Source organism: Ciceribacter sp. RN22, assembly GCF_024054295.1.
In the GTDB taxonomy this organism is placed as follows: domain Bacteria; phylum Pseudomonadota; class Alphaproteobacteria; order Rhizobiales; family Rhizobiaceae; genus Allorhizobium; species Allorhizobium lividum.
This window is the reverse complement of sequence record NZ_JAMXLD010000003.1, coordinates 1-46,507: the sequence shown is the minus strand read 5'-3', so window position 1 is coordinate 46,507 and position 46,507 is coordinate 1. Positions and strand designations below refer to the sequence as shown.

At 58.3% G+C, this 46,507-nt stretch carries 44 protein-coding genes and 2 pseudogenes; 9 read left to right on the top strand and 37 right to left on the bottom strand.

Features of this window, described 5'->3' with window-relative positions; all coding sequences use genetic code 11:
* The 17 genes from NHF53_RS21900 to NHF53_RS21820 form a co-directional block, all read right to left on the bottom strand.
* Positions 1-549: hypothetical protein (locus NHF53_RS21900; RefSeq protein WP_252836090.1), on the bottom strand; the 549-nt coding region annotated here is incomplete at its 3' end.
* A 51-nt stretch (positions 550-600) separates the two neighbouring features.
* A complete protein-coding gene (locus NHF53_RS21895) occupies positions 601-2,325 on the bottom strand; it encodes a ShlB/FhaC/HecB family hemolysin secretion/activation protein (protein WP_252836086.1) in 1,725 nt (574 codons plus the stop codon).
* Between the two features lie 16 nt (positions 2,326-2,341).
* The gene (locus NHF53_RS21890) at positions 2,342-2,896 is read right to left on the bottom strand and encodes an invasion associated locus B family protein (protein ID WP_252836085.1); all 555 of its coding nucleotides are present in this window, start codon (positions 2,894-2,896) and stop codon (positions 2,342-2,344) included.
* Positions 2,897-3,551: 655 nt separating this feature from the next.
* Positions 3,552-4,418 (bottom strand): LysR family transcriptional regulator, encoded by an 867-nt coding sequence (locus tag NHF53_RS21885; protein ID WP_252836084.1) that lies wholly within the window; start codon positions 4,416-4,418, stop codon positions 3,552-3,554.
* 1,851 nt (positions 4,419-6,269) lie between these two features.
* Entirely contained in the window at positions 6,270-7,259 is a 990-nt protein-coding gene (virB11, locus tag NHF53_RS21880; RefSeq protein ID WP_252836083.1) for a P-type DNA transfer ATPase VirB11, read from the bottom strand.
* 10 nt (positions 7,260-7,269) lie between these two features.
* Positions 7,270-8,445, bottom strand: coding sequence for a type IV secretion system protein VirB10 (gene virB10, locus NHF53_RS21875; protein WP_252836082.1), 1,176 nt, complete (start codon positions 8,443-8,445; stop codon positions 7,270-7,272).
* A 9-nt stretch (positions 8,446-8,454) separates the two neighbouring features.
* On the bottom strand, positions 8,455-9,306 hold the full coding sequence (gene virB9, locus NHF53_RS21870; RefSeq protein WP_252836081.1) for a P-type conjugative transfer protein VirB9: 852 nt from the start codon (positions 9,304-9,306) through the stop codon (positions 8,455-8,457).
* Positions 9,306-9,977: a virB8 family protein gene (locus NHF53_RS21865; protein WP_252836080.1), complete on the bottom strand. Its 672-nt coding sequence runs from the start codon at positions 9,975-9,977 to the stop codon at positions 9,306-9,308. Before NHF53_RS21865 ends, virB9 begins: the two co-directional genes overlap by 1 nt.
* 4 nt (positions 9,978-9,981) lie before the next feature.
* Complete coding sequence (locus NHF53_RS21860) at positions 9,982-10,254, bottom strand: hypothetical protein (protein WP_252836079.1); 273 nt, start codon at positions 10,252-10,254, stop codon at positions 9,982-9,984.
* A gap of 36 nt (positions 10,255-10,290) precedes the next feature.
* The gene (locus tag NHF53_RS21855; RefSeq protein ID WP_252836078.1) at positions 10,291-11,226 is read right to left on the bottom strand and encodes a type IV secretion system protein; all 936 of its coding nucleotides are present in this window, start codon (positions 11,224-11,226) and stop codon (positions 10,291-10,293) included.
* 4 nt (positions 11,227-11,230) lie between these two features.
* Positions 11,231-11,464 carry an EexN family lipoprotein gene (locus tag NHF53_RS21850; RefSeq protein WP_252836077.1) on the bottom strand — a complete coding sequence of 78 codons (234 nt, stop codon included), beginning with the start codon at positions 11,462-11,464 and terminating at the stop codon, positions 11,231-11,233.
* Positions 11,461-12,159, bottom strand: a complete 699-nt coding sequence (gene virB5 / locus NHF53_RS21845; protein WP_252836089.1) for a P-type DNA transfer protein VirB5 — start codon at positions 12,157-12,159, stop codon at positions 11,461-11,463. Before virB5 ends, NHF53_RS21850 begins: the two co-directional genes overlap by 4 nt.
* Entirely contained in the window at positions 12,159-14,558 is a 2,400-nt protein-coding gene (locus NHF53_RS21840; protein WP_252836076.1) for a VirB4 family type IV secretion/conjugal transfer ATPase, read from the bottom strand. The genes virB5 and NHF53_RS21840 overlap by 1 nt, the downstream gene beginning before the upstream one ends.
* Entirely contained in the window at positions 14,533-14,874 is a 342-nt protein-coding gene (locus NHF53_RS21835) for a type IV secretion system protein VirB3 (RefSeq protein ID WP_252836075.1), read from the bottom strand. The genes NHF53_RS21840 and NHF53_RS21835 overlap by 26 nt, the downstream gene beginning before the upstream one ends.
* A 4-nt stretch (positions 14,875-14,878) precedes the next feature.
* The gene (locus NHF53_RS21830) at positions 14,879-15,178 is read right to left on the bottom strand and encodes a TrbC/VirB2 family protein (RefSeq protein WP_252836074.1); all 300 of its coding nucleotides are present in this window, start codon (positions 15,176-15,178) and stop codon (positions 14,879-14,881) included.
* Positions 15,175-15,846, bottom strand: a complete 672-nt coding sequence (locus NHF53_RS21825) for a lytic transglycosylase domain-containing protein (protein WP_252836073.1) — start codon at positions 15,844-15,846, stop codon at positions 15,175-15,177. Before NHF53_RS21825 ends, NHF53_RS21830 begins: the two co-directional genes overlap by 4 nt.
* A gap of 3 nt (positions 15,847-15,849) precedes the next feature.
* Entirely contained in the window at positions 15,850-16,371 is a 522-nt protein-coding gene (locus NHF53_RS21820; RefSeq protein ID WP_252836072.1) for a hypothetical protein, read from the bottom strand.
* 92 nt (positions 16,372-16,463) lie between these two features.
* On the opposite strand from NHF53_RS21820, the gene NHF53_RS21815 reads away from it, so the two are divergent.
* From NHF53_RS21815 to repC, 4 genes are all read left to right on the top strand, one after another.
* A complete protein-coding gene (locus NHF53_RS21815) occupies positions 16,464-16,832 on the top strand; it encodes a MarR family transcriptional regulator (protein ID WP_252836071.1) in 369 nt (122 codons plus the stop codon).
* A 690-nt stretch (positions 16,833-17,522) separates the two neighbouring features.
* Positions 17,523-18,746 (top strand): plasmid partitioning protein RepA, encoded by a 1,224-nt coding sequence (gene repA, locus NHF53_RS21810; RefSeq protein ID WP_252836070.1) that lies wholly within the window; start codon positions 17,523-17,525, stop codon positions 18,744-18,746.
* Complete coding sequence (gene repB, locus NHF53_RS21805) at positions 18,743-19,765, top strand: plasmid partitioning protein RepB (RefSeq protein ID WP_252836069.1); 1,023 nt, start codon at positions 18,743-18,745, stop codon at positions 19,763-19,765. The genes repA and repB overlap by 4 nt, the downstream gene beginning before the upstream one ends.
* 201 nt (positions 19,766-19,966) lie before the next feature.
* Positions 19,967-21,181: a plasmid replication protein RepC gene (gene repC / locus NHF53_RS21800; protein ID WP_252836088.1), complete on the top strand. Its 1,215-nt coding sequence runs from the start codon at positions 19,967-19,969 to the stop codon at positions 21,179-21,181.
* Positions 21,182-22,060: 879 nt separating this feature from the next.
* Here repC and NHF53_RS21795 read toward each other — a convergent pair.
* Positions 22,061-23,171, bottom strand: a pseudogene (locus NHF53_RS21795) (IS630 family transposase).
* 133 nt (positions 23,172-23,304) lie between these two features.
* Between NHF53_RS21795 and NHF53_RS21790 the strand changes: the two are divergent.
* The gene (locus tag NHF53_RS21790) at positions 23,305-23,520 is read left to right on the top strand and encodes a MarR family transcriptional regulator (protein ID WP_252836068.1); all 216 of its coding nucleotides are present in this window, start codon (positions 23,305-23,307) and stop codon (positions 23,518-23,520) included.
* On the opposite strand, the gene NHF53_RS21785 is transcribed toward NHF53_RS21790, so the two are convergent.
* A complete protein-coding gene (locus tag NHF53_RS21785) occupies positions 23,495-25,003 on the bottom strand; it encodes a Fic family protein (protein WP_252836067.1) in 1,509 nt (502 codons plus the stop codon). The genes NHF53_RS21790 and NHF53_RS21785 overlap by 26 nt on opposite strands.
* 288 nt (positions 25,004-25,291) lie before the next feature.
* On the opposite strand from NHF53_RS21785, the gene NHF53_RS21780 reads away from it, so the two are divergent.
* Positions 25,292-25,471 carry a hypothetical protein gene (locus NHF53_RS21780; RefSeq protein ID WP_252836066.1) on the top strand — a complete coding sequence of 60 codons (180 nt, stop codon included), beginning with the start codon at positions 25,292-25,294 and terminating at the stop codon, positions 25,469-25,471.
* Between the two features lie 147 nt (positions 25,472-25,618).
* On the opposite strand, the gene NHF53_RS21775 is transcribed toward NHF53_RS21780, so the two are convergent.
* The 13 genes from NHF53_RS21775 to NHF53_RS21715 all read right to left on the bottom strand — a co-directional run bounded on the left by NHF53_RS21775 (position 25,619) and on the right by NHF53_RS21715 (position 36,715).
* The gene (locus NHF53_RS21775) at positions 25,619-26,764 is read right to left on the bottom strand and encodes a tyrosine-type recombinase/integrase (RefSeq protein ID WP_252836065.1); all 1,146 of its coding nucleotides are present in this window, start codon (positions 26,762-26,764) and stop codon (positions 25,619-25,621) included.
* Positions 26,765-26,875: 111 nt separating this feature from the next.
* Entirely contained in the window at positions 26,876-27,298 is a 423-nt protein-coding gene (locus NHF53_RS21770) for a type II toxin-antitoxin system VapC family toxin (RefSeq protein WP_252836064.1), read from the bottom strand.
* Positions 27,295-27,549 (bottom strand): type II toxin-antitoxin system prevent-host-death family antitoxin, encoded by a 255-nt coding sequence (locus NHF53_RS21765; RefSeq protein WP_252836063.1) that lies wholly within the window; start codon positions 27,547-27,549, stop codon positions 27,295-27,297. Before NHF53_RS21765 ends, NHF53_RS21770 begins: the two co-directional genes overlap by 4 nt.
* A 308-nt stretch (positions 27,550-27,857) precedes the next feature.
* The gene (locus NHF53_RS21760) at positions 27,858-28,376 is read right to left on the bottom strand and encodes a DNA-binding protein (protein WP_252836062.1); all 519 of its coding nucleotides are present in this window, start codon (positions 28,374-28,376) and stop codon (positions 27,858-27,860) included.
* Positions 28,377-28,614: 238 nt separating this feature from the next.
* A complete protein-coding gene (locus tag NHF53_RS21755) occupies positions 28,615-29,862 on the bottom strand; it encodes a His-Xaa-Ser system-associated MauG-like protein (protein ID WP_252836061.1) in 1,248 nt (415 codons plus the stop codon).
* Positions 29,846-30,139, bottom strand: coding sequence for a TIGR03982 family His-Xaa-Ser system protein (locus NHF53_RS21750; RefSeq protein ID WP_252836060.1), 294 nt, complete (start codon positions 30,137-30,139; stop codon positions 29,846-29,848). The genes NHF53_RS21755 and NHF53_RS21750 overlap by 17 nt, the downstream gene beginning before the upstream one ends.
* Positions 30,140-30,215: 76 nt before the next feature.
* Positions 30,216-30,779: a His-Xaa-Ser repeat protein HxsA gene (gene hxsA, locus NHF53_RS21745; RefSeq protein ID WP_252836059.1), complete on the bottom strand. Its 564-nt coding sequence runs from the start codon at positions 30,777-30,779 to the stop codon at positions 30,216-30,218.
* Positions 30,776-31,858, bottom strand: coding sequence for a His-Xaa-Ser system radical SAM maturase HxsC (gene hxsC, locus NHF53_RS21740; protein ID WP_252836058.1), 1,083 nt, complete (start codon positions 31,856-31,858; stop codon positions 30,776-30,778). The genes hxsA and hxsC overlap by 4 nt, the downstream gene beginning before the upstream one ends.
* A complete protein-coding gene (gene hxsB, locus NHF53_RS21735) occupies positions 31,855-33,264 on the bottom strand; it encodes a His-Xaa-Ser system radical SAM maturase HxsB (RefSeq protein ID WP_252836057.1) in 1,410 nt (469 codons plus the stop codon). The genes hxsC and hxsB overlap by 4 nt, the downstream gene beginning before the upstream one ends.
* Positions 33,261-33,530 carry a hypothetical protein gene (locus NHF53_RS21730; RefSeq protein WP_252836056.1) on the bottom strand — a complete coding sequence of 90 codons (270 nt, stop codon included), beginning with the start codon at positions 33,528-33,530 and terminating at the stop codon, positions 33,261-33,263. Before NHF53_RS21730 ends, hxsB begins: the two co-directional genes overlap by 4 nt.
* A 106-nt stretch (positions 33,531-33,636) precedes the next feature.
* Positions 33,637-33,960: a helix-turn-helix domain-containing protein gene (locus NHF53_RS21725; protein ID WP_252836055.1), complete on the bottom strand. Its 324-nt coding sequence runs from the start codon at positions 33,958-33,960 to the stop codon at positions 33,637-33,639.
* Between the two features lie 3 nt (positions 33,961-33,963).
* Positions 33,964-34,308: a type II toxin-antitoxin system RelE/ParE family toxin gene (locus NHF53_RS21720; protein ID WP_252836054.1), complete on the bottom strand. Its 345-nt coding sequence runs from the start codon at positions 34,306-34,308 to the stop codon at positions 33,964-33,966.
* A 49-nt stretch (positions 34,309-34,357) separates the two neighbouring features.
* Positions 34,358-36,715 carry a hypothetical protein gene (locus NHF53_RS21715; RefSeq protein ID WP_252836053.1) on the bottom strand — a complete coding sequence of 786 codons (2,358 nt, stop codon included), beginning with the start codon at positions 36,713-36,715 and terminating at the stop codon, positions 34,358-34,360.
* Positions 36,716-37,156: 441 nt separating this feature from the next.
* Between NHF53_RS21715 and NHF53_RS21710 the strand changes: the two genes are divergently transcribed.
* The gene (locus NHF53_RS21710; RefSeq protein WP_252836087.1) at positions 37,157-38,311 is read left to right on the top strand and encodes an RHE_PE00001 family protein; all 1,155 of its coding nucleotides are present in this window, start codon (positions 37,157-37,159) and stop codon (positions 38,309-38,311) included.
* A 223-nt stretch (positions 38,312-38,534) separates the two neighbouring features.
* Here NHF53_RS21710 and NHF53_RS21705 read toward each other — a convergent pair whose 3' ends face one another.
* From NHF53_RS21705 to NHF53_RS21695, 3 genes are all read right to left on the bottom strand, one after another.
* Positions 38,535-39,635, bottom strand: a complete 1,101-nt coding sequence (locus NHF53_RS21705) for an ImmA/IrrE family metallo-endopeptidase (protein WP_246648203.1) — start codon at positions 39,633-39,635, stop codon at positions 38,535-38,537.
* A 28-nt stretch (positions 39,636-39,663) separates the two neighbouring features.
* Positions 39,664-40,272, bottom strand: a complete 609-nt coding sequence (locus NHF53_RS21700) for a hypothetical protein (RefSeq protein WP_252836052.1) — start codon at positions 40,270-40,272, stop codon at positions 39,664-39,666.
* Between the two features lie 282 nt (positions 40,273-40,554).
* Entirely contained in the window at positions 40,555-41,721 is a 1,167-nt protein-coding gene (locus tag NHF53_RS21695) for a hypothetical protein (RefSeq protein WP_252836051.1), read from the bottom strand.
* A gap of 269 nt (positions 41,722-41,990) precedes the next feature.
* Here NHF53_RS21695 and NHF53_RS21690 point away from each other — a divergent pair, with 269 nt between their 5' ends.
* Positions 41,991-43,661 carry an ATP-dependent endonuclease gene (locus NHF53_RS21690; RefSeq protein ID WP_252836050.1) on the top strand — a complete coding sequence of 557 codons (1,671 nt, stop codon included), beginning with the start codon at positions 41,991-41,993 and terminating at the stop codon, positions 43,659-43,661.
* Positions 43,658-45,175: an ATP-dependent helicase gene (locus NHF53_RS24200; protein ID WP_252836049.1), complete on the top strand. Its 1,518-nt coding sequence runs from the start codon at positions 43,658-43,660 to the stop codon at positions 45,173-45,175. The genes NHF53_RS21690 and NHF53_RS24200 overlap by 4 nt, the downstream gene beginning before the upstream one ends.
* Here NHF53_RS24200 and NHF53_RS21680 read toward each other — a convergent pair.
* Together NHF53_RS21680 and NHF53_RS21675 are read right to left on the bottom strand one after the other, a co-directional pair.
* Complete coding sequence (locus NHF53_RS21680) at positions 45,172-45,972, bottom strand: hypothetical protein (protein ID WP_252836048.1); 801 nt, start codon at positions 45,970-45,972, stop codon at positions 45,172-45,174. The two genes, NHF53_RS24200 and NHF53_RS21680, sit on opposite strands and share 4 nt — an antisense overlap.
* 223 nt (positions 45,973-46,195) lie before the next feature.
* Positions 46,196-46,507, bottom strand: a pseudogene (locus NHF53_RS21675) (hypothetical protein); the annotation flags it as partial.

Genomic DNA, 46,507 nt, shown 5'->3' with positions numbered 1-46,507 from the left:
GAAGGATTGAGCCAAGCGTCGCGCGAGCGCGTCTTCGTCTTCCGACGCGACAGCCGTGTTGATCGCAACCGCAACAACAAGCCCGAGGCCCCGTCCCTTTACGCCGTTGTCCTCGGCACGGATGGTCGGAGCCTGGGCGACCAGTTTTCCGGTTGCTGCATTTTCAAGACGAACCGATCCCACGATGTGACTGTCATGGCCGGCGAGGATACGAGCGGCCTTGCCACTGACGTCGACGACATGCAGCGTCACAATCAATCGACCTTTGGTCGGTCCGCCCGGCAGGCCGGTGATTTCCTTATTCATTGCACTCTGCAGGGTGCGGACGACCGCCGGCAGCTGCGGGTCCGGCTTACCCGTTACGAACAGACCGCTCGTCCGAACGTCCGGAGCGGTCTCGACGCTGATTGTCGAGACCGAAGTTGTCTTCAGCGCGCTGGTGAGGCGCGGGTCATGTGTCATGCATCCCCCGAGCATCAACGCGAGCCCCAACAGCGTGACGCTGTTCGTCAAGCCGTGTTTTACCTGGTTCGTGGATCGTGACGCCATTGGAGTCCCCGTCATTTGAATACGTGAAGGTTGGTGACCGGTGCGCATCACTCACCAGCTCGCGTTGGCGCTGAAGAACATCAGCCCTTCACCACGTTGTTCGGAACTGGTCGCCAGGATGTCGGAGTAACCGAAGTCGAGATTGATCTTGCCGCCGGAAAGCCGCATGCCGATGGTCCAGCCCGACAGGAAGCCGCCTTCGATGTCATGGCGAGCCTCAGAGAACACGCGGCCATAGTCCAATCCGACATAAGGCTGTACTTCTCCGAACAATTCACCCATCTGCGGGCTATCGGACCAAGGCCTGATGCGCCAGACAATGTCGTTGCGAATGAAGAAGCCGTTGTTTCCATACAAGACGCCGTCGCGCGTTCCACGAACGTTCGAATAGCTGCCGAGGGACATCTGCTCGCTTCCAAACAGGCTGTCCCCAGACACCTGAGCGTTCGCAATCGAAGAAGCGATGAAGCTCTGGTTGCCAAGTTCAAACGGCGTGTCGGCGCTGATAGAACCCGTGAACTTGGTAAAGCGCGGGTCGGCGCCTCCCGCCGAAGGCTCACCTTCGTCGACCGCCCCGAACAGGTCGAGGCCCTGCTCGACATTGGCGTCGAAAGCCCAGACTCCACCAAGCATGCGTCGGGAGTGGGTGAGACCGATTGAGCCGACGGTGTATCGGCGGCTTCCGACCTCGATCCGGTTGCCGAGCAGGAAGTTTTCGGTTTCCTTATAGGTCAAGGCGAGATGAAGCTGCGTCAGCGCATTCGGGCCACGCCAGAGAACGCGGTCGACGGATACCCCGATTTCTCCAGAGGTTCCGGATGACGAAAGACTAGCGAAATTTCCGGGAACTTCGCTTTTGTATTCATACCAGGCGCCACTCCCGGAAAATGTCCAATAGCCCCATGGAATGCTGAACAGGGCAGAATAATTGTCAGCCTTACCCCGGCCGTCGCCGTTTCCGGGATAGTCAGGACCGCTGTGTTCATAGGTGAATGAGAACAGATCGTTGAGGTCGAAGAGGTTCTCTCTCCGGATCTGGACGGTACTTCTCGACAAGCCGGTCTGTTCCTGCCCGAGATTATTGTTGCCGACAGAAACCTGCCACGGAAGACCGTGCTCAATATCGACGTTGAGAATGGCGGTCCCTGGGTCGGCGCCGGGAAGCATGGTGCTCTTTGCCTGACTTGATGCCAGGCGATCGATCTGGTCCAGCCCCTGTTCGATATCGTGGATGTTGCCGGCCCGTCCGCGCAAACCGGGAAACGCAGTCTCTAGCTCGCCCGAATGCGGAGCCGGCTTGCCGTCTAGGTAGATATCCGAGATCACACCTTCGACGGCCTTCAGTCTCAGCGTGCGGGAACTCCCGATGTCCTGCTCCGGCACGTAGACCCTGGAGGTGATGTAGCCCCGATCAAGGTAGAGGTCCGTCATGTTGCGAAGAAGGAGATTGATTGCGCCGAGGCCGATGCAGCGTCCCGAGAAGCTTCCGGTAACCGTCGCGATGTCCTGCTTGGGGAGCAGGCTGGCGTCGTCGACGACGATCTTGTCAACCGGAAAGCAGCGGCCCCCATCTCCTATAGCGGGCCGGGCAGAAGAGGCATCATCGAGCCTTTCGGGCGTTCGTCCCGCAAGTACGCCCAGCCGGTCACGGCGTTCAGAGGCGCTGCGGTCACGTGCAAACTGATCGGCAGGTGACTGCGCCCCAACGCTCACCGAGGAGAGAATGATGAGGGCACACGCATTGATGATGACAATGAAGGGTCGTAACTCGGCCATGGTTTCAATCGGCCATTCACGTATTGCGCAGTTGCGCGAGTGCCGCCGTTATGCCCTTCAGCGAGAACGAAACATTGACGTTCTGCCCATTCATGAGGCGAAGCATTAGGCTCCCGTCATTGCTCTTCTTGAGGGAGGCGACCATGCTTGCGTCAAGTGGTTGCTGAGCCCAACAGCCGCTGGAGTTGCAGTTGCGATAGGCAAGCCGGGCGATCGACCTGTCTCCGGCATGGAGATCAAGTCCCGCAGGCAGAAACACATTGAGGGGAACGAGAACCGTCAGAAGAAGCTCATCGGTCGGCTGGTGCATGTTTCTGGAGATCGCCAGCGTCAGAACCGTGACCTGCTTCTGTTCAAGCTCGACGCGCGCCACCTGCGCGACCTCACATACCGAGGAGGGCCGGCCGTCGGGAGTTCTCACGTCACGACAACGGAGCGTCCAGTCGTCGAACCGCTGCGACCGGATGCCCGCCGCCACGCCTTGTTCCGCTTGGTCTGCACGTCCTGGTTCTTGTGTTTCAGCCGTTGCTGCAGCGGTTGGCGCGGTGGTTCCGAATACCGCAACACTCAATACCGCGGCCAACCTCCAAAACGAAACCGAAGCAAGACTCTCTCCTGCGCGCGTCAACGTAAAATTGGTCCTCGGCGTAATCACATGCATACTCCAGAATACGGAGCCACAGTGCACAGCCGTTAACTTATGCGCAAATTAGCAAATTCGGCCCGAAGGGTGACCTGTTGCCCAGGATGGGAGAGTCGCTTCGCGGGAGATAGCGTCATGGTTGCACATGTGAGAACTCATAGCAGGCTGCTTCAATTGCCGACCCTCGTCCAGAAACGGCTGTCTGAGCATGGCTGAGTTGAAGCGCGTTTCGGCGTCCAGATACCAGGCTGCGGAACGTAGAGAGACATTTCAGTACGGCAAATGACGACCCATGAAAGATCGTCAGCCTCTTACATGGAAATATGCCGTTGCTTGCCCGGTCGAGGGGCCGAACCTTTGAATGCGCCGTCACGGGCTCGTGGTTTGCGTCGCCATAGCGCTCCCTGTCCGGAGCACTCGTCCATCGCCGTTTCGATCGCTCGATTTACCGGATAACCCGCGGGGTGGATGTAACGCTCAACTTGCCCGTTGGACAAGTTATGCCGCGATCTGGCTCCCACGAACATCGACAGAGAACGAAGTCCGACAACGCACGCCTATCAAGTAGCACAATCCGTTCGCTTCAATCGCAGAGCATTTCCATGCTCGCATCAAGAACGCCCTCTGCCTTCTTAAAAGACGTTGCCTTTTTGTTATAGATTACACCCAACCGGATATTGTCCACCTTGGGCAAGTTGGTGACTGTCTTGATCGCCGGCGGAAGGGAGGGGGTCAGAAACTTGGGAATGGATGTGCAGCCCAGCCCTTCGGCAACAAAGCGCGATCTCACCAGATAGTTGTCGACCCGTGCCACGATGTGATGCGGCGTTCGACTCTCTTTGAGCGGCCGCTCCACGTAGTACGAATAGGGCGAAAGATGCGTCTCCAGAATAACTGGTACAGGCTTGTCCTCCTGAGCGAGGTCTCCAGACCTGCTTTCGTCGAAGGCGACCCAGACCATAGGCAGGTCCGTCATCAGATCGACCTCCGGCTCATGATGGAAGAGCGGTCGAACGACGATATCCAACTCTCCACGAGAATAGATTTCGATCAATTCGGAAGGACCCCCGATGTGAATATCAAACTCGTCGGCGAGCTTGCGATATCGCTTCATATCGAGGCAGTAACGGGTCGCGAGATATCCGCATATCCCCAAACGAAGCCGGGTCTTGCCCCCGTCGCGAGCAACGCATGAAAGCTCGTCTGCCGTCTCGATCATAGTGGAGATGAGCTGCGCAACCTTGTCGGAACGTACAGCCATCCTGCCGCCGATGCGCGTCATGATCGGAATGCCGGAGAGCTTCTCGAAACGAGCAATTTGCTGCGAAGCGGCTGACTGTGTGATGCCCAGCCGCTCAGCAGCCAGCGTGACACTCCTGTAATTCAGAACCTCGCGGATGCACCGTATTGTGCCCAAGGATAGCCGTCCAAGATCTGAATATGCCTGCATCGTTAGCCCTCTGCCGTGCGTTACCTGTGTCAAACTCCGTGCGCCCGTGCGCATCTGAAAATAAGGGGTTCCTGTCCTGAACGGGCACCTCGTTAAACTCTCCACGTTGATATGCCGTGGGCCGCTTGCCGCGACGGATCTTTCGATTCGACCTAAGAAGGCCTCAGAGAGGGACTTATAGGCAAATAAGCGGGATGGCCGGGCAGATAGGCGGTCGTTTCCGTAAGCTGCGGACAGCGTTCACGAATTTTGCGGCGGGTTCGCCCAGTCGGCTCATCGAGCACACCAGCTCACGGCGCTACGGGTTCGCATCATACGAAAGGCGAAGCGGTGGCTTGTCTTGGGTGGAGCCGACCTCTTGGTCGGCCGAGCGCCCTAGGCTTGCGTCCATGCAATCGGTATGGTTCGGTTTGTCATGCCGTCACCCACATGGTGGTGGGGATGGGTAGAACAGACGATCACGATATGCCCGGACGGATGGGAGCGTGTTATCGTTGGTAGTCCACTCGCGGTCGATATCCGGGCCGATCGGTGGGTCAGGCGCACCACGTCCTTGACACGGACGACGGGGCGGAGTGATGGAAACCGAAACCCACACGACTGCATCGAGCAGGTCGAACAGGATCTGAAGGAAAAACCGCGCGGTTGATGGAGATCGCTCGGGGAAGGCAAGCTCCTGCTGTTCTCACCGTCCGGCACCGGAATGGTGTTCTGCAAGATCCAGGTCACAGAATTGGAGCGCGTCACTGATCCCGGTGGGGCGTGCGCCGGCAATTACTGCTTCGTCCACCACGAATACCACCTCGGACGAATGAGCCGCTCTATCGATTGCCTCCCGGCTCAGATGAAACGCCGCCACGCATGCCTGGCTGTCGCAGCCCGATAGCGAGCCTCGATAGAGTACGTACCCATCCGACAGAGCGACGACCAACCGTTGCCGGTTCCTCGCTACCGCGGAGACTGCAATGATCGAAAAGACCCCGCTGTCGACCGTCGGGTTTACGGTCCAGGTGATTGACCCGCCTTCGCCACGCGTTGCAATAACTTGGCGCAACACGCAAGAGGCTGCCGGACCGACGGAGCGTTGCTCCCGTATGAGAGTCCAGCTCTCATATCTCCGTGTAGCGCGACGTGTTCCGTCTTTGGTGACTGTTGCCCAGTGTCTGGCTTCTTCGCTGCCAGGCACCTGTTGTCCGAGAACGTTTGCAGGCAACATCGTCATGAGGCATAACAGCGCTATACCAAGTAGCCGTCGTCTGCTGATCCCCGTGAACAGGCGGGCCCACGTCACACCGGAGGGGTCGATCTGATCCGCTACATATAGTGCAGGAGTGTTGGTTGATTGGCACTCCTTTCGGCTGACGAAGGTCGACGTTGGCTGCGGTTGACGACGAACACGGCGTTTCGCGAGACAGTCTATCTCCTGTTCCGGCTTGTCGAGCATCAGCGACTCTCCATGTCATCCCGCCTGGGGCCGGAAGGTGGTAGGAACTGATGCTGGCTGGTGATGTGCTTCCCCTTGCCGACAATTCCTGCCCTGGTCGACAGCCGCTCATGCATTGTCCGCATTCATCGCGGATGATGGGCTTATCGGCAAATAATGACGCGCATCTGCCGACGTGCTGAAGTGCAGCTTCGGCGCTCGGAATGCCAATTGGAATGGAACCGCGGATGTAGTCGCATGACTGTCTTCACCGAGCGTCTGAAGTCCAGCTCTCCGGTGCCGATCGGCGACTGAGACGCGGGAGTATGTTCAATTGGTGGCTGAACAGACACTCTGCCGGGTCTCGCGATCTCGGCGAAGAGATGTTTCACGCCACCGGTTCGTGTTGAACCGCCGCGGTAGCCCTTTCAACCCCGGAAGTAAATCTCGCTCGCCCGGAAATGCCCTCCTGCTCTTGTGCATTGAACAATCACGTCGATCGAGAGCCTCAGCATTGCGTCGATGTCTTCACGCTCCAGGGTGTGCCCACCTTCAGATTCCTTCACGAGTAGCATCAACTGCTGGAAGGCTAGTCTCGCAGAGCCGGCGTGCACCGTCGTGATCGATCCCGGGTGACCGGAATTGACGTTACGGATGTAGTAGAAGGCCGTGCCGTCACGAAGTTCCTGCAACAGGATGCGGTCGGGCCGCATGCGCAGGCTCGATTCCAGCAGTTCCTTTGCGCCGGCGCTCGATAGCCCCTGAGCGCCCTTTGAGTAGAACAAGCGTATGTGGTTCGCCTGGGGAATTACCAGTTCCGGCGTATCCTCAATCGAGATAATCCGCTCATCATCTGGAATGTGCCTGACCAGCGCCTTCGAAAGGGTCGTTTTGGCCGAACCGGTTGCGCCAGAAATAATTATGTTCTTTCGTGCGATAACGGCCTGCCGCAGAAACTCCTTGAAGCGGCCGGCGCGGTATAACTCGCGCAATTCCACGTCCTGTGTCGCGGCGCCATCATCGGCTGCTCGCGTCTGCGCGAAGAACTCCCTCTCGTCGAGATCGTCAAGCGTGAAGGCAACAGAGGATGGCTTTCGAATAGTGATACTGACGGTGCCCCGGGTCGTCGCCGGCGGGATGACAATCTGGATTCGTTCGTCGCCTGGCAGCGTCGCCGAGAGGATCGGTCGTGTGTCGTCGACGGCCTGATGAGAGAAGCTGGCCACGGCCCGGGCAAGGCGCATCAGCCTCTCGAAGGTCAGCCCCGGCAGATCATGAGGCCGCCAACCACCGGAGCCCTCCGTCAGCACCTGCCCGGGCCGATTCACAATCACTTCGTAGAGCGACGGGTCATTCAGGAACGGGGCGAGCGGAGAGAGCAACTCACGAACGACCGTAGCGTCAGGTCCCTCGGTCATAGTCCCCGCCCTACTTCGTCACGAGCGTCGACCGCGGACTGAAATCCCCCAGCACCGCCCGGTCGAGGATCTTGTTCCTCGGCTCCGTCACCCGCAATCGATAGACTCCGGAAAAGTCGAGATCGCGCGCCACGAAAATCGAGACCAGTTCACCCTGATGTTTGTTGAGCGTCGGCGGAATGTTGATCGATTGCTCGACGGCGATCGCCGCTGCCTGCTGGCCGGCGCTCGTCGTGTTCTGCGCGTCGACGTCGCTGTCCTGAAAACGGCTGCTGGCATAGCTTGTGGCATCGCCGACGATGGAAAGAAGAAGCGCACTTCCGAAGCGCTCCCACCAGTGAGTGTCGACGTAGCCGTCGATGCCGGACCGGCCGAGCGCATCCGTCGCCGGCGAGGCCAATGCAACGATGACGCCATAGGGGGTTTTCGCGCGGTTCCAGAGCACGAAGAGGCGCTTCTGTCCTCGCTGAAGGCCGCCCCGATACTCACCGAGAACTTGGGTTCCCTTCTCCATCAGCACGACGCGGCCATTGTCCGAGAGGACGTCCCGGCTGATCACGCAACTGGCGAAACCGGGTTGATCTGACGCCATGGCAGTTTCTAGGACGCAGGGTATCGAGGTTCCCATAGCGACGATGAAGTCACGATTGCCGAGCGTGCCGGCGCGCGAGCCTTCAAGCTTGGTCGGCCGTAGCAACCCGTCGAAACGCTGCTCATCGGCATTGGCCGAATTCTGGCCCATCGTGTTTGCATCAAGCGGCAGGAAATTGCTCTCCGCCGACGTGGCAGGATTTTCGGTGCTACGGTGCGATGTCGCGTTCTTCTGTCCGCTGCTATAGGCCATAACAGGGGCCCGTCGCGCCGAGTCGAGCAGAGGATCGTCCTCCTTCACCTCCTCGGTTACGGAAGGGGTCGGCAGCTTCACTTCCGGTACCGGCTGTACTACCGGTTCCACTTTCTCCTTGGCCGGTTCGAAGTTTGTTGTCTGTCGGATGACCACCCGCTCGGCTTGAGCATTTTCCTGCCGTTTCCCCTCGCCGCGCATCGACCAAAGGGCGAAGGCGACAAAGGCGACGATGGCAAGCGCAACGGCGCCGCGCTTCAGGACAGGGTTGTTGTCGATCCTCCTGCCGGGAACCGTTTCGGCTCGTTCGCCCGGTATCCGGCTTTCGTCTTCCTGAACCATGACGACTCCCTACTGTGCTGTGACGTCGGTCTTTACGACGCGCTCGACGGATGGCGAGGTGGTGCTGGTGTCGGAATTAATACCGATGCGGTCGTAGGCCTCGTTGAAGACGCAGAGTACGTCCCCTCCCCTGCGCAGGATGAACTTCCGGCTGATGGCGTGGACCAGCACGAGATTGCCGTCGACCGACTTCGGAACCAGGCTCTCGCTGCCATCCGAATTCTCGATGTAGATGGCCGGCATCTCCTGATTGCCAACGAAGGCAAAGGTCGTGACCTTGCCATTGTCGTAGACCGATTGCGGCTCCAGGGCCTGTGCGCCTTGCGCCGAGTAGCGCCAGTTCCGCGGCCCATAGGCTTCATGGAGAGCAAGCACATTGTCGGCCTCCTTCGCCTGCGCGGCGATCGCTCGCGCCGCCGCAGCCTGTCGCCGTCGTTCGACTTCGTCGGCGGGATAGCGGTACTTGACGTAGAAGTAGGTGTTTTGGCCGACCTCCACCGTCCCATCCCGCACCGTCAACTCCATCTGGTAGCTTCGGTTCGATCCGTCGCGCCGGGTGGTGACGACAGAGATGTTGGTGACCGGCTGATTTTCCCGCGGTTTGAGAAACAGGATGTTGCCCGCCGGCGCGATCTCCCATGCGACACTGTTGCCGAGCGCGACATGCGCGATCTCCTCGTCGGGAGCGAATTCCACCTGCACCGAGGAGCGTAGCGAGCCGATGATGCGGGTGATGTTGTAGGGCTGGTAGTCGACGAAACGGACGCGGCTGTCCTGCGACGCGCCGCGCGGAATTTCGAGGGCAAGCGCCGTGGAGGCTGAGGCCGTCAGGAGGAGGGTGGCGACCAAAATACTTCGCATCAGTTGATTGCCTCCGGATCGGCTCGGTATTCGCTGACCGCAAACCCGAGAGGATTCACCAGCCGATCCGTCGACGACATCGGCGCGTTTGCATAGGAGAAGGTGAGCGACGCAACCCAATGGGTTGTCCGGACTTCTTCTCCGCGGGTGACCGTGCGCATGTAGCGGACGGATACGACATGCGGATTGATCAGCGAGATCGAGGCGATGCTGATGCGCGCGGTGGCGCCGCGCCCGTAGATGTTCTGTGGCGACTCCGGATTGCTGCCGCGATAGATCGCCGAAAACCGAGCCTGCTCCGGCTGCGTCGAGAGAAGCGCGACGGTGCGGAAGTTCTCCTCCGCCTCGCTCCAGACATAGCCCTCCCGGGCGCGGACATATTTTGCGGCGAAGTATTTGGTCACGGCCTCGTCGTAAGTGCCGACGGTCGATGTCAACGCCGAGACGATATCGACGACGCCCGTCGAATTGTCGACCCGCACAACAAACGGTTCCACCGTCTTGAGTGGCGTCAGGCCGGCGACGGCGAAGATCGAAGCACCGGCAAGGATGCTGGCTACGATGGCAATGGACCAGGCGATGCGCGCCGAACGTTCGACCTCGATCATGCGGTCCTGATCGAAGCGCCGCGCCTTCTCGAAATATGCCTTGAGTTCGTCCCTGAAGACCATGGCGTCAGTCCTCACATGGACGATAGGAGGCGTCGATCTCGAGATGGGCAAAAGCCGGCGGCTCCTTGTCCTCTTCGGCATAGGCCGCGGCCATTGACGGGCTTACCGGCCCCGCATCGGACTGTTTCTGTTTCAGATTGCTGTTGTCTTCCCACCGCCACATGGAACGATTGAGAGGGCGGCGCGAATAGCCGTCGCATTTCGGGAGCGGATAGGTCAGCGACGCGCAGCTGCTTAAGGCGGCCGCCATGCAGAGCAACGGAATTGTTCTGATCATTTCGGAAGAGCCACTTTCTTGTTCGTGCAAAAAGCGTCATGATCCGGCGCCTTTCGAGGTGAAGGTTCGACCAACGGCGCGGACACCGCGTCCGGCCGCTCGGACGGTATGGGATGCCGCCCAGGCGAGCGTGCTTTCGTGGGCGTCGCGTGCCGCGCCGTAGCCGTAGGTCAAGGACGCCCCGCCAGAAGCCAATGCAGAGGCAATGTTGGGAAGCTGGTAGAAGACGTAGAGGGCGGCCAGGCATATGGCGCAAAGCGCGATCGGCCGCATCAGCACGTCGCTATACCCCTCGATCGCCGTGAAGGTGGTGTCGATACAGGTGATCAGCAGAGAGCCGACGGCGACGACGAGGACCTGGAGGATGACGAAGTTCGCTACCTGCCCGATCCAGGCTTCGGTGAAGCGTCGCGTCGACTGGAACATCGCGAGCGCAACGAAGATCGGCCCGATCGCGAGCACAATGGCGAGCGCGAGCCGTGCATAGAGGGAGACGATGTAGCCGATCCCGGCAACGATGAAGCTAGCGGCGATCACCATCATGCCACCGACGCCGGTGACGATATCGACCGGCCAGGAGGCACGCGACCAGATATCGGTGGCAGAGGCCTGTCCCTTATCGAGCAGGCTATCGAAGGTCGATGCGCTCGGCGCCATACCGGTGTTCAGAGCCTGGGAGATCTCGCGCGGGAGTAGGTCAAAGAAGATGTTCGAGACATAGGTTTGGTAGTCAGTGGCGTTCTTCACCAGCATCACGATGATGGCGAGCTTGATTGCGCGGAATGCGAAGTCGAGGATCGGTTCCTGCACTGAGCCGCGAAGGACGAGATAGCCGTAGAGCACGATATAGAGGGTAACCGCCGCCGTCAGAGGGCTTGAGACCCACTCGGAGATGTTCGACGTTCCAGTGGAGATGAAGTTCTCCAACGGTGTCTTGAACTGCTCGTCGACGAAAGTGAACACCTCATACAATGGCCTACCCTCCCAACGACTGCCGCATTCGCTGGAGCCGGAGCTTGCCGTCGGCGCCTTCCGCAATCCTGCAGTTCGGGGTATCGCGGAGCTCGCCGGGATTGTTGCGGCACTTCGTGACGATGCTGGAAAGCAGCGCTTCGTCCGCCACCAGTTCTCCAACCGTGTAGGTCCGCTCAGTCTGCTCCGAGCAGGCGGCCAGGCCAAACATCGCCGGAAGAAGGATAAGTCTCCTCATTGCAGGGCCGCCTTGATCGCGTCCATGCGCTGGCGCCAGTCCTCGGCCTTGCGCTGTTCATCGACCTGAACCTGCGCCTGCTGCACCATGCGGAGCCCCTCCATCCGCAACACATCAGTCTGAAGGAAGGCCTGCTCAGCTTGCAACCGCGCCTGAAGGTCGGCGATTTCCTTGGCGTCACTTGCCGTCGAAATCTTCTCGCGCAACTGGTCGATGCCGTCGACGCGCTTGGTTGCGGCATCATAAATCTGCTGGCCGAGGCTCATCTGCCCGGCGTTTTTGTTCTGGATGCGCGAAAGCTCTTGCGCATAGAAGTCGTCGGCGCTGGTGCGATAGGTCGAATTGCTCTCCAGGAACGTTGAGGACGAGTGAGCGAAGACGCCCGTACCGTTGCCATTGAACAGGCTCTCGATGGCGCTGAAGGCCGTCGGCAGTGCCTGGCGAATGGCGGGATCGTTAAGGACGCCGGCAACATCCGCCATGTCGGTGAGTTTGTTGAGCGAACCGTAGAGCTGCTGTGCTTGCTCGATCTGCTGATTGAGCGCATCGAGTTGGTTTTTCAGCTGCGTGATGCTCTCGATCTGCTTGGCGATCGCCGTCTGGTCGATCACTGGGATCCCCTGCCCTGCCGCACCGGTGGCGGGAAGAATGAGCGCAGAGGCAATCACCACACAATTAATTCGAAAGGAAGCCATCAGCTCGCACTCCTTCGTTGCTGGAAAGCGGGAAGCCAATTCCTGGCATCGTTGCCGACCTCTGCACGGACCGCATCGGCAAGTTCGACATTGGCGGTTCGTCCGGAGAGGATCGCGAGTTCGTCGTCGAAGCCCTTGAGATCAAGCTCGGCGACGACGCTGTTATGTCCCTGCTTCAACACGAACCGCCGGCTCTCGATGGAAAGCTCGCGCGCGACCAGTTCGAATTCACGCTCGGTCAATTTGAGGCCGTCGACATAGTCGGCACGATTGCCGCGGGAATTCGGCAGGAAGATTTGGGTCGGGCACTGCTCGATGATGGTGTGAGCGATCGGCGAAACGATCGCATCCCGTGGACTCTGCGTGGCGAAGAGCATGAGCCCATTCTGCTTGCGGATCGTCTTGAGCTTGTTCTGGGCGAGATCGCGAAACCCTTCATCCTGGAGCGCCTTCCAGAACTCATCGATGACGATGATGATCCTGCGGCCGTCGATCAGTTGCTCGACGCGATGAAAGAGGTATGCCATGAGGGGCGTGCGAATTTCCTCGTTGTCGAGGAAGTCGGTCATGTCGTAACCGACGAACTTGCCACCGATGCCGAATTCGCCGAAACCGATTTCCTCGATGACGTTGTCAAAGACCCAGCCGAGTGGGCCGCCCCTCTCCCATCGCCGCAGCCTTGCCGCAATCCCTTCTGGGTTCGTGTTGTCGAGAAAGGTCCTGAGCGCGCCGATCGTCCGACGCTCGACCGGCAGGTCGGCGAGGCCGTCGACGGCGGACGCGATATCGCGGAGTTCGGTGACGGTCAGTTCGCGCGACGACGATCCAACGAGCTTGCCGACCCAGCGCGTCAGGAACACCTTGTTCTCTGGTGTCAGGTCGAGGGTCTTTAAGGGGGCGCAGCCGGTCGGCACGCCGTTCTTGAGGGGCAGATAGGCGCCGCCGGCGGCGCGCACATAGAGATCGGCGCCCCTGTCCTTGTCGAAGAACACCACATGCGGATCGTGCTTTTCGAGCTGCGACAGCATGAAATTGAGGAGCACGGTCTTGCCGGCGCCGGACGGTCCGCAGACGAAGGTGTTACCGAGATCGCCGTAATGGAAATTGAAGTAGTACGGTGACCCGGATGCGGTCTTGAGCAGGGCGACGGCAGGCCCCCATTCGTTGCCGTCCTTCTGGCCGATCGGATAGGAGTGGAAGGGTGACAATGCGGCGAAGTTCCGCGACGTGATCGCGCCAGACCTGGCGCGATAGCGGAAATTGCCCGGCAGTTGCGCCCACCAGGCCGCCTCGAGACCAAGGTCCTCGCGCGCAACGACGGCGCCGCCACTGGTCAGGCTGGCGCGTGCCTTGGCGAGATTGTCCGTCAGTTCCTTCACGGATGGGGCAAAGACGGAAAGCGAGAGATGATGCTCGCCGAGCACAAAGCGGTTGGACTCCAGATCGTCCATCGCCCCATCGAGCTCCTCGATCTGCGAGGCCGCCTTGTCGCCGCTACTGACCATCTGGTTCTGCTTGCGGCCCATGATCACGCGGGCGTCCGCCTTCGAGACGAATGAGAAGGACTGCGTCAGGATCAGTTCGAAAGGACTGGTGAGCACGCCATCGAGCATGCCGGCCCTGGTACGGGCCGGATATTCCTTGAAGCCCAACATGCCGGCAAAGCGGCTTTCAGCCTCGTGGCGTATTTCGATCGTTTCGCGGCCGACGATGACACGATCCGAGTAGATCGCCGACGCGACACGCCCCTCAGTTAAGGGAACCGGCTCCCACCGGCCCCCGACGATCTGATGAAGCACTTCGCTCGGCTCCGAGAACAGCAGGCCATCGCTCTCGTAGAGTGACATCACGTGAGGACTGAAGCGCTTCAACGCCGCCGTGACGTCGACGACCTTGTCGCGGAGATGCTTGAGGGCTTCCTCATCGAGTTCGGCCCGCGCGCGGCGGGCCCGACGCAGGCGCGCCAGTAGCCTTGCCGCCTTGTCGGCCGGATCGCGCGCGGGAGTCCAGAGGATCGTCAGATAGAGGTCGTTGCGGAACAAGTCCTCGCCCACCATTCGCGCGCGATACTTATCGTTGAGCGCCGCCGAGAACGGTGTCGCGAACGTGCCATCCGGATAGCTGTTGTCGCGACGGCGGATGAGATGCGTCCACAAGGCAAGCCGCTCGTCCGCGATGTTCCGGTAGAGCGTGTTGAGGTCGCGATGCAGTGCATTCAGGTCGAGAACATCCGCGGTCTCGAACGAGACGCCTTCGAGCGCGATCATCACCATCAGCGCCCGGGAATCGAGCGCAATTGTCGACTCGTCGACATGGCGAACGTAGGGGATGAAGGTCTCCGGACCGAGTTCGCGAGATCTGAGTGTGGTACGCTCAAGCAAATCCGAGGTCCCTTTCATCGTATTTGCGGGCAAGCTTCAGGGGGCTAAGCGTTGTGCCGCCCCAATAGGCGCTGTTGCGCGACCGACCGCGTGTCTCCACCCAGGCCAGCAAGATGCGAAACATGTTGTGGTCGTGTTTGACGAGCGCGCGGAACACCAGGTGCATGACGACACCGACGAGAGCGTAGGCGATCGAGCCGGCGACGATGTTGAGGATGGTCGTCAGCATGATATTCATGCCCATGGCTTCCATCGTTACGCCGGCGATCATCGCCGGCCGGGTGCAGGCAATGAACAGTGTATCTTCCTCGAGCGCCGGCCGTGCGTTCGCCATGGCGTCAGCTTCCGACGATAGTGTTGACGAGTTCGGTGGCGCCGAAGATGCCGCCGATGCCGATGATCCAGAATCCTGCCCGTCTCAGATCCATGTAGCCGAACATCCAGGCGATGCAGATCACGATCACCGCGATGACCGCCAGCAGCTTGGCGATGTTGCCGGTCAGAATATCGACGATGTTCTGCAACACGGTTTCGATGCCGGCGGCCTGCGCGAAGGCGGGCTCGACCATGGTGGCCACGATGGCCGCTGCCATGACAGCGGATGCGGCGATCGGGCGGATACGGGGACTGAAGGTCATTCACTCTGCTCCATTTGACTGTCCTGAAACACGAGGACGGAAGATTTCCGTCGCGAACTGAAAACATCCCACGACGGCGCCGCTGCCGTCTCGTCGACAGGCCGGTCGCCCCTCGCCTCCGCACCCGCCACATCGACAGTGCTAGCTTCGGTGAGCCCCCTCCCCTGTCCCCCATCTCCGATCACGACAGTCGCAAGGGTTTTGCCGAGCCGTGTCACTTCTTCGCGGACTTGCTCGTCGTATTGGACTATGGCTCCGACGGAGGGATCGTCCCGGCCGTAGTAGGATTGCAGCATGATCCGCTCGGCTTGGCTCGGATCCGCGCCAGCCTTCACCGCGAGCCGGTAATATCCGTCGAGTAGCGTCGCGGTGGCTTGAAGGTTCACACACGGATCGAACGCATCGGCGATCGAGAGCTTCAGCTTCCGAAGCTCCTCCATGCCTACCGCGCCGAGACCGAGTTGAATATCGCGCCGCTCTGCCGCGAGTGTCGTCGCAACCTCGATCGCCTCAGCCTTTGACTTCGGCTGCTTGGCGAGCGGTGCTCCGCTATTGATGCGAATGGCGAATGGCTCGAATTGGCTTTCAAGGCTGACAACGCCCGCGAGTGTCTCGGCCGCAACTATGGGTGCGCAAGCTTGAGTCAGATCGAGGAAAGCAACAGGCATGGCTCAGTACCACACCCTTTGTTTGCCGACGCCGTCGATCGTCACGTCGACATAATGGGGTTGCGGGCGGACGTTCGGCCGCGTGGTCACGTAGCGCCGGCATGGACGCTCCCCGCCATTCCTATGCTGTCCGGTAAAGAACTCCGCACCATCTCGGTCGGCGTAACATTCATTGTGTGGGACAGTCCGCGGGGTGGTCGAGACACAGATCGCCTCCCGTCCACGGTCGCCGTAGCGAAATGTCAGCCGGTAGCCCTCGTCGCAATAGTAGGGCTCATATCCCGACTGAGATGCATGGAATCCCACGCCGCTGCAGCTCGGAAATGGCCGGCCTTCCGCAAGTTCGCGCCACAGCTTTTCGATCGGTGGACGGCATTCGGCGTATTGCGTCGGACCGCCGGGATTGGAAAGGCACAGGATTACCTGACATCCCCAATCGTCTGCACGTACTTTGCTGTCGTAAGCAACGCAAATAGACGTTAAGCTGATCAAAGCGATGGATATTCGTTCGAGAGACGTGTTCATGACCGCCAACCTTCATCGACGCGATTCCGCGGGGCCTCTAACCAGCGACTATGCGGATCCGTTTTTCTATCATATATCTGACAGTATAACAAATGACAAGCGCACTGAACGGACACTGGCAAAGCCAGCTATTTGCGGCCTACGCCTTGCAGGAAATCCTCGATAGACCGGTCGAGGGAGAGACTCCTCAATCACGACTAAAACAGCTTGGAATGATGACGGTGCTCTACATGATGCATCAGAATCACGAAAGGCTAACGCTCTCGAATCTGGCTAAAGTCACCGGCCTGACCCGCAATGCGGTACTGGACTCGATTGACCCACTCGTCGCTCGAGGAATACTCAGAGAGACGCTTGTGAAAAACTCGATGGGTCGCGGGACTGCGAGACAATTCGAGTTTCCTCCGGAGGTTTTCGAGCGATTGAGGTCGAACTCTCGGCAGAGGACAGTAAGTACATAGTGTCGGATATCTGATGGTAACGTTTTGGGAAGGATCTGCGAGATCGGGGCGCGAACGCACGAGAGGGCGTAGCGATCGCCCGTCTTTGGCAATCTCCTCCCATAGGATATTCGCGTTCGGTGCGTGTTGAACATCACCGGGTCCAAGGCAAAGTAGCCCTGATCCGTAGGTTTTGGCGGCGTTGCGGCCGATAGCCGTCGGGACGTCTGTTGGGTTGCTGCGGGGCTGCAGGCTTATGGAACGACCGCCCCTTTCGGCCACGTGGCGATCTGATCGCCTGACTTGCAGCTGCCAAGTCCGCATCTTTCGCTGCCGCAAACTCGACGAGAGCCGTGCCTGAAGCAGGCGTAGGCTGTGGCTTTCCGTCGTTCGTGATTGCGGGCGAAGTGCACAATGCGGCTATCGAAGCCGAGAAGAACAGCTGTCGTGAGTCGGGTGCTCGTATCGTTAGGAGCTCCCCGTTCTAGGATGGCAGTGCTGAATTCACAGGAGATCAGCACATGTGGAGGGAGATGGAGGAAGTTTCCTAATAAGCTGAATTGACAGGGAAAAACAGCATTATGCGATGCAGCTTGTTTCTTGGTGTTAACCGCTTGTTAAGCCTATACTTCTGGACGCTTCAGGAGAATCGTGTTCTATCTTTGGCGGACAGAGGCCGGCAAACCGGCGAAATGCCGCCAAGAGGAACAGATGGCGATAGCGCACCGAGTAGATTCAGTTGTTGGCTCGAAAGAAGATGCTGGTAGCAAGATCACGCGCCATGCAGGGCTTCTGTCGGGTCAATTGCAGCAGCTCAGAACTCGCATGTATCCGCCGAAATCGGAAAAGACGTTGCGTCCGTTCTTGACCAATGAAGTGTCGAAGCTGACGTCGATACCCGACTCGACCCTCAAGCTCATGTCGACAGAAGGACGCGGGCCGATACCGAGCCGCCTGGAGAACAATCACCGCGTCTACACTCTGGCGCAGATCAACGAACTGCGGGAGCTATTTGCAAAGCAGAAGCCGGTCGATGCCTTGCGCTTCCTGCCCCGCCGGCGGGCTGGCGAACATCTGCAGATTCTTGCAGTCGCCAACTTCAAAGGCGGCAGCGCAAAAACGACGACCTGCGTTCACCTTGCTCACTATCTCGCTCTTCAGGGTTATCGTGTTCTCACGCTGGATCTGGATCCACAGGCCTCCTTGTCGGCTCTGTTTGGGGCCCAGCCAGAGGTCGACGTTGGAGCGAATGAAACGATCTATGCCGCTCTGCGTTACGACGAGGCTGAACGCCGTTCGGTGCGTGATATTATCCGCAAGACATATTTCGATGGCATCGACCTGATTCCTGGCAACTTGGAAGTCATGGAATATGAGCACGAGACGCCACGTATTTTGGCGAGCAAGTCTAGCTCTGGAGCGATCTTCTTTGAGCGACTGAAGCTTGTCCTTGCCGAGGTCGACGCGGACTATGATGTGGTGATCCTGGATACTCCGCCGTCGCTTGGTTTTCTGACGCTGAGCGCCATATACGCGGCGACCAGTATGATCATCACGGTCCACCCGGCGATGCTCGACGTTGCGTCGATGAGTCAGTTCTTGCTCATGATGGGCGACTTGATCAGCGTTCTGAATGAGAGCGGTGCGAAGTTGGATCAAGACTTCATTCGCTATCTAGTTACGCGGCACGACCCGAATGACGCACCTCAGTCGCAGGTCGTTGCGATGCTTCGCCATTTGTTTGGGTCCGATGTGTTGTTGCCGACCGCGATCGAGAGCACGGCTGTTGAGGCGGCTGGTTTGGCGAAGCGTTCGATATACGAACTTGAAATCGGACAAATCGGGCGCGACACTCACAGGCGCGCGCGTGAGGCGGTTGACGCGGTAAACGACGCGATTGTCCGTCTTCTCAACGATAGCTGGGGGCGGACATGAGCAAATCGTCTCGCAAATCGATTGTCGCAAGTTTCGGCCTTCTTTCCGCCGAACTCGAGAGCAAGTTGGCGACCGACGATCAGACTGCGGCTCCTGTTCCGCCCTCTGGAGCCCGCGTCGGGGCTGGTGTTATTGGTGCGGCTCACCGTGCGATCGATGACATCCGATCAGAGCGAGATCAATTGAGGGCTCTTCTCGAGTCGGGTGGCGGTGTCGTTCGCGAGTTGGACACCTCCTTCATCGATCCCTCCCCCTTTCCCGACAGACTGCCAGACGATGACGCCACGGATTTCGAGGCCTTCAAGCGATCGATTGAGACGGAGGGCCAGAAGGTTCCCGTTCAGGTGCGCAAACATCCAACCTCACCTGGCCGATACCAGATCGTGTACGGGCATCGGCGGTGGCTCGCCGCAAAGCAGCTCGGCGTGCCCGTGCGGGCCTTGGAAGTGGAGATCTCCGATCTCGATCTGGTCCTGGCTCAGGGTATCGAAAACGCCAGCCGTCAAGACCTGACGTGGATCGAACGTGCATTGTTTGCGTCGCGCATGGACGATGCGGGGATTAAGCCTCGACATATTTACGCAGCGCTTTCCATTGAGGACGCCGAGTTGGCGCGAATGCGGAGTGTCTATCGGACGCTTCCGGCGGATATCATCGAAGCCATTGGGAGGGCGCCCAAAATTGGTCGGCCGAGGTGGCTTGATCTTGCGAAGGCGGTTGCGGCTGACCCGAATTCACTTGCGTCCATTCGTACAGCGTTGAACCGTGGAGACCAAGGCGCTGAAACTTCCGACCAGAGATTTCAGCGTATCCTTAACGCCATCAAGCCCTCTGCGAAGGCGGAGGTACAGCCAACATCCATTTCGGATGGCAGCGGCACAAGACTTGGCGCTTTGGTGTCCTCACCGAGAGAGGTTCGAATTTCCGCCGAGGGACCGCTTGGAACTGATTTCTTGAAGTTTATCGAGGCGGAACTCCCCGTTCTCGCTGAGCGGTTCGTCCGACAGCGAGGACACTAACAGCCCCGCCATTTGTCAGGGTTTCTAAACCGATCGTGAAAAGGAAACGTAGCAAAAGAAAAAGGCCCCCAAACGTTGCCGTCGTGGAAGCCTCTCTCTGATTAGCAACTTGAGAATCGCACTTCCATGAATCCTAGTCAAGGGTTTTGACGCCATTTTTTGGCGGCCTGATTTCTTTTGCCTTTTTGAAGGTAAATGAAGATGCAGAGTGGAAGTGTATCGACTCCCTTCGGGAGGCGGCCAATAACCCTTGCCTTGGTGCAGCGGCAGATCGCGACAACTGAAATTGCACGCGGAAAGTCGGCTGAGAAGTGGAAAGTCTTTCGGGATATTGCGGAAGCGCGTGAGCTACTTGGTTTGCAGGACCGCAGCCTGGCGGTGCTTGACGCACTGCTTACGTTCTACCCTGAGAATGAATTGCGCCAAGATTCACAACTCGTGGTATTTCCCTCCAACGTGCAGTTGTCTCTGCGGGCGCATGGCATTGCAGGAGCGACTCTTCGTAGGCACCTCGCGCTACTCGTCGATGCCGGTTTAATTTTCCGTAGGGACAGTGCCAATGGCAAGCGTTACGCGAGGAAGGATAAGGTTGGCGCAATCGAGAGCGCATTCGGCTTTGATATTTCTCCCCTTCTTCTTCGCGCTGAAGAACTGGCGAGCATGGCACAGCAGGTGGTCGCGGACCGAGCGGCATTTCGTCAAGCCAAGGAGGCTCTCACGATTTGTCGTCGCCACGTCCGCAAACTCATTTCAGCTGCTGTCGAGGAGGGAGCTCCGGGGGACTGGGAAGCTGTTGAGGGGATGTACGTCGGCTTGGTAAGCAGAATTCCGAGATCGCCGACACTTACCGACGTCGAGTTAATACTAAGTGAGATGGAGCAGCTTCTGGAGAAAGTGGTTAACGACTTGAAACTTCAGGAAAATAGCCAAAAAACGACCACCAATGCTGCCCATAATGAGCGCCACAAACAGAATTCAAAATCCGAATCCATCAATGAATCTGAACCTGCCCAAGAAGATGGGCAAGGGGTGAAATTGGTGAGCAACAATGGATCGAAGAGAGAGCAGATACGTAGCTTCCCACTAGGTATGGTGCTGCGAGCCTGCCCAGAGATGATGATGTATGGACGAAGTGGTAGCATCGGTAACTGGAGTGAGATGATGACTGCGGCTGTCGTGGTTCGTTCGATGCTTGGAGTTAGCCCATCAGCCTATCAAGAGGCTTGTGAAGTGATGGGCCCTGAGAACGCAGCGGTTGCGGTCGCGTGCATCCTGGAACGCGGAGGACACATCAACTCGCCGGGCGCGTATCTTCGAGATTTGACGCGCAGAGCGGCGCGCGGCGAGTTTTCGTTAGGTCCGGTTCTCATGGCACTTCTGAGAGCGCGAGGATTAGGCGATGAACAGGTTGGATGATTAGAAGCCGAGACGGTAAAACCCTGACAGCTGTCAGGGTTTTCGGCTAATTCGATAGCTCCCCGCAAACCATCAAATCCGGCAAGGCACTTCAGGGTAGCAGGACCAATAGCAGGTATCATCCGTGTCAACGGAAACTCTAAGCATTTCAACTGCGCGCCCTGAGTGGAGGTCTCTGGAAGGGCGCTGAGTACTCCCGAGCATCTCCGGTAAAGCGAGAGGATGTCTGCGCGCGATGGTGAGACGTTCGGGCGATACGTGCTCCACACCTTATCCAAGTATGCCGGGGATACCCAGCGGTAAAACAGTGCGCGATACCTATTTCCGGCCGGACATCGCCAGGTTGAACGAGACCTCCACCGCGAACCTGGCCAAGCCACACAAAGAAATGCAACCCCGGTACCGACGCGGCTATCGGATAACTGTAGGACTTGCTCGGCCGATAACCAGGTGCACGCGCCCGGCAAGAAGCTCGCCAAGCGACCTCCAAGCAGGATACGGGGATCGCGCTGTCCAGAATGACCAGACAGCCAGTCAGACCAGGAGGCCCATACTCTCGGCCAGACCTAGCTGCCGAACGGAAGCCCTCGATCTCAATGATGGTCAAGACACGCCCGATGCCAAACTCGACACGCGAGCAGTCGCTGATGGCCTCGTTGAGGAGTATGCAGAGGCTAGTATCCGGATGACGCTGTTCTTGTTCCGGATCTTGGAGATCAGTGTCGATCAACAACTGGCCTCGATGGGGTCTCTCATCGAAAGAGCTAGATCGTGGCTCATCACCTATCGATACAATGATGTTCGCTCCTCGCGCTGCCCTCGCCTACTTCAGGCAGCAGGCGTGCTGGGCGGCGTTGAGCTAGTACCTCTGCACAGAGATTATGACTCTTTGAGTGTACTCGGTTTTGGGTAGGCTTTGGCGAGTTCGACGCGGGTCTGTTCGCTGGAGAGCATCCAGTTGATGCGGGCGCCGCTTGCGTTGCGTCGGCGTTCCCATGCGGTCAACTCGTCTATGAGGTGGTCACGACTTGGGATTCGACGGTCAAGGCATTGGCCACTTAGGGCACCGATCTCGATTTCGACCATGTTGAGCCAGCTGGTATGCTTGTGGGTGTAGTGGAACTCCAGCCGACAGCTGACGCGTCACGCCTCTGAAGCCGGCAGAGACTGATAGAGCGCAGCGACCGAGTGGGCGGAGAGACTATCGAGGACGCGCGGATGCGCTCGGCCTTGGGGCAATGGAGGTAGATGAGGTCGCGCGTGCATTGGGTGAAGTCTTCTGCTGCACGCCGATTGGTGACATTCACCCGGCGCCAGGGGCGATGCGCGTCGAGGAAGACGAACAGGTTAGCAGCGCCATTTCGTTTGTACTCGCAGTTGTCTCGTTCCAACCGAGACCGCGCTGGCGGGATTGGTTGGCGCACCTCGCAGATGAGTTGGGTAGGGCGTTCGCCGAAGCTCACCACCGGCCGCGCCGAGTCGGGGGGCTCGGCATATAGGTCGAGCACAGCCTCCATGCGTGCGACATACTCTGCGTCGGTGTTGGGAATGCACCACATGTCCTTGCGTCGCGGCTTGAGATCGTTCTCGGCCAGACGGCGGCGCACCGTCTCGCGCGACAGCTGTTCGTGCCGGGTCAGTTTGACGAACGCGTCTGCCAGTAGCTCCAGCGTCCAACGGGTGCAGCCCGGCGGCGGGCTGGAGCAGGCGGTGGCACCACCAGGGCTTCGTCCTTATCGGTCAGCTTCGCTCTGCACCAGGGCGAGGCCCCTCGCAGAGCGCCGCCTCCAGACCCATCTCCGCGAAGCGGTGCTTGGTGCGGTAAACCGTGGAGCCACTGACCAACACCGTCGTCGCTCTGGCCAGAAGTGGTCGCAAGCAGGATTCGGGCCGGCTTGAGCTTGCGCGCCGGATGCTTCCCGCCGCGCAGCAGCGCTGTGAGCTCATCGCGCTCGGGTTGGTCGACATCAACGAGATAACGTAGATTCATCCCGATGCCTCCCTAGGCTACTGAGGCTCCGGAAGAGTCGAAAAATGAATCAATTACTTGACTGACGGCCGCCAGACCGCCCCTCTTCACCGAGAAGCAGGGCCAGTATCTCGTCTTCATGTGGAATTGCGGCTTGTTCAACGGGCACTCGCTGGCCGAACGCGATGTGCAGCGCTTCTTTGGCGTCACTGTGCCTTCTGTCCACCACATGGTGCTCACGCTCGAGCGCGCCCAACTGATCCGCAGGCAACCGGGTATCGCGCGTACCATTGAACTGCTCATCGAGCCAGATATCCTGCCCAGGCTACGACCCAGCGAAATCGTCAAATCCTCTGTGCAGAGCTACTAGTTGGGCCTCGTCGGATTTCGGCGTAAATTGTCTCAATCCGAGCGGCCTCTGCGTCGCTGAGCGCCGAAAACTCCTTGTCGCGAGCCCGCTTTGACAGTCGCCCTTCGTTCTGGCGTAGGAAGCGGAACAGGAGGTCCAGCAGTCGATCGGGCATGTCGACCATCTGCTGCACTTCGCTCTTGAATGCGTCATAGATCCGCAGGAATGCCGTCTCGGCCGGCAGATCCACATCGATCGTCCGGGCTACGCATTCGAACAGGAACTCGGCGTGCGGCGTCGCGTCGAAGTAGCGGTAGAAGTCTGCGGTGTCATTCAGCACCACGACATTCCCACGATCCGTTGATTGCCAGCGAACCAGCGGCAAAAGGCGGCGTGAGTAGCTTTCCAATATGGTTCGATAGGCATCGATGCGGTCCAGGATGACTGACGAGACCGGAAAGACCAGACCGGGAGGGTTGAACCCGCGCTCGGCGAGAACATGATGGATCAGATAGCGGTGCAATCGACCGTTTCCGTCCTCGAAAGGGTGGATGTAGACGAAGCCGAAGGCGAGAGCCGCGGCGGCGAGGACAGGATCGAGGCGTTGTGCCGCGCCGCTGTCGAAAGAGGTCAGGCCGTCGATCAGCGAGGGCAGATCTTCATGTCGGGCGCTGACATGATCGGGGATTGGTGCGCCCGTCACGCGATCATGCTCGCCGATGAGGCCGCCCTCGACGCGCAGGCCGAGATGAACGAAGCGCGCGTCGCCGATGACAATGCGCTGCAGCCGCTCAAGTTCGGAGCGGTCTATCGGCCGACGGCCGGCTTCGCCGATTATCTGGCCCCAGCGCTGGATGCGATCTTGCGGCGGATCTTCTCCGTCGATCTGGAAGCTCGAGCGTGAGTCCCTATGCAGCAGGAATGCAGCGGTGCGTGCAAGCAAGTCCGCCGGCACTTCGGCGATCAACTTCTGCGCTTCGTCACCAAGTCCGCGCGCAACGAACGCATCGAGTGCGGGCGTGCGGAAGATCATCGGGCAGAAGGCTGGTGTGCCGGGCAAATTGTTCTTCACCCGATGTCTTGTCGTACTCGTTCCGCTCACCGCGAATTGCCGCTCGGGATCGACGACAAGGGCATAGGAGCCCTGTGCCGCGTCGGGCAGATCGAGCCGTGTATCGAGCAGCCATTCGTAGAGAAACCACAGTCGCCGCGCATATGCACCAGTAGGCGCCGCGCGCACCATGTTTGTGACCGGTACAGGACCTGTTTCCAGAAACAGGGCTTTCAGAACCGCAAGATCCAGTCCTTCATAGCGCAGCGCGAAGGTCAGGTGTCCGGCAAGGTCATTGTCCGGCTGGTGGCGCGGGGTGTAAATGTTCCATCCTCGGGCCTGATAGACTTTGTGGCGTGGACCGATCGCTGACAGGGTGATTGGCACAGGCGCCGATAATTCGAAGGCATCGATCAGGGCCGCATAGCCGACAGGGATGGCGGCTTCCGGCATCCACCGGCCGTGAAAAATGCTGACGGCGCCTGAAAACGGCTTTTATTTGTCCATGCTCCATGAATCCTGATATCCGCGTCTGAAAATTAGTCTCTCAGCGACGTTCTCATGAAATTCGGTTAGGGGCAATGAACTTCGATGACATTGAGGTCATGTCTACGAAAATTGATTCTGAAGAGCCCTGTGAGCCAAAAACTCTTCATCTAAACGACTGATCGATCTGGCGGACAAACGGTACGACGAGTATCTGAGCGAGTTCGAGAACATGGATGATCCTAGCCGATACAGATGCTGCCTGAGGATGAACAGCGCGCCATTGCGAAGCGTACCGACCAGATTGTCACGGCGCACAATCTGCAAGAATTGCGGACGCTTGTCCGACGGACGCAAGAAGACGTTTCTGCTGCGACCGGGTTCAAGCAGACCAACGTCTCAAGACTGGGGAAGCGCGTCGACATGAAGCTGTAGCCGCTTCGCGACCATGTCGAATCCCTCGACGGCACGTTGAAAATCGTCGCGAACGTCGCGGGCAAGAAGGTCGATCTATCCAGCATCGCGGAGCCTGCCCGACGCGCTTCAAAGTCTTGAGCGGGGCGTCGGCGGGGGAGGGGAGGCTCAAAGCCCAGCCGCTTTCGTCAAGTTGACGCGGAAGCGATCGCGCCGGCGCTGGTAGCGGCGAGTCATTTCGGCGCTGGCATGGCCGAGTTGCTTCTGGACATACCGTTCATCGACCTCGGCCGAGGAGGCAAGGCCCGCGCGCAGCGAATGGCCGGCAAACTTCAGTCCCCGCTCGATCTCGGGAAGATCACCGTGCACACCTGCTGCCAGAGCCGTCTTCTTGACGAGGCGCGCCACCTCCTGGTCGTTGAGCCGATCCGGCCCGACATCTTTGCCCCGGCCGGTTACCCGGCGGAAGAGGGGGCCTTTCGCGAGCTTGGCGAACTTGATCCAGGTTTCGACGGCGACGACCGGGCAGGTGGCGTCGGAAGACCCGCGACCGATCTCCACCTCACGCCAGCCAGTCTTGCCGCGCAGCGTCACCACCAAACCCTTGTCGAGAATTTCGATCCAGCCGCGGCCGTCCTCCGTCTGGTCACGGCCAAGGTCTAGGCCCGTGATTTCGGAGCGGCGCAGACCACCGGCAAAGCCGATGAGGAGCATGGCACGGTCCCTGATTCCGCGCAGCGAACCGCGCTCGAGTGTCTCCAGCATGGCGATCAGATCTTCGGGGAGGATGGCTTCCTTCTGACGGGGCGGGGCGGCGTGCTTGTTGCGGATACCCGCCATTACCGTGGCAATCGCCCGGTTTTTGCGGTCGAGTGGCATGCCACGTTGGGCACAATTCCAGCCGATTGCGGCGAGGCGGCGCTCAATGGTCGAGACGCTGTTCGGTTTGCCACCGCGCGCAGGCGTGCCAGCGGCACTGCCAGAGGCGCAGGCAGTGATATAGAGACCGACGATCTCCGGATCCGGGGGGAGGGGAGAGAGGCCCTGTCGTCGACACCAGGCGGAAAAGTGCTTCCAGTCGGCGGCGTAGGCTTTGCGGGTGTTGGCGGAGCTGGCGGCCTCGACGTAGGTGCGGGCACGATCGGTAAGGTCCTGCAGATGCACCGGAACCTGGGCGCTGGTATCCGGAAGAGAGGAGGGGAGGCCGGACGGAACCTCGACCGCGGAAACATCAGCGGAAACCGCCGTGCCGTCAGACGGCGCTGCGTGTTCCTGAGCGTGAATTTCGCTGTTTTCGTCGACGATTCGGGTCATTTCTCTATAATGAACGAAACGAACGATAAGGCAATCTTATCAGTCATTTTATGTCGAAGACGGGCGGTGCGGTTTGGCGCCAAAACTCCAGACAAAGCGCTCATCGCCGATTCAGGCCAGCCAGGGATCAACGACAATTACGCCGGTTCCTTCGAAGTCCTTCACGTTGCGTGTAACGACCGTCAGGTTACGAACCAGCGCCGTGGCGGCGATCAGCGCATCGGCTTCGTTGCGTCGGTCGGGAACGTGCAAATGTGCGCAACGGGTGGCGACGGCGTCGTCGATCGGCAAGATACGCCCGGCAAATTCGGGCCGGACATGATCGTCAAGCCATGACCGCAAGCGTGCACCTTGGCTCGCGTCCCGACGCTGCACGCCAAGCACTCCCCGTTCCAGCTCGAGAATGGTAATCGCCGAGATGTAGAACCGGATTGCGTCCTCCGCTTCGATCCAGGCCACGACGTTGGGATCAGCCTTGCCGTCTCCGATCTTGCGAAGCTCGGAGATGACATTGGTATCCAGGAGGAAAGTCAAGACAGGTCGACCTCGCGAGGTTTGATGGCGATCCGTGCGGGCGCAAACTCAATGTCGGACAGACCCGGCATCGAAAGAGCAGCGGCAAGGCTGCGACGGGTTCCAGAAAGGCGCTCGAACTCCTCATAGGTCATCAGGACATGCGATGGCCTGCCGCGATCCGTGATGATCACAGGTCCGCTCTGTGCCGCCTTCTTGGCGCTGCTGACATCATGGTTGAGCTCGCGGCTCGAAAGTGTTGTGACGGTCATCGCGCACTCCGATGTAGGTACGTAACTACATATAGCACATTTGCCGACCACGACAAGTTTCGGGGGACGAAATGTCCGAAGCGGGAGAATGGGGGCGAGGTGGTCCATGCAGCGCGGTCGAGCCGTTTCGGCAAAGTAGAAAGGCAGGCATCAGCGCGAAGCTGCCTCACCGGACGCTTACCATCCACTCATCATGGATGTCGTCGGTCCAGCGTGCCTCGACGAGGTCGTCGAAGGCGCCCTGGATTAGGACGTTGCGCAGACGAAACGGATAGAGGGCGCAGGCGTCGTAGACCGCGACGGGCGGGTTAGAGGCGATGGGACTGGATCAGATCCTCGGTATCGTCGGCTAGCGTGTCCATTGCAGCCTGTCGGGTGTCGAGCCTCGACTTCAGCGCGAGCACGTCCTTCAAGAGGGCGCGGCGGTGTTTGCCCACATAGCGGAATGGCAGGTCGCCCCGATCCATGCGCAGGACGACGAGTGGACGCGAGATGCCAAGGATCGCGGATGCATCGGTCGGGCTTAGTTCCTGATCTTCGGCCAGTACGGCGACGCGTTCGCCGCGCAGCATATGCGCCAGAAGCGCTTCGACAGCCGCAGTGGCAGAGGGCGGAATCGAGAGCATCTGTTCCCGGCCACCTGCATGACGAACATGAAGTTCCAATCTGTCGCCGGCAGCTAACTTCGGCAACGGCGAGGCTGTCTTGCGGTCACGATCCGACAATCCGGCGAAATGAACGATCTGGCTGGCCATGGCGATGTCTCCTTGATCGCCAATATAGTGCGCATCATCCGTAACTGCAATAACTGAAAGGTCGGATTGCATAGCTCGCATGCTCCCAGGAGCCGGTCTGCTTCAGGATATGGGTCGCGAGGCACGTCAATTCATGCGGCGGCAATCCACCGAGCGGGGCGTGACTTGTACAGGGACCGTAGGTCCCACAACGTTGGATCGCGAACCGCGATGCCATGAGCTATCCCCGGGGGCGGTTCCCATAATGGCCGCATTCTAGGCTGATAACCTCCCGCCTTTCAGCTTGGCCATGGACACTCTGGAACCTTATTCAATCCCTCTCGAGGACAGGCAGAGGGCTATCATAAGTCAGCGTTGCCAGGAACGCGATGAGCGCTTTGATCTCATCATCGTCTAAAGCGATCCCGGCAAGAGGCTCCCGGGACCAAACCTTCAAGGCGTGATAGTATTCTGCGCGTTGGACATCAGTAAACTTTCGCGGGTCATATACCGCCAACGGATCGACATGAATTCGGATGGCATCGGCTACGGTGCTGACCGAACCGGAGTGTGAATAAGGGGCCGTTTTGGTGACATTGAACAGCGGCGGGGTTCTGAACTTGTAGCGATCGCTGGGGTTTAGCGTGACGTTAAAGCGCCCGTAGTCGATCCCAAAGCCATTCTTGCCGAATCCGGCCTCGGGGAATGGCAAGGCGTGATAATCGAAGTCCGTGAAATAGGCCCCGTTATGGCAGGTCGCACATCCTCCCTTCCCGTAAAATATCAGCCCACCCTTTCGTTCCTCTGCGGAAAGGGGTTCACCGTCGAATACGAACCGATGAAAGCGCGTCGACCGGACCTTGAAATTCTCGCGAATGAAACTTGCGACAGCAAGCGCCGCGTCGCGAAACACAATGTCGGACACGTCCTTCCCGGTGGCGCTCGTCAGCTTTTCCCTGATCTCTGGATCATCCATCAGCCGCGCCATCAGCTCGGAATAGAGTGCCTCCGCGGTCGAAACACTTTCTGTTTTCAGGGCGTCGTTCACGGCACTATCGGTGATCATTTCTCCGATCTCGGCAGGCGGGAGATGAACGGCAACCACCAGCGGATCATCGGATGGGACAGCACCGGCAAACTGACTTTGAACCTCTCCCGAGGATGCGTCGACTTTGCCGTCCCAGAAGAAGACATTGAAGCCGACCCCGCCGCGTCCCCAAAATGGCAAGGTGTTGCGCGGAATGATATCGCCTCCACCCATGAGACGTTGGACGCCTTCGCCTCTGCCTCCTGTACCTACGGCATTCGGGATGCCATCGGATGATCCGAAGCGATCGACATGACAGGACGCACAAGCCGTCTCATGGTCGAGAGACAGCTTCTTCGTCTGAAAAACCAGTCTTCCGGCTTCCACATAAGCTGGATCGACTGGAACGTGTGTGGCTGCTGCCGGCACCAGGCCCGCCTTGAGGGCGGCTTGTCGTAACACCTGATCTCTAAGACCACCCTCAGACATCGACGGTGAGCACGACGCCCCAAAAATAAACGCGGCGACAAACGCTCTAGTAGCGGATTTCATGGATTTTCACGACGTCAGGAAGAGCATTTGCGCGTTCTTCAACAGCGCGCAGCGACATTTCGCTGATTTCGTTCTCGGCCAGCCCCCATCTGGAAAGCTCTTTTCGCTTGAGGTCGTAGTCCTGACAGTCCAGGAGGCCGATTTCTGCCGCCTCAACTGCCCGCACCGTTTGCTCGGAGGGGTCATTCACGACGGCCTGCTTCGCGATCAAGTGCGTTCGCATAGCGTTGTCACACTTGAACGTCAGTTTGGAAAACTCCTCCTGATTCAGGTTCATCACAGCCAGTTTCCAGGCGGGTTGGCTAATAATGCCGGTACCAACACCCAGAGCGAAGACCAGGATAAGGAGAACGCTAGTTTGCGACGATCTTAAGCGCATCGAGCAACTCGGGGGTAATTGTGCCGGTGACCTTCAGACCGTAGTCGGTTTGCATCTTCGAGATCGCGACCTTCGATTCCGGTCCGATTTTCCCATCGATTGTACCAGTATAATAGCCGTAAATGGTCAGCGCCGTCTGAACCTGAATTGCGATTTGCCGGAACTTGTCCGTATTCCCCGGCAAGGTCTTCAACGGCGCGGCAGGCGCAGGTGGATAGGACGAATTAGGTACCGCTTGGTAGACATTCGAACCGGGGCTCGGAAGTACCGATGACGGTGGTGTACTGGTCGAATTGCGGCTGGGTGGCGTGTAAATATAGCCGCCGCCCGAACTGGACCGGTGACTGGAATGGGATCGGTGACTGGAATGCGAACGATGGGCTGCTAGCGTATAAATGTGGTGAAGTCGAAATCGCTCAAACAACGTGAAAGGCGGGTCTTTTTTCTCAGTCAAGCCCGGAACCTGCATTGCATCTGAACGGCTCGGTAGAAAGCCCGCGGCCAATAGTGACGGAATGAGAAAAAGCTTACGTTTCATGATGTCCCCACCCTCATGAAGCCTTTTTCGTGACTATACCACTCGAAAAAGCCACCACAAGTAGCTCTCAGACCGCAGTCACTGCATTGCGGTAGGTACTTGCGTTTCCAGTCCGAGATCGTCGAGGGTGCAAGGTGGCGGTAATTTTCCGGGACCGAACAGAGGGGAAAGTTGAACAGACTGACATCGATGCCTCTGGCAATGGACCGGTTCAAGGCTGTTGCCAACGTATCGAAATCCACCGAAGTATCCTGGAAACATTTGTCCCAGTTCATCCGGCCATAGCCGATGCTCTCAAGCTGCATCAAGGCCCAGTTTCGGATGAACGGCAACCTCGTTGCCAGGTAGTCGGAAAGTGCAGGTAGGGCGGCCCAGTTCTGCTTCATGACCACCGTGCGCAGTTCGATCGCCGCCCCGGATCTTGCGAGGAACGCCAAGCTTTGCTGAAGTCGTTCGAAAGCCCCTGACTTTCCGACGATAAGGTCATGGAGCTCGCGTTCGGGCGCGTAGAGCGGGATGCCCCACAGGATGCGCTCGCTGCCGATGTTCGTAAGGAAGCTCTCGTCATCCGTGCTGAAATGTTGCCCGTTCGTCAGAATGTGAAATCGCAAATCCGGCCGAGAAGAGGCGACCACCGAGAGGAATTCAAAGAGTCTGCCCTTGTGCAAGAGCGGTTCACCGCCCGACAGGCCAATGTAAGCTCCGGCGGGCGCCAGGGTTGCAGCTAGGGCGAACTGATCAAAGAAATCGTTGTGGTTCTTTTTCGGCGGCTGCGAGCACATGACGCAGAGCTGATCGCACTGCTCCGTCAGCAGAAATGTGTTGTGCGGGGAGTTAGCTCGGATCAACCGATGGGCCGTTTTCCGGCCCGGCAAAAAAAGCAGCACGTCTCCTTGCAGATCGATGGTTTCAGGCGCATGCACGACGAGAGAAAACCCGTTGTAATCATATTCTCGCCGTCCGTCTTCCTTGTGGATCAATATCGCATCGTGTTCCGATTGTGCCTGCTCATCCTGGAGTCGCAGCACCATCGGCTCGGTGATCGGCAAGGGGTCAACGATGAGCCGAAGTTCGATCATGGGTGAACCTTGGCGACGCCGGGATCGAATTGAGGCATGCCAGCCCAAAGAGCGATGGACTTTTGGGCCTTCGGATCATCCGAGTAGAGGAGTTCGAAAACCTTGTCGAACAGATAGGTATGCCGTTGGCAAAAGTCGGTCAGGTGCTTCGGCACATCGATGCGTCCATATCGCGAAAGGTCGTCCACCAGGTCGACACCGCAATATGCCTGGTACGGGCAGTGGACGCAGTCCGGGTGGAAGTTATTGAAGGCCTCCTCGTTTAATGTGGCGATTACGCTCTCTTCGGGACCGGTTCGAACGTTGCCCATCGATAGGTCGATCTGCCCCAGCCGGGTGACCATCCGCGCCTCATCTGTCGGATAGAACGTTCCGTCGTGATCGATGACGATGTAGCTCCGTCCCAGAATATTTGGATTGCGAAGATCGGCGTGGCCGTGATGGCCGGACCTTACGACCCGACGGAGACAGTGAACGAAGTAATACTCTTCGACTGGCTCGGTCGCGGTCCAGTTGTGCTCGATCAGAGCTTCCAGAAATGCCGCGTGATAAGCATTCCACTGCACTGAGACATCTTTTGCCTCGAACCGCTTACGGGCAAATCCCTGATAGTTGACGGGTCGAAGGTAGATCGAGTTGAGGCCATACCCGGTGAACGTCTCAATGATCGACGCCGGATCGGGCAAGTTGCAGATATCGATTGTCGGCAGCGCCGATACTTTTGGTGTGCCGAAGAGGTCGAGGGCTCGCCGCAGATTGCCGAAGAATTCGGTCGTCTTTTCGTCGGACACTGTTCTCTGGCGCTGATGGGTTTCAGGGTTGGCATCCACGGATGTGCTGATGAATGTGTCGTCGTCGCTCAGGAACTCCCAAGCGTCGTCGGTCACCCTTTGTAGATTGGTGCAAACGACAAATTCGACCTTGTCAAAACGCTCCCGGCAGAAGGCTCGCACCTCCTTCAGGATGTTGAGAGCCAGAAGCGGCTCTCCGCCCTGAAACTCGACCTTCAACGTCTTCGTTGGCAGGCCGTTAAGAAAACCGAGAACCGCTTCCAGCGTCTCGGATGTCCAGTCGAAACCGGGCGTCCCTTCGTTCACACGGCTCACCTGGCAATAGCTGCAGTTTAGATTGCATCGAAGCGTCGGAACGAGGATGACGTAGTCGAGTTCGCCAGGTTGAAAGAGGCGGTTCGCCCATCGGTAGACAAACCCGGTGTATGCCAAGTCCCCGACTTCAGAGAATGCATGACCGTTGCGCTCAAGAAACCGATAGTCCGTTGATTGGAGGCGGTCTGTTGCATAACGCTCCAAGAAGTCAGCATCTGACTTGAAGAAGCCTCCGGCGTCGTCGGCAAACAGGACACTTCCGCCGGTCACCTCCCGGAACTTCAGCGGGAATACGTTCATTTCCCCATCAGGCCATAGATAAGCGCTTCGCGAAGTCCGAGAGTCTCGGCGTAGATTTTCTCCCGGTAAAGACAGTGTTGGAGGTCTCGGATGGCGCTGGCGAGTTCGCTTTCGACAGAAGTAATGTAGAGGAGCGCGCCGTTCTCGGCGATCGTCACCTCAACGGCGGGTCGAATGTACCCAAACCGGACCAAGGATTTTTCCAAGTGCGGGCGAAACTCTGTGGCTACCGGGACTGCCGCCGGTGAATCGACCGAAGCTGCCATCACATTCTCTCCCCCTCTAGTAGAGAAAGCCTGTCACAACAACTCGAGCCTTATCAAGAGAAAAGTTCCCTTACAGCCTTGTCCAACAGCTCCTCGGCAGACTACTCTAAATGAGCACCTGCAGTCCATACTTCTGCACCAACGACAGCAGTCTTAGCGCCGTCCCGCTCGGACGCTTCGCACCGGTTTCCCATTTCTGAACCGTCGACGGGCTTGTGTTGAGATAGCGGGCAAAGACTGGCTGACTTACATGGTTGCTCTCGCGCAACGCCTTGATTTCGGCGGACGTCAGCGCTCGCGGGATAACAAGGCAATTTTCATCGAAGGTCCGCATCGTTTCCTTGTCGATGGTCCCAGCTGCAAACATGCCTTCGACCGCACTATGGATCGCCTTGAAGGCGTCGCTCTTGAACTCCCGTTTAGTCGCCACGGTCTACTCCAACAGTGCGCCGGTCTCTACTTCTGCTTCGAGGTAGGCATTCGTTTTGCGGCGGTAGAAATCGGCGAGCTTCCGGAATGCCAGAAGCTCGTCGTCTTCGATGTTCGCCTGATCCTTCTTGGCGAAGAGATAGGCGAACATCCAGAACTCTCCGGCCTTTGGCAGAACGATTGGACGATGTATGTGCTCGTTGAGCCGCTTCTTGAAGACGCTTCCGCCGAGATCGGCGGCCTGACCGACGGCAACCTGACGGATTGCCTTCGTTAGGGCATTGTCGGAGAGCCGCGCCTTCTTTGCCGCCTTGGTGAACCACGCTGTCTTGAAACCTCGTTCTGACATCGGGCCATGTAGCGCTAAGTGCTATATCCAGCAAGGTTCGAAAGGAACGCTATGCCGCCTCCCATACCTGATTCAGAATCCGGGCAGCAAGGGCGGCCTTGTCCTGAGGCAGGAAGCGACCGTAGTGCTGCTGCACCACATCAGGCGTATCCTGGATCGCATAGCTTGCCTGTTCATACGACCCGGTCTGTTTGAGGATATGGGTCGCCAGAATATCCCGAAGGTTGTGAGGGCCGTGCGGCAGCAGGCCCTTGATGGCGCCGCGACCGGTGTACGGATTATAGATCCCATAACGCTGGATCACCGTCCGCCATGCCTCGTAGAATTTGGCGGAGTCGTATGCCGCGTCCAGACTGGTCGTCTTCACGGTCTTGACGAAGAGCGTGCCGGGATCCTTTGCCGGTCCGAGCAGCACACCGCGGTGGCGATCGATGTACGCCTCGAGGTATTTGTAGAGATCGAGCAGGTCCGGCAGGATCAACCGGAAGGGCTTTTGCCCGAAGAAGGACGAACCAGAGTTCTTGAAGGCGACCGACGGGATGAGCACCTCCCATCCGCCTTCCCGATCGCTCCAGCGCAACTCACCGCATTTCATGTCTTCCAGCCGTCGCTCCGACGTCGGCAAGTGACCACGAGGGCAGACGCGAAGCTGGCGGAGGTTCTTCTGCCGAAGCCCCAGATGCAGGCCGAGCCGAAGCAGCAGGAAGGATCGCACAGCCTCCGCGGCCGCTCGAGGATAGCGATCTTCATCCGGCATGCGCTTCACGATCTCGTCGGTGATCTTGCGATACTCGGCCAATGGGCTATCCGCCTCCAGGATGCACATGATCGGCTCGAAGGGATCACGATGCACACGCATCACACGCTGGATCTCCTTGGAGCGGTTCGCGGCGTGCCGATGGAAGGCGTCGCAGGCGCCGTGCCAGTCGCGGGATGCAAGTTCGATCTCTTCCGGGGCGATCAGGCCTTCGATCGGTCGGACATTGTTCAAGAGCTCGGGATGCTGGCGAATCCAGCCAACCTCCGAGCGCGTGAGAGCCTGCGCGACCATCAACATGTCCTCTTCCCATTTGGTGTAGAAGCCACGGCGCTGCTCCCGCCATTGCAGATACCAGTCCCAGACGCCCGGGAAGATCAGTAGGCCGAAGGTCAACTGGCTGAGCGGGATGCCGCGCCCCCTGACGATGCCGGCGGGCGAGGCAGCCAGCGCCCCGAACATCAGACCGAGATGCTCGATCTTCTGCGACGCGGTTTCGTCGCCCCACACGCCGTTTCGCTGAAAGCCGATCGCCGTCAGTGTCGAGGTCTTGAACCGGATGAGGTCCGCCATCTCCATCGCCAGCCGCGGCGGCGCATCGACGACGCCAGACAGGAGATCGGGATCTTCGAAGGTTTCCGGAGCATCGTGCCTGGCGTTCACCGCCGACGTGGTCGCTCGCGGTGACAACGCTCCTCCGCCATAGGTGACACCTGGAAAGCGGATGGCGTATCGCTGTTTGGTAGCCGCCGCCTGGTAGCGACGATAATCGGTCGAGCCCGAGATGATGACCCGCCGCACCCAGTCGAGGATTTCCTCGCGCTTCGAAAAAGGCAGGCTGCTGAAATCGTCCGGCAGGTGCCACGCCAGTCTGCGCCGTTCGGCGGGGCTGATTTCTCCAATATCATGACCACGAAGAGAGCGCGTCTGATGGGGCAACTTCCCTTTGAAATATCCCGCCGGCAGCCGGTATCGTCGTTCGATACGAGAGAGAATGTCGACGCTCGCGACGGATCGGGGAACGCGGTCTCCTTCAATCCAGGACAGTAGGGTCTTCGGATCGAACGTCTCTCCCAGGCGAACGACGGCGCGACAAAGTTGCCAATAGCTCTCGCCGAACCGGCGCATGTGATAAACGAGCGCGTCCTGGAATTCTGCGGGGTCTTCATCCGCTTCGAACAACGGATCCGGAAATGGATGGATCGGCTTCGGTTTTGGCCCTCTCCGCATCGATGTGGAGTGGGTCTCGCGGGTGTCATCGCCGATCCGCTGTGGTTTGCGGGTTGATGACGCTGTAGCTGACGCCCGTCTCCGACCTGGTTCGCCTGCTCGTGGTGTGCTCCTCGTTGGCCTAAGGTCTTCTGCTGCAGGTGCAGCGCCGAGCCACCGGAGAATAGCATCGAACGCAATACGGACCTGCTTCTTCAAACTGTCGGAGAATTCGCCGTCAATCCCGCAGGTATGGCTGATCTCCGTCCAGTCGATGCGACCGTTCACGAGTGCGGGCGACCTACGGCGGACGATAAGGCTGACCAGATAGGAGTTGATCCCCTCCGTCGCTCGCTTCGTCGTGGTCGGAGCAATGCGCAGTTCGCCGAACGCCGAGATCTTTCGCTGAAAATGACGTGATGAAGGATGTGGTTTTGACATGCTCGCTTTCCATTAAATCGGCGCCAACACAGAGGGCGAGCGGAGATAGGAGTTGTCCTTTAACAAAGGATGGACGCGATATGACGCGAACTGACACCGGTGCGGCTTTGCCGCCGGTCTCTTGGCCGGTGCTGTGGGTTGCTGTCAGGTAATTCTGGTGGCGACACGAGCCTACCATGCTCAGATCACTGCTCAATGGAGAGCGAAATTTCCCAGCGTATAGCGCTGGAATTTGTGAAATATAGTTCACAACGCGTATGCCGACGTATCGTTCATATGGATAGGAAGTCGAGAAACTATCGTAATGCTCGGTGCATCAGTGGAGAAAAATAGCTGACGTTCGATAAGGGTTACTTATCGATGGTTAGGCTTACAACCGCCAATCATACCATGTGAGGAACCGTAATATTACGATAGAGTTCTGTTAAATAATCATTTACCATAATTTCAATGGCTTACGATCTTGCGAAAATCAGAATGCCAGCCCTGATGGAACCGGCTTTTCGCGCCGGTATCTCGCTGACGCGTCTGGACGAGCGTATCGCCCGTTCGCCCGTCGGCGCGGGCTTCCTCGAGCGGGCCCACTTCGCCGACGCCTGCGCCTCGCTGTGGATCGACGGCGAACTCGTCCATCTCGAAGACCTCGTTCTCCACGACGCCACGCGCGATATTCGCACACCTACACATGAACTCACCATCGCCCGCGACGTGCTGCGCACCCGCCGGCGCATTGCCGCTCAGTCGCCGGATTGGGCACTGTCCGCCGACGGTATCCGAACCCTGCGACAGCCCCAGGCATGGCCTGGATCATCAGACGGTCCTGAGAGCACCGCGGACGACAGCAACGCCAAGCCCGCGAAAATGGTCGAGCGGGAAGGGGAGGGGGATGATGGTGACGATACGGAGAATTTGCCCGGCGTCGATTATGCCGCCATCGATGCGGTGCTGACGCGGTCGGAGGCGGCGATCGAGAATGCCACGCGGCCGGGGCGCCCCGCGGGCAGCCGTGCTGCCGAAAAGGATGCGCTGGTCTATGATCTCGACTGGGACGAGGATGCCCGGCTCGACGAATGGCGCGGCGTGCTGCGCCAGGTGGAAAACCTGCCGGCGGTGCTGCAGACCATCGTTGCCCTAGATGCCTGGAACGAATTGTCTGTCCTTCAGCACGCGCCCTGGCTCGGCCGGCTGCTGGCCGCGTCGATGTTGCGCCATGCCGGGATCACCACCGGTGCCCATCTCGCCGCCATCAATACCGGCCTCAGAACCATCCCGGTGGATCGGCGCCGGCATCGCGATCGGGAAACCCGGCTGCTGGCCATCGCCCACGGATTCTTGGCGGCCGCCGAGATCGGCGTGAAAGAGCATGACCGGCTGACGCTGGCGAAGACGATGATGGACCGAAAACTGGCGGGCCGCCGGACATCGTCAAAATTGCCGGAACTGGTCGAGCTCGTCATGGAAAAGCCGCTCGTGTCGGCCGGGATGGTGGCGAAGACGCTCGAGGTCACGCCGCAGGCGGCGCGGCGGATCGTTTTGGAGCTGGGCCTCCGCGAGATGACGGGGAGGGGGAGGTTTCGGGCGTGGGGTGTCCTTTGAAGGGAGCATACTCATCGCGCGCTAATTCGTATCGTTGCGCATGGCCTGCTAATCGTGCTGCAGGACAAGCGCCAAGATGAAGCTAGCTCCCAGTAGCCCTCGGCTTTTTGAGCAGGTATTGCCGCAAGGTCCGATAGCTCAGTGAACAGCGCGCCGGGCTTTCGCTGGAGTGATCGATTGCCTGGTCATATCTCTGGGGAAATCAACAATCAGCAAGCCGACCTTAATGGCCAAAGAGATTGATTACTTTCGGATTCGGCGCCTCTGGCTCAGGAAGTTTGAGGCCCGAGACGTTACAGAACATTTCTGCCTCCAATCCCGCCTCCGCGGCAAGACGCCGAACGGAACCTGGAAATGCTTTTTCGAGAGCGGCCATTGCAGATTGGAGAAGCTCCGGCTCTTCTGCGGCAATCTCGTCGTCGTGGCGTTCCATCTTCTTTTGTCCTGTTTTGCTAAGATGGATGTAGCCGGTACGATACTGGTCCGCAGATATGATTCCCAGATCGTAAGCCCGTCGGATTATTGCAGCTGCAGAAACCTTCCAACGAAGCTTCATGGCATAAATTGCTTGCCAATTTAGAAGCCGTCCCCTTGGGAACTCGTGAATGAAAGAAGATCGGGGAAGGAGGAATGCACTCGCGAACCGGTTGGCTTGGCTTTCTGTCGCTTTGTCTCCGGTCTCAATCCCTCGGTGCATAATCAAATGGCCGCATTCATGAGCGAGATCGAACCTAAGGCGAACCGCAGCAGGCTTGGCTTCGCTTCTGATGATCATAGGTCGAGGACGATCGATGGACAGCGCATCGACGCGCTCCGATACCCCGCTGAAGAAACTCACGACGGCACCTGCGTTTTCGACAACACGCATCATGCTTGAAACCGGCCCAGACCCGAGTCTCCAGACGCGGCGTGCCTCCTCGGCCGCCCCCTCGATCTCCGCTGAATTGGTGACATGAATATCAGGGAATGACACCCTTGGAAGTTCGAGCTCACGGTCGAGTCCGTCGATGAACCTGTCGAGCAGCGTTCCACGCGCGAGGACCTGGCTGACCACAGACATAGGCGTTGTTCTTTGTTTACGAAAGTGGCACTGCTCCGGACGCACACCACCCTTGGTCGTCATCGCAAAAAAACGCGGCGTGACGCCAACAGCTGCGGCCAGCGCGGCGATCATCTGTTCGGTCGGTAGCTTTGTGCCTTGCTCTAGCTGATTGAGATACTGTCGTGTCGCACTTATTCGATCACCCAACTCGTCAAGGGTGAGTCCTTGTGCAACACGCGCGAGCCGCAATCGTTCGCCGTCAAAGGTCTCTTGTTCAGGCATGATTCAGCTCTCGGATAAAAGCAGTGCCTCAAGCATCATCGCTCTCGTCCTTAACGACTCGATCAGACCGCAATCCGACAGGCGGTGCCTCAAGTTCAACGCTCTCGGAAGCTTCGCGACCAACCGCACCTGTGAACCCAAGGGTGTTGTCGAACGGCACGCTCCAATTGAGGACAGCTGTTTCACCGTGCAGACCGACAAAATGGACAGCGATGACGGTACCTTCGACATCTGTTTCGATCGCGAAGCGATAGGCAAGATCGTGCCCTTCATCGCGATCCGGGAAAAGTAAACCCAGTTGCTGAAGCTCACCGTAACTCTGCCGCAAGGTGCGGCCGGTAGGCTCCTCCGGCAGACCCTTGTAGATGCGCACCGGAACTTCACCGATTTTGAAGATGAGCTGCAGGCTGCGATCAATTGCCGTTAGCCAAGGGCTCTCGGAGCCGTCGATCGCTCTCAAAATGCGGGCGCGGCTGAATTGAAAAGCACGACATCCGTGTGTCCAACCGTTGTCACCCGCTTCCTCGTCGTACCTTTCAAGTGCGGCGTGGCGACCATCGACGATCATTGCCGCAACTGCACAAAGCCGGTCCTCGGTAAGGTCTGGATGATAGTCCCACGGATAAATCTTTGCCACTGAAAGCTCCACTCTTGATCGCTAGCCATAATGGGCTTTTTTGAGATTCTGTCAACCAGTGTTTATTTTGTAAACCGGCAGCCAATTCTTCATCTCACTTGTGGCAGTGCAATGGGACGTGGATCGGCGATGACATTAATCAATCGCTGAGATTGGAGGGCGCTTGAATGACAAAAAAGATCGCTTCTGATCAGCAACCGAGGCCGCTGGTAAATTCCCAATGTCAGGCAATTGCAGACTTCACTGCAGAATTTGCATGTAACTGGGATAAGAAGGCGGCGCTTATTCTGCGAGAAATGCGTTCGACTCAAGCAGGACGCGGAGAAAATCAGGGGTCGGCTCAAATACCTGACGGGACACCAGCGCGCCGTCAGGATGCGGCGCTACGTGGTTTGCGCTTTCGACGTCGTAATAATTCAGTGCGACCTCTGATGGCCAAGTGAAAGTCGGATCGAAGGGAATTTCGGCGTATGGGTTAAAATAGACCTGAAGTCCGTCCAGGTGTGTCTCACGATGTAGAGACGAATGTTGGATGTGCATATCCGCGCCGCTGATCTGGCTGCCATTTTCCCAACGAAGTGTGGTCAGGAAGTCGGAAGGACCGAGCAGAAGCCGACGCGTTCCGAGCTGCCACTGCTTGGAGCCGGCCTCGATCTTGTCCTTCTCGATCACCCTATATCGGGTGGAACGCACCAGCCTTTCAATGCCGCTCTCCACGACGGCCTTCCCGAAAGTACCCACGGTGGAAAAGAACACAGCGCTGATCTCTTTGTAGGAGTCGTTTGTGAAAATACCCATCTCTACCGGCGAGCCCGATGGCGTCAGGAGAGATCCTATCCTTTCTTGTTTCCCACGATCAGGACCGGTCAGCACGGGTGGCGCAATCCCAAATAGGACCATGTTGATAAGCTCGTTGTTTTGGAAGAGCGACATGTTGCTATCGAATGGCGCTATCGCGATGATAAACGGCCTGCCACGCACGTGGCTCAGGGATGAATAGGGATGCTTTTTGCCGTTCACGCCGCGATAGAGGCTCAGTTTATCTCTTATTTTTGCAATGAGCTTCAGGGCGCCGCGGGTCTTGAACTCGTGCTCAGTAAAGGTTTTCTGTTGCAAGGCGGTCGGAGGTTGGTCGGAGATGACCGCCTCGACATTGAATTCGTAGTTTCCTGGTCCACGAACCACGAAGTCCGGCGAGGATTTGGAGTAGTCGACGCTGCACCCCAAATCAACCATGGCTCTGTTGAGGTACAGCTCCCACATTGAGGAATTGAAGGTGGATTGAAGTTCCTTGATAAACTTTTGGCTTTCGCCCTTTCGGTCCAGCAAGCCGGTTGCCCAGCTTTGGATAACGGGTAAGACCTTTGCATAGGTCGGATCCGAGCAGATGAGCCGAAAGTGATCGTGGAGTTTTGCCTCTGGGAGACGAGGCTCAAATAAGTCCAACATGCGGTTCCCGTTTTAGAGCTCAATCGTCCCGGCGGCAGAGGATCGTGCCGCCTGGCAACGCCGAAATATTTGTTAGTATTCTTCGTCTAAGCGGTTCAACCGGGCATACCGCTGGAATTGACTTGATATTATCCGCAATCCCTACAGCCTAAGGAAATCCTCTTCTATTTGATTCGGTATCCCGGATGGTAGTGCAGCCAAGAGTTCGGCGTCTGACAGTCTCAAATTTCCGTGGCCTCGCCCATACGGAGTGGTGGCCGGCTGAGGGTATGAACATCATCATTGGCGGCGGCGACTCGGGGAAGTCTACGCTTCTTCATGCTCTATCGCTCTTGTTCAGTCCGACCAACGCCGTCCAACTCCTGGAAACCGACTACTACAATCGGCTACTGGAGCCCGGCTTTACGATCGAAGCAACGATTTCACTCCCTGAAGATATTGGCCTGGCAAACTTCCAACAGGCTTTGTGGCCATGGGAATGGGATGGCGAGAAAGCGGTGCTACCAGACAACGAGCGGGAAGGGGCGCTGCGAGATCCAGTCTATATTTTCCAACTGGTTGGCACCTCCGATCTGGACCTCGTCTGGCAGATTATCCAGCCGAACTTGGAACCAGTGAGCCTTTCGACTGGACTGCGACGAAGGGTCGGCATCGTGCGTTTGGCCAACGACGATCGAAACGATCGCGACCTGCGTCTGGTATCGGGTTCGGCGCTCGATCGGTTACTATCGAAGGGAAACCTCAAATCTCGAATTAGCAAGGAAGTGTCAGCGGCTGACTTATCCAACGCAATGACAGATGATGAGCAACGGTCGCTTGAGACGCTCGACAAGTCGATGGCGGCCGCGGGTCTTCCGAGTGGCCTTGATATCGGCCTGACGAGTAGTCAGGGCCTGTCGATCGGAGCACTTGTCGGGTTGCTCGCGGAAAAGACTGGTACGCTGCTTCCGGTGACAAGCTGGGGCGCGGGGACACGCCGAATGGCTGCACTCGAAATTGCCAGAGCGACGGAAGCATCGACTCGATTAACGGTGATCGACGAGATCGAGCGCGGACTAGAGCCGTACCGCTTGCGTCAGCTCCTAGAGACGCTTTCGGTGGACGAACAACAGTGTTTCGTGACCACGCACAGCCCTGTCGTCTTGGCCGCCGCAAAGAAGGCTGCGCTTTGGTACATCGATGCCAGCGGCCGGGTTGGGCGCCTCCCTCAGGATAAGATCGCCCGCCAGCAGTCGCGCGATCCGGAGACATTTCTCTCAAGAGTTCCGATCATTGCTGAGGGGATTACGGAGGTCGGCTTCCTGCGGGTCCTGCTCAAGCTCGTCTTCGACGGCAAGGATATGGTTCACGGCATAAGAGTGGTGGACGGGGGCGGCAACGAGGCCATGCTTGGCGTGCTTGAGGCACTTAAAGATGCGGGCATCAGTGTTGGGGGCTTCTGCGACGATGAAGCCAAATTTCCGGGCCGTTGGGCCAAGCTTAAGGCTGCCGCGGGTCCGAAGCTTTTTCAGTGGCAAAATGGCTGCCTTGAGGAAAACATCATTGCGCACGTTCCCAATTTATCTCTGTTTTCGCTTGCGTACGACAACGATGGTGTGAGCGGAGATCGGCTTCGGACGCTGGCTGATCGTCTTGCTATTCAGGATAAAAGCGAGAGCGCGATACTCAGCGCATGTGGGTCTTATGACAGTCTGCGGAAATTGATCGTTCAGGCTGCAACCGGTGACAGGAGCGGAGCGCCCAGCGAGCCGATTGGTAAAGAATGGTCGAAACATAGTCAGAAGTGGTTCAAGACGCTGCCTGGTGGCGCGGAGCTGTGCGAGAAAATGATCGGCTTAAGGCTGTGGCATCTCGTTGAGCCAGCCCTGTTGCCGTTCCTTAATGCAATCCGGGCCGAAGTTGGTGAGGTCGCCCTGCATCCTGGAGAGCTGACACTGTGACGGACCAAGACGTCGCATTTCTTCTCCGCAGCGATGTTGCCTTAGCAACGATCGAGGCACCGGCCGGCTGCGGGAAGACCTTTCAGGGCGCCAATTACGCGCTCGACGCTGCCTCTTCGCTTGCGGCTGGTCGCGTGCTGATCCTTACCCACACCCATGCTGCTCGATCAGTGTTCGCAAACAGAACCCGCAAGCTGCTCGACCGAGTTGAAATCCGAACCCTCGACAGCTTTCTCACTGAAATCGCTGCGATGTATCACCGAACCCTCGATCTTCCGTTAGATGTAGGGTCCTGGGCCCGCGAGAATTCAGCGTATGACGTTGTCGCTGCCAAGTGCAGACAACTTCTCGAGTGCTCGGGAAATGTCGCACGTGCCGCGGCTCTCAGGTATCCGATAATCATTTGTGACGAACATCAAGATGCCAGCGCTGATCAGCACGCAGCGGTCATGGCGATCCACCGAGCTGGCTCTCGCGTCCGATTGCTCGGGGACCCGATGCAGATCATTTACGGCGGCGCGGGCACTACTTCAGCGGCAATAAAGCGTTGGGAAGCGCTCAAAAACGAAGGGGGGTGGGGGCATTTGGCCAATCCCCATCGTTGGCGTTCGGGCTCGATCGAGCTCGGGGAATGGGTGCTTGCAGCGCGAGAGGCACTTGCCTCCGGCAAGACGATAAACCTCGCCGGAATGCTACCAGCTGGCCTTACAGTGCTGCATGCGGCAAATTCTGCGCCGGTCGCCCACAAGGCCATTACCATGACTGCTGACGATCGTCGCGAAGTGTCAGAGATTACTCGGAAAACTTCGCAGCTATTCGTACTCACCGTCGGGAATGACCGTGTTAATCATTTGAACGCGTTTTTCAATCGTTCAGTTCGGATTTGGGAAGGGCACGGACGTGAGGCACTTTCCTCGCTGGTCAAGTCAATCGAAGAAAACCCGCGCTCGGCATCCGGGATTGTCGAAGCGCTGCTGACGTTTGTCGAAGAAACATGCACCGGGTTCTCCGCATCACTTCATGGCCGGCGGCTGCGGCAAGAGGTACAAGATGGGTGCTGTAAACCGGCGAGAGGGATGCCCGCCCACCTGCAGGCGATTGGCCGCGTTATCTTGGATGAGCCAGACCATCGCGGAATCAGTCGTGGCCTTAGCCTTCTACGAACTCACATCACATCGAAGACGCCAGGTTTCGCCAAAGCCACCATCGATCTGAAAAGCGAGTTCCAGGACGCCGTCAAGCTGGGGGGTTACCCTTCCGCCACTGAAGGACTTATCGAAATTACGAGGCGGAGAACGTTTTCCCATCCCCAACCTCCAGCGAAGTGCATCAGTACCGTCCACAAAGCAAAAGGGCTTGAGTGCGACAACGCGCTGGTCATTATGTGTGACAAGCAATCGTTTGCAGACACCGAGTACAAGCGGCGGCTGCTGTATGTCAGTTTGAGCAGGGCGATGAAAACTTTGACGCTGGTGATTTGCCGTGACAAGCCGAGTCCGCTTTTCACTCTTTAGACCCACCGGCGTCGCCCGCTCCGTTTCAAAGCCCGTCTTTCCTCTTCCCGGCGCCGGTCCTGAGAGCGACCACTGTCGGGCCGGATGGCGTAGTCGAGATCCTCCAAGCACGGTTTGGACATGTTGAAGGTCACATTCAGCGAGTGGTAGCCAAGTTCGTCATAGTGCGATTTTGTTAGGAAACCTGCATGGATCGCAGCCGCAATGAGGACGCCATTGGGAACGTAGTGTGGGCCAAGCAGCTCCCCCTCAGGATATGTGCATTCGAAATTTTCGGCGATATGCTTTACCCAATAGCTGCCCGTACCTTCTCTGACGGTCTTTGTACGGACCACCTTCGCAAGTAAAGCAAGTGAGGCCAGGAATGGTCGCGTCGCATCCGTGCTCAGAAGTTCAGACCGATCTTGCAGAAAGCGGGAATACCGCTCCTCAGAGCTTTCCCATTTCCCGTCCTGCTTTCGCTGCGACCGGCCGTAGCCAATTCCCCAGACGCTTAGATGTTCGTTGGCCGACACCACGTTCGCGATCGCGACTTTGGCAACCGCTTGGTAAAAAACGCTGGCTTTGACCGCAAAACCGCGGCTTTCAAGGTAGTCGCGAAAGGCCGCTCCATTTGCGGTGATCGGAAAAGAGTTCCGTTTCGCGGCTTCTCGTGCAGAAGCATAACTCTCGAAGCCCAAGCCCCTGCCGAGGGCTTCGCAGCGATGTGACGACTTTACGTCGGGTAGCAAAATCAAAAGTTCGCCTTTTATGGCAGCGAGATTCGCGGTGTTCGCAAGGATAGTGAGGTTAAACATAGGCATCTCCAGCTTGTGGCATGCCGTTCGCCGATTACGCAGCACACCGCTGTTGGATGCAGTGGCAATTGGAAGAATTTGAACCGTGGCGTTTGACTCGGCGACAAGTCATGGGTGCCTGACCTCAATATGAACCTGCACTGAGTCGGGCGGTCAAGCAAGAGCTTCGTATGAACAGTCAACGCAACTCGGCGACGCTGGCAGTTTGCCGCTTAATCTCAGCTTATCGGAGAAGAAGCGGAACCAGGCCGGGCAAGGGACGATGCTGGCGCCGAAAGATATCTATAAAATCGTAGGCCTCGGCGGTTCTGGGAACTAGCCAGTATAGCAACAGGAGATCGTCCTGCCCGCCTTGCTCGAACGCGGCTTGGGAGCAAGAGCGCAGATTGTTTTCGAATTGCTCTGACGATGTCGGCGCGCCGACTGCGATGGCAATATGGCCTGCTGCCGGTTTCATGGACACCGAGTTAAGGTGTTTCCAATGAAACTGGAGCGAAGGAATGCAACGAAGGAAGTTCAGCCGCGAATATAAGCT

Bases quoted from the DNA above. Each gene is read 5' to 3' on its own strand.
- NHF53_RS21895 (WP_252836086.1), bottom strand. From the start codon at position 2,325: ATGGCCGAGTTACGACCCTTCATTGTCATCATCAATGCGTGTGCCCTC.
- NHF53_RS21885 (WP_252836084.1), bottom strand. From the start codon at position 4,418: ATGCAGGCATATTCAGATCTTGGACGGCTATCCTTGGGCACAATACGG.
- virB11 (WP_252836083.1), bottom strand. From the start codon at position 7,259: ATGACCGAGGGACCTGACGCTACGGTCGTTCGTGAGTTGCTCTCTCCG.
- virB10 (WP_252836082.1), bottom strand. From the start codon at position 8,445: ATGGTTCAGGAAGACGAAAGCCGGATACCGGGCGAACGAGCCGAAACG.
- virB9 (WP_252836081.1), bottom strand. From the start codon at position 9,306: ATGCGAAGTATTTTGGTCGCCACCCTCCTCCTGACGGCCTCAGCCTCC.
- NHF53_RS21865 (WP_252836080.1), bottom strand. From the start codon at position 9,977: ATGGTCTTCAGGGACGAACTCAAGGCATATTTCGAGAAGGCGCGGCGC.
- NHF53_RS21860 (WP_252836079.1), bottom strand. From the start codon at position 10,254: ATGATCAGAACAATTCCGTTGCTCTGCATGGCGGCCGCCTTAAGCAGC.
- NHF53_RS21850 (WP_252836077.1), bottom strand. From the start codon at position 11,464: ATGAGGAGACTTATCCTTCTTCCGGCGATGTTTGGCCTGGCCGCCTGC.
- virB5 (WP_252836089.1), bottom strand. From the start codon at position 12,159: ATGGCTTCCTTTCGAATTAATTGTGTGGTGATTGCCTCTGCGCTCATT.
- NHF53_RS21840 (WP_252836076.1), bottom strand. From the start codon at position 14,558: ATGAAAGGGACCTCGGATTTGCTTGAGCGTACCACACTCAGATCTCGC.
- NHF53_RS21835 (WP_252836075.1), bottom strand. From the start codon at position 14,874: ATGGCGAACGCACGGCCGGCGCTCGAGGAAGATACACTGTTCATTGCC.
- NHF53_RS21830 (WP_252836074.1), bottom strand. From the start codon at position 15,178: ATGACCTTCAGTCCCCGTATCCGCCCGATCGCCGCATCCGCTGTCATG.
- NHF53_RS21825 (WP_252836073.1), bottom strand. From the start codon at position 15,846: ATGCCTGTTGCTTTCCTCGATCTGACTCAAGCTTGCGCACCCATAGTT.
- NHF53_RS21820 (WP_252836072.1), bottom strand. From the start codon at position 16,371: ATGAACACGTCTCTCGAACGAATATCCATCGCTTTGATCAGCTTAACG.
- NHF53_RS21815 (WP_252836071.1), top strand. From the start codon at position 16,464: ATGACAAGCGCACTGAACGGACACTGGCAAAGCCAGCTATTTGCGGCC.
- repA (WP_252836070.1), top strand. From the start codon at position 17,523: ATGGCGATAGCGCACCGAGTAGATTCAGTTGTTGGCTCGAAAGAAGAT.
- repB (WP_252836069.1), top strand. From the start codon at position 18,743: ATGAGCAAATCGTCTCGCAAATCGATTGTCGCAAGTTTCGGCCTTCTT.
- repC (WP_252836088.1), top strand. From the start codon at position 19,967: ATGCAGAGTGGAAGTGTATCGACTCCCTTCGGGAGGCGGCCAATAACC.
- NHF53_RS21785 (WP_252836067.1), bottom strand. From the start codon at position 25,003: ATGCCGGAAGCCGCCATCCCTGTCGGCTATGCGGCCCTGATCGATGCC.
- NHF53_RS21780 (WP_252836066.1), top strand. From the start codon at position 25,292: ATGCTGCCTGAGGATGAACAGCGCGCCATTGCGAAGCGTACCGACCAG.
- NHF53_RS21775 (WP_252836065.1), bottom strand. From the start codon at position 26,764: ATGACCCGAATCGTCGACGAAAACAGCGAAATTCACGCTCAGGAACAC.
- NHF53_RS21765 (WP_252836063.1), bottom strand. From the start codon at position 27,549: ATGACCGTCACAACACTTTCGAGCCGCGAGCTCAACCATGATGTCAGC.
- NHF53_RS21760 (WP_252836062.1), bottom strand. From the start codon at position 28,376: ATGCAATCCGACCTTTCAGTTATTGCAGTTACGGATGATGCGCACTAT.
- NHF53_RS21755 (WP_252836061.1), bottom strand. From the start codon at position 29,862: ATGAAATCCGCTACTAGAGCGTTTGTCGCCGCGTTTATTTTTGGGGCG.
- NHF53_RS21750 (WP_252836060.1), bottom strand. From the start codon at position 30,139: ATGAACCTGAATCAGGAGGAGTTTTCCAAACTGACGTTCAAGTGTGAC.
- hxsA (WP_252836059.1), bottom strand. From the start codon at position 30,779: ATGAAACGTAAGCTTTTTCTCATTCCGTCACTATTGGCCGCGGGCTTT.
- hxsC (WP_252836058.1), bottom strand. From the start codon at position 31,858: ATGATCGAACTTCGGCTCATCGTTGACCCCTTGCCGATCACCGAGCCG.
- hxsB (WP_252836057.1), bottom strand. From the start codon at position 33,264: ATGAACGTATTCCCGCTGAAGTTCCGGGAGGTGACCGGCGGAAGTGTC.
- NHF53_RS21730 (WP_252836056.1), bottom strand. From the start codon at position 33,530: ATGGCAGCTTCGGTCGATTCACCGGCGGCAGTCCCGGTAGCCACAGAG.
- NHF53_RS21720 (WP_252836054.1), bottom strand. From the start codon at position 34,308: ATGTCAGAACGAGGTTTCAAGACAGCGTGGTTCACCAAGGCGGCAAAG.
- NHF53_RS21715 (WP_252836053.1), bottom strand. From the start codon at position 36,715: ATGTCAAAACCACATCCTTCATCACGTCATTTTCAGCGAAAGATCTCG.
- NHF53_RS21705 (WP_246648203.1), bottom strand. From the start codon at position 39,635: ATGCCTGAACAAGAGACCTTTGACGGCGAACGATTGCGGCTCGCGCGT.
- NHF53_RS21695 (WP_252836051.1), bottom strand. From the start codon at position 41,721: ATGTTGGACTTATTTGAGCCTCGTCTCCCAGAGGCAAAACTCCACGAT.
- NHF53_RS21690 (WP_252836050.1), top strand. From the start codon at position 41,991: ATGAACATCATCATTGGCGGCGGCGACTCGGGGAAGTCTACGCTTCTT.
- NHF53_RS21680 (WP_252836048.1), bottom strand. From the start codon at position 45,972: ATGTTTAACCTCACTATCCTTGCGAACACCGCGAATCTCGCTGCCATA.